This is a genomic window from Natrinema pallidum, from assembly GCF_005890195.1.
Lineage (GTDB): Archaea > Halobacteriota > Halobacteria > Halobacteriales > Natrialbaceae > Natrinema > Natrinema pallidum.
Window position 1 is genome coordinate 1,294,619 of sequence record NZ_CP040637.1, and the last position, 52,852, is coordinate 1,347,470.

65 protein-coding genes, 3 tRNA genes and 2 pseudogenes (2 of these 70 cut by a window edge) are annotated in these 52,852 nt (G+C 62.9%); 25 read left to right on the plus strand and 45 right to left on the minus strand.

Annotation, left to right across the window (positions count from 1 at the left end):
- The 13 genes in view from rplX to FGF80_RS06325 are tightly spaced (at most 13 nt apart) and all read right to left on the minus strand, a layout consistent with a single transcriptional unit that may run on beyond the window.
- Nucleotides 1-52 carry the start of a 50S ribosomal protein L24 gene (rplX, locus tag FGF80_RS06265; protein WP_006185651.1) on the minus strand. Its footprint begins 305 nt before the window's first position, so 52 of the gene's 357 nt are visible here — the first part of the coding sequence; it begins with the start codon at nt 50-52; its stop codon lies off the left edge, out of view.
- A 2-nt stretch (nt 53-54) separates the two neighbouring features.
- Nucleotides 55-453: a 50S ribosomal protein L14 gene (locus tag FGF80_RS06270; protein ID WP_006180012.1), complete on the minus strand. Its 399-nt coding sequence runs from the start codon at nt 451-453 to the stop codon at nt 55-57.
- Nucleotides 453-890: a 30S ribosomal protein S17 gene (locus FGF80_RS06275; protein ID WP_006185652.1), complete on the minus strand. Its 438-nt coding sequence runs from the start codon at nt 888-890 to the stop codon at nt 453-455. Before FGF80_RS06275 ends, FGF80_RS06270 begins: the two co-directional genes overlap by 1 nt.
- Nucleotides 881-1,399 (minus strand): ribonuclease P protein component 1, encoded by a 519-nt coding sequence (locus FGF80_RS06280; protein WP_006185653.1) that lies wholly within the window; start codon nt 1,397-1,399, stop codon nt 881-883. The genes FGF80_RS06275 and FGF80_RS06280 overlap by 10 nt, the downstream gene beginning before the upstream one ends.
- Nucleotides 1,400-1,412: 13 nt before the next feature.
- On the minus strand, nt 1,413-1,643 hold the full coding sequence (gene rpmC, locus FGF80_RS06285; RefSeq protein ID WP_006185654.1) for a 50S ribosomal protein L29: 231 nt from the start codon (nt 1,641-1,643) through the stop codon (nt 1,413-1,415).
- Nucleotides 1,643-2,587, minus strand: coding sequence for a 30S ribosomal protein S3 (locus FGF80_RS06290; protein ID WP_138652853.1), 945 nt, complete (start codon nt 2,585-2,587; stop codon nt 1,643-1,645). Before FGF80_RS06290 ends, rpmC begins: the two co-directional genes overlap by 1 nt.
- Nucleotides 2,587-3,066 carry a 50S ribosomal protein L22 gene (locus FGF80_RS06295; protein WP_006185656.1) on the minus strand — a complete coding sequence of 160 codons (480 nt, stop codon included), beginning with the start codon at nt 3,064-3,066 and terminating at the stop codon, nt 2,587-2,589. The genes FGF80_RS06290 and FGF80_RS06295 overlap by 1 nt, the downstream gene beginning before the upstream one ends.
- A 7-nt stretch (nt 3,067-3,073) precedes the next feature.
- Nucleotides 3,074-3,496, minus strand: a complete 423-nt coding sequence (locus FGF80_RS06300; RefSeq protein WP_006185657.1) for a 30S ribosomal protein S19 — start codon at nt 3,494-3,496, stop codon at nt 3,074-3,076.
- Nucleotides 3,493-4,215: a 50S ribosomal protein L2 gene (locus FGF80_RS06305; RefSeq protein WP_006185658.1), complete on the minus strand. Its 723-nt coding sequence runs from the start codon at nt 4,213-4,215 to the stop codon at nt 3,493-3,495. Before FGF80_RS06305 ends, FGF80_RS06300 begins: the two co-directional genes overlap by 4 nt.
- 2 nt (nt 4,216-4,217) lie before the next feature.
- Nucleotides 4,218-4,472 (minus strand): 50S ribosomal protein L23, encoded by a 255-nt coding sequence (locus FGF80_RS06310; protein ID WP_006185659.1) that lies wholly within the window; start codon nt 4,470-4,472, stop codon nt 4,218-4,220.
- Complete coding sequence (gene rpl4p / locus FGF80_RS06315; protein WP_006185660.1) at nt 4,469-5,221, minus strand: 50S ribosomal protein L4; 753 nt, start codon at nt 5,219-5,221, stop codon at nt 4,469-4,471. Before rpl4p ends, FGF80_RS06310 begins: the two co-directional genes overlap by 4 nt.
- A gap of 3 nt (nt 5,222-5,224) precedes the next feature.
- Nucleotides 5,225-6,244 (minus strand): 50S ribosomal protein L3, encoded by a 1,020-nt coding sequence (locus FGF80_RS06320; protein WP_138652855.1) that lies wholly within the window; start codon nt 6,242-6,244, stop codon nt 5,225-5,227.
- Between the two features lie 4 nt (nt 6,245-6,248).
- Nucleotides 6,249-7,154 (minus strand): putative RNA uridine N3 methyltransferase, encoded by a 906-nt coding sequence (locus FGF80_RS06325; protein ID WP_138652857.1) that lies wholly within the window; start codon nt 7,152-7,154, stop codon nt 6,249-6,251.
- 301 nt (nt 7,155-7,455) lie between these two features.
- Here FGF80_RS06325 and FGF80_RS06330 point away from each other — a divergent pair.
- Nucleotides 7,456-7,526 (plus strand) — tRNA-Gly (locus FGF80_RS06330).
- Nucleotides 7,527-7,797: 271 nt separating this feature from the next.
- A tRNA-Gly gene (locus FGF80_RS06335) sits at nt 7,798-7,868 on the plus strand.
- A 172-nt stretch (nt 7,869-8,040) separates the two neighbouring features.
- On the opposite strand, the gene FGF80_RS06340 is transcribed toward FGF80_RS06335, so the two are convergent.
- Complete coding sequence (locus FGF80_RS06340) at nt 8,041-8,475, minus strand: DUF4112 domain-containing protein (protein WP_138652859.1); 435 nt, start codon at nt 8,473-8,475, stop codon at nt 8,041-8,043.
- A 318-nt stretch (nt 8,476-8,793) separates the two neighbouring features.
- Here FGF80_RS06340 and FGF80_RS06345 point away from each other — a divergent pair, with 318 nt between their 5' ends.
- The 4 genes from FGF80_RS06345 (at nt 8,794) to FGF80_RS06360 (ending at nt 11,261) form a co-directional block, all read left to right on the plus strand.
- Complete coding sequence (locus FGF80_RS06345) at nt 8,794-9,147, plus strand: HalOD1 output domain-containing protein (RefSeq protein ID WP_006185664.1); 354 nt, start codon at nt 8,794-8,796, stop codon at nt 9,145-9,147.
- A 158-nt stretch (nt 9,148-9,305) separates the two neighbouring features.
- A complete protein-coding gene (locus FGF80_RS06350) occupies nt 9,306-9,620 on the plus strand; it encodes an MTH1187 family thiamine-binding protein (protein WP_006185665.1) in 315 nt (104 codons plus the stop codon).
- 187 nt (nt 9,621-9,807) lie between these two features.
- On the plus strand, nt 9,808-10,740 hold the full coding sequence (mch, locus tag FGF80_RS06355) for a methenyltetrahydromethanopterin cyclohydrolase (RefSeq protein ID WP_006185666.1): 933 nt from the start codon (nt 9,808-9,810) through the stop codon (nt 10,738-10,740).
- Nucleotides 10,741-10,742: 2 nt separating this feature from the next.
- A complete protein-coding gene (locus tag FGF80_RS06360) occupies nt 10,743-11,261 on the plus strand; it encodes a hypothetical protein (protein WP_138652861.1) in 519 nt (172 codons plus the stop codon).
- Nucleotides 11,262-11,348: 87 nt separating this feature from the next.
- Here FGF80_RS06360 and FGF80_RS06365 read toward each other — a convergent pair whose 3' ends face one another.
- The 7 genes from FGF80_RS06365 to FGF80_RS06395 all read right to left on the minus strand — a co-directional run bounded on the left by FGF80_RS06365 (nt 11,349) and on the right by FGF80_RS06395 (nt 18,608).
- Nucleotides 11,349-11,666, minus strand: a complete 318-nt coding sequence (locus FGF80_RS06365; protein ID WP_006185668.1) for a winged helix-turn-helix transcriptional regulator — start codon at nt 11,664-11,666, stop codon at nt 11,349-11,351.
- A 436-nt stretch (nt 11,667-12,102) separates the two neighbouring features.
- A complete protein-coding gene (locus FGF80_RS06370) occupies nt 12,103-12,651 on the minus strand; it encodes a hypothetical protein (protein ID WP_138652863.1) in 549 nt (182 codons plus the stop codon).
- A gap of 351 nt (nt 12,652-13,002) precedes the next feature.
- Nucleotides 13,003-14,340: a glutamate-5-semialdehyde dehydrogenase gene (locus tag FGF80_RS06375; protein ID WP_138652865.1), complete on the minus strand. Its 1,338-nt coding sequence runs from the start codon at nt 14,338-14,340 to the stop codon at nt 13,003-13,005.
- Nucleotides 14,333-15,166 (minus strand): glutamate 5-kinase, encoded by an 834-nt coding sequence (gene proB, locus FGF80_RS06380; RefSeq protein ID WP_006185671.1) that lies wholly within the window; start codon nt 15,164-15,166, stop codon nt 14,333-14,335. Before proB ends, FGF80_RS06375 begins: the two co-directional genes overlap by 8 nt.
- Entirely contained in the window at nt 15,159-15,935 is a 777-nt protein-coding gene (proC, locus tag FGF80_RS06385; RefSeq protein ID WP_083864582.1) for a pyrroline-5-carboxylate reductase, read from the minus strand. The genes proB and proC overlap by 8 nt, the downstream gene beginning before the upstream one ends.
- Nucleotides 15,936-16,124: 189 nt before the next feature.
- On the minus strand, nt 16,125-16,820 hold the full coding sequence (locus FGF80_RS06390) for a TMEM165/GDT1 family protein (protein WP_006185673.1): 696 nt from the start codon (nt 16,818-16,820) through the stop codon (nt 16,125-16,127).
- Between the two features lie 186 nt (nt 16,821-17,006).
- Entirely contained in the window at nt 17,007-18,608 is a 1,602-nt protein-coding gene (locus FGF80_RS06395; RefSeq protein WP_006185674.1) for a GTPBP1 family GTP-binding protein, read from the minus strand.
- A 208-nt stretch (nt 18,609-18,816) separates the two neighbouring features.
- On the opposite strand from FGF80_RS06395, the gene FGF80_RS06400 reads away from it, so the two are divergent.
- Nucleotides 18,817-18,996 (plus strand): hypothetical protein, encoded by a 180-nt coding sequence (locus FGF80_RS06400; RefSeq protein ID WP_138652867.1) that lies wholly within the window; start codon nt 18,817-18,819, stop codon nt 18,994-18,996.
- A gap of 2 nt (nt 18,997-18,998) precedes the next feature.
- A complete protein-coding gene (locus FGF80_RS06405) occupies nt 18,999-19,256 on the plus strand; it encodes a hypothetical protein (RefSeq protein ID WP_006185676.1) in 258 nt (85 codons plus the stop codon).
- 201 nt (nt 19,257-19,457) lie between these two features.
- On the opposite strand, the gene FGF80_RS06415 is transcribed toward FGF80_RS06405, so the two are convergent.
- The 5 genes from FGF80_RS06415 to FGF80_RS06435 form a co-directional block, all read right to left on the minus strand.
- Complete coding sequence (locus FGF80_RS06415; RefSeq protein ID WP_138652869.1) at nt 19,458-19,853, minus strand: PIN domain-containing protein; 396 nt, start codon at nt 19,851-19,853, stop codon at nt 19,458-19,460.
- Entirely contained in the window at nt 19,850-20,047 is a 198-nt protein-coding gene (locus tag FGF80_RS06420) for a DUF7557 family protein (RefSeq protein ID WP_083864584.1), read from the minus strand. Before FGF80_RS06420 ends, FGF80_RS06415 begins: the two co-directional genes overlap by 4 nt.
- A gap of 132 nt (nt 20,048-20,179) precedes the next feature.
- The gene (gene pyrF / locus FGF80_RS06425; RefSeq protein WP_138652871.1) at nt 20,180-21,028 is read right to left on the minus strand and encodes an orotidine-5'-phosphate decarboxylase; all 849 of its coding nucleotides are present in this window, start codon (nt 21,026-21,028) and stop codon (nt 20,180-20,182) included.
- A 184-nt stretch (nt 21,029-21,212) separates the two neighbouring features.
- Nucleotides 21,213-21,632: a VOC family protein gene (locus FGF80_RS06430; RefSeq protein WP_006185680.1), complete on the minus strand. Its 420-nt coding sequence runs from the start codon at nt 21,630-21,632 to the stop codon at nt 21,213-21,215.
- A gap of 83 nt (nt 21,633-21,715) precedes the next feature.
- The gene (locus tag FGF80_RS06435; protein WP_006185681.1) at nt 21,716-22,516 is read right to left on the minus strand and encodes a class I SAM-dependent methyltransferase; all 801 of its coding nucleotides are present in this window, start codon (nt 22,514-22,516) and stop codon (nt 21,716-21,718) included.
- A 68-nt stretch (nt 22,517-22,584) separates the two neighbouring features.
- Between FGF80_RS06435 and FGF80_RS06440 the strand changes: the two genes are divergently transcribed.
- Together FGF80_RS06440 and FGF80_RS06445 are read left to right on the plus strand one after the other, a co-directional pair.
- On the plus strand, nt 22,585-23,220 hold the full coding sequence (locus FGF80_RS06440; protein ID WP_138651856.1) for an IS6 family transposase: 636 nt from the start codon (nt 22,585-22,587) through the stop codon (nt 23,218-23,220).
- Nucleotides 23,221-23,289: 69 nt separating this feature from the next.
- Complete coding sequence (locus FGF80_RS06445; protein ID WP_138652873.1) at nt 23,290-23,604, plus strand: hypothetical protein; 315 nt, start codon at nt 23,290-23,292, stop codon at nt 23,602-23,604.
- A 43-nt stretch (nt 23,605-23,647) separates the two neighbouring features.
- On the opposite strand, the gene FGF80_RS06450 is transcribed toward FGF80_RS06445, so the two are convergent.
- From FGF80_RS06450 to FGF80_RS06460, 3 genes are all read right to left on the minus strand, one after another.
- Entirely contained in the window at nt 23,648-24,274 is a 627-nt protein-coding gene (locus FGF80_RS06450; RefSeq protein ID WP_138652875.1) for a hypothetical protein, read from the minus strand.
- A 165-nt stretch (nt 24,275-24,439) separates the two neighbouring features.
- Nucleotides 24,440-24,541, minus strand: coding sequence for a transposase (locus tag FGF80_RS19530; RefSeq protein ID WP_238705352.1), 102 nt, complete (start codon nt 24,539-24,541; stop codon nt 24,440-24,442).
- 72 nt (nt 24,542-24,613) lie between these two features.
- On the minus strand, nt 24,614-24,802 hold the full coding sequence (locus FGF80_RS06460) for a hypothetical protein (protein WP_238705353.1): 189 nt from the start codon (nt 24,800-24,802) through the stop codon (nt 24,614-24,616).
- Nucleotides 24,803-25,193: 391 nt separating this feature from the next.
- Between FGF80_RS06460 and FGF80_RS19085 the strand changes: the two genes are divergently transcribed.
- The 6 genes from FGF80_RS19085 to FGF80_RS06490 all read left to right on the plus strand — a co-directional run bounded on the left by FGF80_RS19085 (nt 25,194) and on the right by FGF80_RS06490 (nt 29,652).
- Nucleotides 25,194-25,769, plus strand: coding sequence for a hypothetical protein (locus FGF80_RS19085; protein WP_175416997.1), 576 nt, complete (start codon nt 25,194-25,196; stop codon nt 25,767-25,769).
- A 127-nt stretch (nt 25,770-25,896) separates the two neighbouring features.
- Nucleotides 25,897-26,754, plus strand: a complete 858-nt coding sequence (locus tag FGF80_RS06470; protein WP_138652879.1) for a hypothetical protein — start codon at nt 25,897-25,899, stop codon at nt 26,752-26,754.
- Entirely contained in the window at nt 26,751-27,491 is a 741-nt protein-coding gene (locus tag FGF80_RS06475; RefSeq protein ID WP_138652881.1) for a hypothetical protein, read from the plus strand. Before FGF80_RS06470 ends, FGF80_RS06475 begins: the two co-directional genes overlap by 4 nt.
- The gene (locus tag FGF80_RS06480) at nt 27,473-28,381 is read left to right on the plus strand and encodes a hypothetical protein (protein ID WP_138652883.1); all 909 of its coding nucleotides are present in this window, start codon (nt 27,473-27,475) and stop codon (nt 28,379-28,381) included. Before FGF80_RS06475 ends, FGF80_RS06480 begins: the two co-directional genes overlap by 19 nt.
- Nucleotides 28,382-28,520: 139 nt before the next feature.
- Nucleotides 28,521-28,889, plus strand: coding sequence for a methylglyoxal synthase (locus tag FGF80_RS06485; RefSeq protein WP_006185682.1), 369 nt, complete (start codon nt 28,521-28,523; stop codon nt 28,887-28,889).
- Between the two features lie 103 nt (nt 28,890-28,992).
- Complete coding sequence (locus FGF80_RS06490; RefSeq protein WP_006185683.1) at nt 28,993-29,652, plus strand: HAD family hydrolase; 660 nt, start codon at nt 28,993-28,995, stop codon at nt 29,650-29,652.
- Nucleotides 29,653-29,701: 49 nt separating this feature from the next.
- Here the strand turns inward: FGF80_RS06490 and FGF80_RS06495 are convergent, their stop codons facing one another.
- The 3 genes from FGF80_RS06495 to FGF80_RS06505 form a co-directional block, all read right to left on the minus strand.
- Nucleotides 29,702-30,094, minus strand: coding sequence for a hypothetical protein (locus tag FGF80_RS06495; RefSeq protein ID WP_006185684.1), 393 nt, complete (start codon nt 30,092-30,094; stop codon nt 29,702-29,704).
- Between the two features lie 23 nt (nt 30,095-30,117).
- The gene (locus tag FGF80_RS06500) at nt 30,118-30,576 is read right to left on the minus strand and encodes a DUF2240 family protein (RefSeq protein ID WP_006185685.1); all 459 of its coding nucleotides are present in this window, start codon (nt 30,574-30,576) and stop codon (nt 30,118-30,120) included.
- Nucleotides 30,577-30,652: 76 nt separating this feature from the next.
- The gene (locus FGF80_RS06505; RefSeq protein ID WP_138652885.1) at nt 30,653-31,294 is read right to left on the minus strand and encodes a ribonuclease H family protein; all 642 of its coding nucleotides are present in this window, start codon (nt 31,292-31,294) and stop codon (nt 30,653-30,655) included.
- A 275-nt stretch (nt 31,295-31,569) separates the two neighbouring features.
- Between FGF80_RS06505 and FGF80_RS06510 the strand changes: the two genes are divergently transcribed.
- Both FGF80_RS06510 and FGF80_RS06515 read left to right on the plus strand, forming a co-directional pair.
- Nucleotides 31,570-31,935 carry a DUF7344 domain-containing protein gene (locus FGF80_RS06510; RefSeq protein ID WP_138652887.1) on the plus strand — a complete coding sequence of 122 codons (366 nt, stop codon included), beginning with the start codon at nt 31,570-31,572 and terminating at the stop codon, nt 31,933-31,935.
- 125 nt (nt 31,936-32,060) lie between these two features.
- Nucleotides 32,061-32,987 carry a DMT family transporter gene (locus FGF80_RS06515; protein ID WP_138652889.1) on the plus strand — a complete coding sequence of 309 codons (927 nt, stop codon included), beginning with the start codon at nt 32,061-32,063 and terminating at the stop codon, nt 32,985-32,987.
- A gap of 69 nt (nt 32,988-33,056) precedes the next feature.
- Here FGF80_RS06515 and FGF80_RS06520 read toward each other — a convergent pair whose 3' ends face one another.
- The 4 genes from FGF80_RS06520 to FGF80_RS06530 all read right to left on the minus strand — a co-directional run bounded on the left by FGF80_RS06520 (nt 33,057) and on the right by FGF80_RS06530 (nt 35,548).
- Nucleotides 33,057-33,329 (minus strand): hypothetical protein, encoded by a 273-nt coding sequence (locus FGF80_RS06520; protein ID WP_138652891.1) that lies wholly within the window; start codon nt 33,327-33,329, stop codon nt 33,057-33,059.
- A 197-nt stretch (nt 33,330-33,526) separates the two neighbouring features.
- Entirely contained in the window at nt 33,527-33,667 is a 141-nt protein-coding gene (locus FGF80_RS19090) for a hypothetical protein (protein ID WP_006185690.1), read from the minus strand.
- Nucleotides 33,664-33,912, minus strand: a complete 249-nt coding sequence (locus FGF80_RS06525) for a hypothetical protein (protein WP_138652893.1) — start codon at nt 33,910-33,912, stop codon at nt 33,664-33,666. The genes FGF80_RS19090 and FGF80_RS06525 overlap by 4 nt, the downstream gene beginning before the upstream one ends.
- Before the next feature lie 901 nt (nt 33,913-34,813).
- A complete protein-coding gene (locus FGF80_RS06530) occupies nt 34,814-35,548 on the minus strand; it encodes a protein sorting system archaetidylserine decarboxylase (protein ID WP_138652894.1) in 735 nt (244 codons plus the stop codon).
- A gap of 438 nt (nt 35,549-35,986) precedes the next feature.
- Between FGF80_RS06530 and FGF80_RS06535 the strand changes: the two genes are divergently transcribed.
- A complete protein-coding gene (locus FGF80_RS06535) occupies nt 35,987-37,210 on the plus strand; it encodes a polysaccharide deacetylase family protein (RefSeq protein WP_138652896.1) in 1,224 nt (407 codons plus the stop codon).
- 98 nt (nt 37,211-37,308) lie between these two features.
- Here the strand turns inward: FGF80_RS06535 and FGF80_RS06540 are convergent, their stop codons facing one another.
- From FGF80_RS06540 to FGF80_RS06560, 5 genes are all read right to left on the minus strand, one after another.
- Nucleotides 37,309-40,149 carry a DEAD/DEAH box helicase gene (locus FGF80_RS06540; protein ID WP_138652898.1) on the minus strand — a complete coding sequence of 947 codons (2,841 nt, stop codon included), beginning with the start codon at nt 40,147-40,149 and terminating at the stop codon, nt 37,309-37,311.
- A gap of 108 nt (nt 40,150-40,257) precedes the next feature.
- The gene (locus tag FGF80_RS06545; protein WP_138652900.1) at nt 40,258-40,677 is read right to left on the minus strand and encodes a hypothetical protein; all 420 of its coding nucleotides are present in this window, start codon (nt 40,675-40,677) and stop codon (nt 40,258-40,260) included.
- Between the two features lie 86 nt (nt 40,678-40,763).
- On the minus strand, nt 40,764-41,993 hold the full coding sequence (locus FGF80_RS06550; protein WP_138652902.1) for an ABC transporter permease: 1,230 nt from the start codon (nt 41,991-41,993) through the stop codon (nt 40,764-40,766).
- On the minus strand, nt 41,993-43,276 hold the full coding sequence (locus FGF80_RS06555; protein ID WP_175416998.1) for an ABC transporter permease: 1,284 nt from the start codon (nt 43,274-43,276) through the stop codon (nt 41,993-41,995). The genes FGF80_RS06550 and FGF80_RS06555 overlap by 1 nt, the downstream gene beginning before the upstream one ends.
- The gene (locus FGF80_RS06560) at nt 43,266-44,027 is read right to left on the minus strand and encodes an ABC transporter ATP-binding protein (protein ID WP_138652906.1); all 762 of its coding nucleotides are present in this window, start codon (nt 44,025-44,027) and stop codon (nt 43,266-43,268) included. Before FGF80_RS06560 ends, FGF80_RS06555 begins: the two co-directional genes overlap by 11 nt.
- 620 nt (nt 44,028-44,647) lie before the next feature.
- On the opposite strand from FGF80_RS06560, the gene FGF80_RS06565 reads away from it, so the two are divergent.
- The gene (locus tag FGF80_RS06565) at nt 44,648-45,061 is read left to right on the plus strand and encodes a VOC family protein (protein WP_138652908.1); all 414 of its coding nucleotides are present in this window, start codon (nt 44,648-44,650) and stop codon (nt 45,059-45,061) included.
- Nucleotides 45,062-45,250: 189 nt separating this feature from the next.
- On the opposite strand, the pseudogene FGF80_RS06570 reads toward FGF80_RS06565, so the two are convergent.
- The 3 genes and pseudogenes from FGF80_RS06570 to FGF80_RS06580 all read right to left on the minus strand — a co-directional run.
- Nucleotides 45,251-45,442: pseudogene (locus FGF80_RS06570) on the minus strand (site-specific integrase); the annotation flags it as partial.
- 578 nt (nt 45,443-46,020) lie between these two features.
- Nucleotides 46,021-46,962, minus strand: a complete 942-nt coding sequence (locus tag FGF80_RS06575) for a hypothetical protein (RefSeq protein WP_138652910.1) — start codon at nt 46,960-46,962, stop codon at nt 46,021-46,023.
- 129 nt (nt 46,963-47,091) lie between these two features.
- A complete protein-coding gene (locus tag FGF80_RS06580; RefSeq protein ID WP_138652912.1) occupies nt 47,092-47,955 on the minus strand; it encodes a hypothetical protein in 864 nt (287 codons plus the stop codon).
- 343 nt (nt 47,956-48,298) lie between these two features.
- On the opposite strand from FGF80_RS06580, the gene FGF80_RS06585 reads away from it, so the two are divergent.
- Both FGF80_RS06585 and FGF80_RS19535 read left to right on the plus strand, forming a co-directional pair.
- The gene (locus FGF80_RS06585; RefSeq protein ID WP_138652914.1) at nt 48,299-49,129 is read left to right on the plus strand and encodes a DUF1573 domain-containing protein; all 831 of its coding nucleotides are present in this window, start codon (nt 48,299-48,301) and stop codon (nt 49,127-49,129) included.
- 838 nt (nt 49,130-49,967) lie between these two features.
- A pseudogene (locus tag FGF80_RS19535) lies at nt 49,968-50,293 on the plus strand (hypothetical protein).
- Between the two features lie 367 nt (nt 50,294-50,660).
- Here the strand turns inward: FGF80_RS19535 and FGF80_RS06600 are convergent.
- A tRNA-Tyr gene (locus tag FGF80_RS06600) sits at nt 50,661-50,734 on the minus strand.
- Between the two features lie 128 nt (nt 50,735-50,862).
- On the opposite strand from FGF80_RS06600, the gene FGF80_RS06605 reads away from it, so the two are divergent.
- The 3 genes from FGF80_RS06605 to ftsZ form a co-directional block, all read left to right on the plus strand.
- On the plus strand, nt 50,863-51,477 hold the full coding sequence (locus FGF80_RS06605; RefSeq protein ID WP_138652918.1) for a ribbon-helix-helix protein, CopG family: 615 nt from the start codon (nt 50,863-50,865) through the stop codon (nt 51,475-51,477).
- Nucleotides 51,478-51,672: 195 nt separating this feature from the next.
- Nucleotides 51,673-51,852 (plus strand): ribbon-helix-helix domain-containing protein, encoded by a 180-nt coding sequence (locus FGF80_RS06610; RefSeq protein ID WP_006185704.1) that lies wholly within the window; start codon nt 51,673-51,675, stop codon nt 51,850-51,852.
- Between the two features lie 2 nt (nt 51,853-51,854).
- On the plus strand, nt 51,855-52,852 hold the 5' portion of the coding sequence (gene ftsZ / locus FGF80_RS06615) for a cell division protein FtsZ (protein WP_006185705.1). The gene runs 190 nt beyond the window's last position; only the first 998 of its 1,188 coding nucleotides appear in the window; it begins with the start codon at nt 51,855-51,857; its stop codon lies beyond the right edge, outside the window.

Genomic DNA, 52,852 nt, shown 5'->3' on the forward strand with positions numbered 1-52,852 from the left:
GCAGCGGCGCGTTTCGCGTCTGCGTTCGCTGTTTGTGTGGTTGTTCAGTCATATCTATACGATCATCGTCGCCGTACTGGCGATTGCTCCGAAGCGCTCTGCGACTTCGCGGGCGATCGGCCCCTTGATCTCCGTACCGCGGGGCTCCTCGTTCTCGTCGATGATGACCGCCGCGTTGTCCTCGAACTTGAGCCGCGTACCGTCGGGCCGGCGGATCGATTTCCGCTGGCGGACGACGACGGCCTCGAGGACCTGTCGGCGCATCTCGGGGGTACCCTTGGTGACCGAGACGGTCACTTTGTCACCGATTCCCGCCTTCGGCTGGCGGTTCTTGGTGCCGTGGTAGCCCGCGACGCTGATGACCTTCAGTTCACGCGCGCCGGTGTTGTCGGCACACGTGACCAGCGAGCCCTTCTTCAGGCCCTGCGTGACGTCGGCCTTCATCGCCTCCATCACTGATCACCCTCGTCTGCAGCCGCGGCGAGGTCCTCGTCGGAGAGCGCCGGCTCAGGCTCGGCCTGGCTCGTCAGCTCTGCGAGGTCCTCCGCGGTTGCTTCGTCGGTTACTTCGACGACCACGTGCGATTTCGTCTTCGACAGTGGTCGGGTCTCTGCGATCTTGACCGTGTCACCGACCGAGAGCGGCTCGAGCACGCCCGGTACGTGTGCCGGGATGCGCGAGCGTCGTTTCATGTGTCGGTCGTACTTCGGGACCGCCACATCGTACTCTCGCTCGACGACTACGGTCTTGTCCATGTCCGTCGAGACGACCGTCCCTTCGAGGATCTGCCCTCGAACGGAGAGTTCGCCGTAGAACGGACACTTCTCGTAGTCGTATTCCTCCGGGTTCTCTGGTTCCGGAGGGGTGTCAACGTCTAGTCCTATTGCCATGGTGAGTCACCATTCGTTTCCGTGCGTCGGGCGGGTCGTGAGAGCAGCCGCGATCCATCGACCGTAACGTAGGCTACATCCTCGCCAGCAGCGCGACGGTGATCCCGTGAGGGGACATCGTCGCGACAGCCGGCGGCCTCGCCGCCGGCTCGGTCCGCCGCGGACGAGGATCGATCCTCGGAATCCCCGGCGGGTTCAGTGTTGGCCAGTTTGGACGCAGTCCCCGACCCCTTCTCGGGTTCCCGGACCTCGTCCGGAAAGCCGTCGAGGGTCCCTCGACGGTCGTCGGCGGCGTCATCTGTGAGCGCGAACTCGAACGTCGAGCCCGATTTCGGCACCATCACGACCCGAGACTCGCCGTCGCGTCGAACCTCTATGGAGAGGGTCTTCGTCGTCTCGATGACGACGCGCCCTGCAAGCCCCACCCGCGAGGCGTCGTCGCTCTCGACGACGCGGACGGGGAGGCCGTTGAGTTCGTGTCGCGGCAGGGTCTCGGGTGTCAGTGCCATTGGTGTCGTTCTGTTATTCGGCGTCCGCTTCGACTTCGTCGTCGAGGTCGCCCTCTTCGCGCTGAATCGTCTTGATTCGCGCGATTGTACGACCCAACTCGCCGATACGGCCCGGGTTCTCCGGGGCCCCACCGGCCGCGAGAACGGACTTCGCGTTCAGCAGTTCCGTCTCGAGTTCCTCGAGTTCTTCCGCCCGCTCTGCGGGCGTCATATCGCGGATCTCCTCGACGTGGAGGATCGCCATCAGGCGTCACCTCCCTCGTCTGCGTCCTCGTCTTCCATCTCCTCGACGAGTTCCTCGGCCTCCGCTTCGACGTCTTCCTCGAGTTCCTCGAGTTCTTCCTCGACATCTTCGTCGCCGCCGGGGACCTCGACCTCGTCGAACTCCTCGTCGGCGTCGACCTCTTCCTCGATGACCTCCTCGACGACGTCCTCGTCGAGGTCGGTCTCGGTATCGGCGTCGGCGACCTCTTCGGCCGCAGCCTCGGTCTCGGCATCCGCGTCGGCCTCCTCGGGTTCGCCCTCGAGGAGTTCCTCGACGCCCTCGGCCTCGTTGACTTCGACGGCGTCCGGAACGACTTCCTCCGGATCCATGTCTTCGCTGACCTCGAAGTCGTCGGGCAACTCGGCACCCGGCGGGATGATCTTCACGTCGACACCGATGGTGCCGAGTTTCATGACCGCGACGCCCTGGCCGTGGTCGACGACCTCCTCCGCGGGCTCGCCGTTGTGCTTGATGTAGCCGCGGTTGAACTTCTCGACACGCGATCGTGCGCCGGTGACCTTCCCGGACAGGACGATCTCCGCGCCGAGCGCGCCGGCTTCCATGATCCGGTCGATCGTCGTGTGACCGGCCTTCCGGAAGTACCAGCCGCGCTCGAGTGCGTTGGCCAGCCGGTCCGCGACGATCCGTGCGTTGAGGTCGGGTTCTTCGACCTCCTGGACGTCGATCTGGGGGTCCTCGAGGTTGAATCGATCCTCGAGAGCCGTCGTGACCTTCCGAATGTTCTCGCCGCCTTTGCCGATGACCATCCCCGGCTTCTCGGCCTTGAGGACGATCTGGGTTCCCATCGGCGTCTTGGCGACGTCCATACCACCGTAGCCCGCACGGCCGAGTTCTTCCTGGAAGAACTCGTCGATCTGGGACCGCTGCAGGCCGTTCTCGATGAATTGGTGTTCGTCAGCCATTAGCTATCACCTGCTTCGTCCTCGTCGACTTCTTCGACGACGATCTCGACGTCGACCTGCGGCGTGTTCCACGAGGAGGCACGCCCCATCGCGCGGGGCTTGCGGCCCACGGACTCGCCGACCTTGTGGGCGGCGACGTGGACGATTTCCATGGATTCGCCGTCGAAGCCCTGATGATCCGCGTTGGCTTCGACGTTCTCGAGCAGATCGAGGAACTCCTTGGAGACCTTCTCCGGGTACTTGCCGGCGTCCCAGCCGTCGATGTCGGAGCGGTGTCCGGCACCGGCGTTGTGAGACTTGAACGGCACCGACTGGGTCTCGTCGATTACGTCCTGAAGGTACGCCTGGGCCTCGGCGACGGTTCGGCCCTTGATCTCGCGTGCGACCTCCTTGCTGTGCTTGTTGCTCATATGACGCTCCCGAAGCATGGCTTTCGCCGTCGCGTCGGGATCGGCGTCGACTGAGTAGTTGATTCCCATACGTGGATCACTTCAGTGGGACGAACTTCGACGATCGGGTCGCGCCGATACCGGCCTGTCCGTGCTCGACCGAGGTCCGCGTCAGCTGGAACTCGCCGAGGTAGTGGCCGATCATTTCGGGTTCGACGCGAACGCGTTCGAACGCCTGTCCGTTGTAGACCTCGAAGGTCATTCCAACGAACGCCGGCAGGATCGGCATATCCCGCAGGTGCGTTCGAATCGGATCGTTCGCCGTCTCTTCTTCGCCCTTCTCGCGGGCCTCCTCGAGAAGCTTCTCCTTCTCGACGGAGAGACCGCGCTGGATACTTCGCCGCTGTCGTGCGGGGAGCAGTTCCACGACTTCGTCGAGCTCCATGTCCTGCAGCTCCTCGAGCGTGTGGCCGCGGTAGGTGAACTCACCTTCACGGCCGGTTCGGTACTCCTGACTCATTTGTTGCCACCTCGACCGGTGCTCCGGGAGGCGATGTCACCGACTTTCCGTCCCGGCGGGGCGTCCCGCGAGACGGACTTGGGTTTGCCGGGGTGTTGGCGGCCGCCGCCACCGAACGGGTGGTCGACGGCGTTCATCGCGACACCGCGGACGCGAGGCCACTTGGTGCCCCGGGCCTTCATCTTGTGATACTTGTTACCTGCCTTGACCATCGGCTTCTCCGTTCGACCGCCACCGGCAACGACGCCGATGGTCGCTCGACACTGCGGGTCGAGGCGCTTGACCTCGCCGCTGGGAAGCTGGATGACCGCCGCGTTGCGGTCGTGGGTGATCAGGTCCGCGTTCGTCCCCGAGGCGCGGGCGAATCGGCCGCCGTCGCCCGGGTTCGACTCGACGTTACAGACCGGCACACCTTCGGGAATCTCCGCGAGCGGAAGCGTGTTGCCGGGCTTGATCTCGGCGGAGACGCCGACCTGCAGTTCCTCGCCGACGGTGATGCCTTCCGGTGCGAGGATCAGACGCTGGTCGCCGTCCTCGAACTCGACGGCGGCGATCGGCGCGGATCGGGCCGGGTCGTGTTCGATGTCGACGACCGTCCCGCGGACGATGTCGTCGTCCTCCTCTTTCTTGTGCTCGAGGTCCGCCTTGTATCGGTGCGACGGGGCACGGAACGTGGAGGTCCCGCGACCGCGTCGTTGTCCTTGAATGCGTCGTCCCATTCTCAGAACACCCCGATTCGCGAAGCGACTTCCTGTGCGTCGTCCTCCTCGGAGAGGCGGACGATGGCTTTCTTTTTGCCCTTCATCGTTACCTGTGTGTTGACGTTCCGGACCGAGATTTCGAACCGCTCCTCGACCTCGTCCCGGATTTCGGGCTTGGTCGCGTCCGTGTTGACGACGAACTGGAGCTTGTTCTCGAAGTCCATGTCGTTCATCGCCTTCTCGGTGACGAGGGGGTGTTCGATGACCGAGCTCATCGGTCAGCCACCTCCTCGAGCGCGCTTTCGGTCCAGACGGTGAGTCGTCCCGGCTGTGCGCCGGGCGCGAGATCCTCCGCGTTGACCTCAGCGGCCGTCGTCACGTCGGCACCGGCGAGGTTTCGAGCCGCACGGGATGGGCCGGTCTCGCTGGAGGTGACGAAGAGGATCGACGTCGGCGTCTTGTACTTGCGGCCACGGGCTTTCCCCTGACCGGAGCGGACGCTGCGACCCTCGTCGGCGCGTTCGATGTCGTCCGCGAGGCCGGCTGCCTCGAGGAAGTCGACGACCTCGCGGGTCTTCTGGAGGTCCTCGAACTCGTCGTCGACGACGACGGGAATCTCGGCGTCCTCGTCGAACTCGTGGCCACGCTCGGCGACGAGTTCGGCGTCGGTCGTCGCAGCGACGGCGCTGCGAACGGCCAGTTTCTTTGCTTTCGTGTTGATCGATGCGGACTGGTCCTTCTCGGCTTTCGGCGGGTGTGCCTTTCGTCCTTTGACGGCCTGGGGGACGCGCCGAGCGCGACCCTCCTGTCGTGGAACGTGGGCCATCCCGCGGCCGCTACCGAACGATTCGGCCGGCGTTCGAAGGCCGGCGAACTCGTCGGCACCGTAGTCCTGTTTTCGGTTTGCTTGGGCGGCGCGAACGGCACGAGCGATCAGGTCCGGGCGGTACTGGGTCTCGAAGACCGCCGGGAGCTCGATCGTGTCCGCGTCCGAGCCGTCCAGGTTTCGTACTGTTGCGTCCATATGTTATCCCTGGTTGGATGCGGTGGAGACGTAGCGCACCTCGGGATCGAGGCGCGGCTGGTCTCCGGGTCGGATCGCCGGGCGGAAGCGTACGAGACGCTGCTGTGGCCCGGGGAGCGAGCCCTTGATCAACGCGTGCGGGCCGTCGACTTCGCCGTAGTTGACGAAGCCGCCGTCGACCGTCGCGTCCGCGCCGTCGCCGATGTCGACGAGGCGCTTGTTCAGTTCCGTCCGCTGGTGGTAGCCGGTCTGCCCCTGCTGAGGGACCGTCGAGCGGACGCGGGACGGGTTCCAGGGGCCGAGGTTGCCGATGCGGCGACGCCAGCCCTGGCGGGCGTGTTTGCCCTTGCGCTTCTGGACGCCCCATCGCTTGACGGGGCCCTGCGTCCCTTTCCCTTTCGTGACGCCGCTTGCGTCGACGTACTCGCCGGCCCGGAACACGTCGTTCATGACGTGTTCGCCGCCGTCCTCGATGATCTCGAGGGCGAAGTCGACGCGGTCGTCGACGGAACCGCCGCCGACGCGCGTTTCCATCACGTCCGGTTTCTTCTTCGGAACCGAGGGGACGTCCCCCGGGACCGTGTGGGTGATGACGCGAACGTCGTCGACGCGACCCTCCTCCTGGAGGCCACGGAGCTCGTCCGTGGCGGCGTCGGTGTCGTACTCGTCACCGGGAAGGTCCAGGACGCGATCGAGTTCGGGAACGAACTCGTCGGTCCAGACCTCGGTTATCGGCTTCATACCGTACGGCGTGTCTTCGTACGCTCGCAGCGCGACGGCGCGCATCGGCGGCGTCTCCACGATCGTCACGGGGACGGTCTCTTCCATCCCTTCGGTCGGCGAGTTCGCTTTATCGTCGACCATGACGACGTGGGTCATGCCGGCCTTGTAGCCCGCGAAGCCCTGGAGCGTCGGCTGTCCGTCGTCGTCCGGCCACGAGTTGAAACGTGGGACCTCGCTGGTCGCACGCTGTCGTGGACCGAACCCGAGTGAGCCTTTGCGTGGTGTATTTGCTTGTGGCATTCTATCACTCTCTCAGTGAGAGGGGAGCGAGCGTCGCGAACAGAGCCTCCTCCGTTCGCACGACCTCGCTTCCCTGATCCGGAACCGTGTTTAGCCAGAGGTCGAACCCCGGATCGGCGGTGGGTTCGACTCCGTTATCGGCTGCGTCGTCCCGGTTGGACGACGGTTCGATCGCGTCGTCTTGTCCGGACGACGCTTCGATGGCCGATTCCTCGATTCCGAGGATAGCCGGCAGCCCTCTCTCGGGCGCGCCGAAGGCGACGGTCATCCCGTCGCGCTGGACGCGTCCGGCCAGCGTCTCGAGCCGTCCGACGGTGAGTTCATCACCGAATCGGGAGGCTGCGATGCGGACGCCGGCATCCTCACGGCCGAGTGCTGCCTGCAGGTCCGTCTGCTCGATCGAAAGCCCCGGGAGGGGCTCGTCGACGAGCTTCGCTCGGACCGGTCGTCGCGAAGAGATCCTGACGGTCACGCGCTCCCCCTCTTCGACCGCCATTTTCGGCGGTACGTTGAGGGAGATCGGGTGTTGCAGTCCGCAATTGACCCGGACGCGCCCTTCAGGTCCGACCTCGGTCACGATTCCTTGTCTTGACGACCCCGAACCGGTAGATTCGGAGCCGGTCTGTGACATGGCGCGGAGCGGCGGCAAGACGCCCGCGTACTCCAGTTCGTCCCGCATCCCCCATGCCTCGTTGCGGAGGTATGGGGGCGTTGCGGCGTACCGCAACACGGTTTGTACGAACCCGCCGTCGAACTGCCCGGTTTCCCCATCCCGATCGGGATAGACGACCAGGCGATCAGCCCGGAAGATCGTCGCCGCGCGGGCGACGTATCCGAGTTTACGAGTTGCCTCGCGTTTGTCTTCGGCTTCCCGGCTGAGCGACGACGGCACGAGTACGCTGACAGTCATGCCGATACGCTTCGGCGCCGCGTCACTAGACTGTAGCGATGTATTGCGGAGAGGGTCTTAAAAGAATAGCGGATTCGATTCCGGCTGTCAACGCCTCTCACCCACGAATTCGTGCCGAACGGACACACACTCACTCAAGGTGACTGATCACGATCGTCTCCGATCGATGTGGATGCTATTGCCGCTGTACGTCGTAGTTCGTCGGTCCGAAACTCGAAAACCGGCATGCTGCGGCATGCCGATGCCGGGTTGATTCGCAACCCTTATACATCTATCCGGCAGTAGGTATGAATGCAACAGGGCGCTGGTAGTGTAGTGGTATCACGTGACCTTGCCATGGTCACAACCTGGGTTCAAATCCCAGCCAGCGCACTTCTCCGACGATTACCCTAACCGAGCGCTGCGTATGCGCTTACTACCGTTTCGTCGTCTCTCAGTTTCTCGTCTCGGTGTATCCCAAACCGGCGGTCGAAGGTCGGCTATCGTCCGCCCGCCGTCACTTCGCCCGGAACGGTGGAAGTCGGCTCGTGAACGGGTACCACAGGGAGGCGCTCGTTCGAGGTTCGTTATATATAAATAGCGGTGGCACGACCGTTCTGATACACTCGAGACGGAGTGTCCGACGGCGCGGTGCCGATCGAGCGCGCTGGTAGTGTAGTGGTATCACGTGACCTTGCCATGGTCACAACCTGGGTTCAAATCCCAGCCAGCGCACTTCTCCGAAAACAAGTTCACGAGCCACTGCGATAGCGTGTCGCAAGGAGACGTGCAGGCAGTCAAACTGGGTTCGAGCGCGGACGGCGGAGCAGTGGCCCGTCCCCGACTGAATTTCTGTGAGCGAGGGTCCCCGGAACGGGACCGACGCGGTGTCCCTCGAGTCCCTGCGCTACTCGAGAGGAACGGTATCCGGCCCGTGCTCCGCTCCGCCACTTTCGTCGGCGAGGTCCCGAAGGGCGAGTTTCAGGTTTCGCTTGTTGGCCTTCCAGACGGCGTCGAAGGCGACGCCGAGGACGGGAACGGAACCGATGACGGTGTCGATGCCGATGTTCACGAGCATGCGAAGCAGCGTCGACTGGGAAACGCCCAGTCGGGCGGATTCGGCGGCGAGATACAGCGAGACGGCCGCTGCAGCGGCGTCGCCTGCCCCGGGAAGGATGCCGACGATCGGGTCGATACCGATCCTGCTGTCCGTGCCCGGCACGCGGAACCCCTCGTCGAGGGTGTGCGCGACGACGCGCATGCGCTTGATCGCCGCCTCATCGACCGTCGCGGGGAGGTCGTTCTCGAGCGCCTCGAATTCCGACCGAGTATTACGTCTCACATTATTTGATTTGGCGCGTGCGCGAATAAGCACGTGGGCGGCCGTAGCAAGCGGTCGACCGTTCGGTTCGCGCTGCCTCGAGACGAACCGGCCGAAAGCGTCGGCCAACGAGATGGAAACAGCTGATTTCGTCACAAAAGCCCGTGTTATTCCGACCGCCACCGACGGGATCGATCGTGATAGACTTCGCAACGGGTGGTTGCCGGCTGAATTCACGGCAACTCTAATTTCACAGATACTGTCTTTTTCCGGTGTCGAGTAGCTTTTATACCGCGAGTAACTACGATACAATACACGATTGAGCGATCAGACATAGCAATGCAGACTGAACTTACAACCGCGGACGGCACCGACGATCTCCAGTACGACCAGCCCAACGACCGCTACGTCTTCCACCACGATACCGACGGCACCGCGACGATTACGACGACGATCGTCCACGCACTCTCGTCGATCGCGGACACCGACGTCTCCCAGGGGGAGTTTTCCCTGTACGACAGCGTCGATCCGGACGCGCTCGACCGCATCTTCAGCAAGAAAGCCGACGGAACGGAACGAACGGGGGGGCACATCGCCTTCACCGCCCTGGAACACGAGGTGTACGTCTACGCGAACGGCGACGTCATCATCTACCCGCCCGCGGAAACGCCCGGAACGCCGACGACGAACTGACACCGCGTCAGTCACCTCCCGCACGCAGTCACCCTGATCGTTTTCCACCGACCGGTTCACGGCCCACGAGCGATGCGACCCGACGAACTGTGCGACCACCGTGGGGACCGCGGTCCGTATGAGACGGTTTTACGTCCTGTCGTCCCGCAACACTCACTATGACGGTCGTCGCACTACTGAGCGTGGCACCGGTAATCGAGGACAGCATGGCCGGCGAGGTCGCGAAGGCAGTCGAGGCGCTCGAGGGGTTCGATGTCTCCTACGAGACGAATCCGATGGGGACGGTGATCGAAGCCGAAACGACCGATGAACTCTTCGCGGCCGCGCAGGCGGCCCACGACGCCGTCGATGGTGATCGAGTGAGCACGGTCCTGAAGATCGACGACAAACGGACGCGAGACATCGACGCCTCGGAGAAGGTCACGGTCGTCGAAGAGCACCTCGGGCGGCCGGCCACCAATCGCGACGCCTAACCGCAGGTGCGGACGGACTCGCTGCTAGCCTCGCTGGGCGGTCGTCCGCGACGGGCGTGGTGGCGTCACCGACGGGGGCGTTCGAAGACGCGGGCCGTACCGTCGCGCACAGGGAGCTACCTTATGTCAGACGCCGGTCAGACGCCAACGGACAAACGGTTTTACCACGGAGGCTGAACCACGGGGCATGGAAAGTCTCAATCGCATGGCGATCGAGCTGGTCGACGAGGCCCTCGACTACGCCGAGGAGTTGAATATCGGCGGCTACGACCTCGAGAACGACGCGACGGTCCTCGACTTCGGGCTCGAGTTCGACGGCGGGATCGAATCGGGGCTGCTGTTGACCGAGATACAGACCGCGGGAATGGCGACGCCGAGCTACGAACTCGGCGAACTCGGCGACGCCTCGGTTCCCTACGTCGAGCTATCGACGGACCAGCCGGCGCTCTCGCTGCTCTGTTCCCAGAAGGCCGGCTGGGAGGTGCTGACCGAGGACTTCGAGGGGCTCGGCAGCGGTCCCGCCCGGGCGCTGGTGGCCGAAGAAGAGGAGTTCCGCCGTATCGGCTACACCGACGCCTTCGACCTGACAGCACTGGCGATCGAGACGGAAGCGGACCCGACCGAATCTGTCGCCGAACACGTCGCCGAGCGCGCCGAGGTCGAGACGAGCAGCGTCTTCCTGCTCGCCTATCCAACCGCGAGCCTCGCCGGCAGCATCACGAACGCCGCCCGTGCCGCCGAACTCGCGACGTTCCGACTCTCCGAGCTCGGCTACGACCCCCTCGACATCATCTCTGCGACCGGTCGCGCGCCGGTCGCACCCGTCGCGGACGACGAACGGACGGCCATCGCCCGGACGAACGACGCGATCGCCTACGGCGGGCGAGCGCATCTCACCGTCCGGGAGGACAGCGACCACTTCGACTCGGTTCCGTCCACGGCCGCCGCGGACCACGGCCGCCCGTTCGGTGCGGTCTTCGACGACCTCGACTGGGACTTTTCGGAGGTGCCCTCGGATCTCTTCGCGCCCGCCTCGGTGACGGTCGACGTGGTCGGCGGTCCGACGTACGTCCACGGCGAGACGGACGAGGACCTCCTCGTCGACTCCTTCGGGCTGTAGTCGTGCAGTTCAAGCCAGTTCCAGAACTGCCCGCGGACCGCACGCTCCTCGCGACGGTCCGGCGAGCCCTCCCCGCGACCGCCGGGGATGTCGACGACTGTTGTCAGCGACTCGTCGATGAGACGCCACTCGAGACCCGCGAGGCCGCAGCGACGTGGCTCACCTTCCTGCGCGCGCTCGAGATCGCGAGCGAGGACCCGGCGGGCTTTCGCCGTCGCGACGCGGGTTCGGGCACCCCGGACGACCACGATCGGGAGGAACTCGGGCGGGCGTTTCGCGACCGCGTCTACGGGGCCGAACCGGTGCTGACCGTACTCGAGCGGGCCGACGGCCCACGGACGGTCGAGGAGGTCGTCGATGCGGTTGGGGAGCAACGGCGGGCCGACGGCCGAACGCGACCGAGTCGCGCCACGGAGCACCGACGCGAACGGATCGAACGGCTCCTCGGGTGGGCCGTGGTGTTCGATCTGGCCGAGCGAGACGGGGCCGGATACCGGTCGACACGGGCATCCGAGACGTGAGCCGCGGTGGTCTCTCGAGGGGACAAAATGCCCGAAGCGATACGGGTGTCCGATTGCTGCGACGAAACGCCACGTCCCCGGCCCGCGTCAGGGGTCACGCTCCGTCGGTTCCTGGCCGTGTTTCGCCTCTTTGATCATCGAGCAGAGGTACTCGTCGCCCCACTCCTCCATCGCGCGAATGACTGGCTCGATCGCCTCGCCGTGATCGGTCAATCTGTACGTGACATGATGGGGCCGTTCGCTGACGACCGTCCGTTCGATCAGGTGATTCTCCTCGAGGGTCTTGAGCGACTTCGAGAGCGACTTGCTCGAGATGCCGCTGGTCGACTTCTTCAGATCACTGAACCGGAGGGAGCCGTGTTCCAACAACCGATAGATGACCACCGGGTCCCATTTGTTTCCCATTATCTGGATCGTAGCCGTCACCGGACACCAGGGCTCATCACTATGCTGATCGATCATCCGTCGGAGGTTTTCTCTCATAGTTACCTATCAAGGGACGTTGGTATCCGGACGACTCCGTTCTCGAAACGGCAACTCGCGAATATCGTCCCCGACCGCTCGATCAACAGGGGAGTGTATTAGCCCTTGTCTCCGTCAATTCGCTCCGGATAGAGGTCAGCGAAAACGACTCCCGTAACTCCGAGTTGGCCGCGCCAATACCGGCAGTAACGCGGACTCCACGGCGATGTAGAATCCTGGATATATACGATCGGACACTCCAAAAGACTGGTTATAAATACCAGTATGATGGGCGTAAATAATCCATGTCTGCGGAAACAGTACTCCCGACTCCCTGCGAACAGCCGCCGACAGTCGAAAGGAAAAGGGAGGGGTCGGGTTACAGTTCCTCTTCGAGATCGGTAGACTCGGTCTCGAGTTCGACCGTCCCGTCTTGGACTTCGAGGTCGACGTTGTTGGTTTCGTACTCCAAGGAGTCGTCGGAGACCTCCATCTCCGTGTCTCCGACGGTGAAGTCTTCGACCGACCCGTCGCTGAATTCGAAGTCGACATCCTCACCGTCGTTGGTCTCGGTCTCGATATCAGCGTCGCCTTCGCCCTCGTAATCGAGACCAGCACCGTCGAGTTCGTAGCCGTCGTCGGTCGTTTCGAGATCGACACCCTCAGGCGTCTCTAAGTCGATATTACCGTCCGAATCGACCTCGAGATCGGTACCGTCGTTGTCTTCGAACTCGATACTATCGGATGTGGCATCGAGTTCGACGCCGTTCTCTTCGAAATCGACGCCATTGGCTGTGTCCACGCCATTGTCGTCGCCCGTGTCATCTCCGTCGTCCTGTGCAGTCACCGGTCCGGCCATCCCCACGATGAGTCCGATACCGATCGCGGCGATAAGCGCGAGCCGGAGTACGTCTGTGATCTTATACATTGTGTTCACTGCACGGAGCGACTGCTCCGTACAGTACGACAGACACCGACGAAGTGAAAAAGGGTATCTGAATGATGTGTTACCGAGTATACAGTATCCCAGTAGAAACCGGGTTACGAGCCGGTTACCAGGCCACTATTACTGCAGAGCCCGTAGATAGAAAGACGGTTCCATCTCGTGGGTGAAACCAGCCATTCAGGTTCGGACCACCGATCCCTATCGGGTTCGTTTTCGCACCAACCGCGCAACCTATCACGTCCCGTGCCATTCTGTGCATATAAAACCAACGACGGGAGCGGAACGCGAGGCGGCGGTCCCAACGACGCGATGAAGTGCCCTCGACGGAATCGATTACTCCTCGGACAGGCGGCCGGGAACCCAGTCACCGTCGAACTCGTCGTGGGTGTATGGCTTGGCGTCCTCGCCGGCGTAGGTCGCGACGAGTTGTCCGTCGCCTTCGAGATGGTACTTGTACGTCGTCAGCCCCTCGAGTCCGACGGGGCCGCGGGCGTGGATCTTGCCGGTGCTGATGCCGACCTCCGCGCCGAGCCCGAACCGGTAGCCGTCGGCGAAGCGGGTCGAGGCGTTGTGGAAGACGCTCGCGGAGTCGATGCTGCGCATGAACGTGCTCGCGCGGTCGGCGTCCTCGGTAACGATCGATTCCGTGTGCTTCGAGCCGTGGGTCGTGACGTGATCGATCGCTGCCTCGAGCGAGTCGATCACCTTGATCGAGACGATTAGATCACCGTACTCGGTGTCCCAGTCGGCCGCGGTCGCGGCCGCGACATCGACGATCTCGCGGGTGCGTTCGTCGCCGCGGATCTCGACATCGGCGGTCTCGTAGCGGTCGGTGATCGTCGGCAGGAACTCCTCGGCGACGTCCTCGTGGACCAGCAGGGTCTCGACGGCGTTACAGACCGCGGGGTACTGGACCTTGGCATCGTAGGCGATGTCCTCGGCCATCGAGAGGTCGGCCGCGTCGTCGACGTAGACGTGACAGATCCCCTCCGTGTGGCCCAGTACGGGGATGCTCGTGTTGTCCTGAATGTAGCTGACGAACTCGGAGCTCCCCCGCGGCATGAGGAGGTCGATCGACTCGTCCATCTCGAGCAGCGCATCGACGTCCTCACGGGCCTCGATGTGTTGGGCCCAACCGTCCGGGATGCCGGCGTCGGCCGCGGCGTCCTCGATGATGTCGAAGAGGATCCGGTTCGAATGCAGCGCCTCGCTGCCGCCCTTGAGGATGACCGCGTTCCCCGACTTCAGACCGAGCGCGGCGATCTGGACGAGCGCGTCGGGGCGAGACTCGAAGACCGTTCCGACGACGCCGATCGGGACGGCGACCTTGTAGAGTTCGAGGTCGTCGTCGAGTTCCCTGGCCGAGAGCGTCCGGCCCAGCGGATCGTTCTGTTCGGCGACGCTGCGGACCATCTCGGCGATGTTCTCGATCTTCGACTCGGAGAGCGTCAGCCGGTCGACCAGCGCCTGCGTGTACTCGCCGTCCTCGAGCAGCCGATTGCCTGCCTCGACATCGGTCTCGTTTTCGGCGAGGATTTCGTCGGTGCGGGCTTCGATCGCGTCGGCGATGGCGTGAAGCGCCGCCTTCCGCTCCTCGTCGGAGAGCATCGCCAGCTCGAGGGCCGCGTGCTGTGCCTCCTCGACGTCGGCTTCGATGTCGGTTTCAGTCATCGCTCACACCGTTGATGGGGACGAATATGGTCCCCACGGGCTTTGCAGTAGCGATCTGCTCGAGTACGTCGGGCTCGGTGGACTTCGCGATGATGGCCGGAATCCCGTGTTCGCTGACATCGCGTGCGCCTTCGACTTTCGTCTGGATGCCGCCGAAGCCGTCGGACGTGGTCTCGCCGATAATTCGCTGGACCTCGTCGTAGTTGGTGCCGACCGCCTCGATGCGCTCGGCGTCGTCGTCTTCCTTCGGGTTGCCCGTGTAGACGCCGCCGACATCGGTGAGCGTGACAAGCAGGTCGGCGTCGACGCCCATGGTCGCCGCCGACGAGAGCATGTCGTTGTCGCCGATCCGGATCTCCTCGGTCGCGACGGCGTCGTTCTCGTTGATGATCGGGACGACGCCCCAGTCCAGCAACGTCTCGACGGTGTTCCGGAGGTTCGTGAACCGTTCGGGGTTCTCGAGATCGTGCTGGGTGAGCAGGAGTTGGGCCACTTTCCGGTCGTACCGGTCGAAGCTCTCGGTATAGCGGTGCATGAGGTGGCTCTGGCCGACCGTCGAGAGCGCCTGGGACTCCTCGACGGTCCCGCTCGACTGCTCGATCCGGCCCGTCCCCGCGCCGATGGCACCCGACGAGACGAGGATGACTTCCGTGTCCCGCGAGAGGAGGGCCTCGATGTCGTCGACGAGTTTGTCGAGTTTCCCGTCGTCGAGGTTCGAATCCTCGTCGGTCAGGGAATTGGTCCCGGCCTTGACGATCACGCGGTCGGCGTCGGCCGCGAGCCGTCGCGCCTCCGTGACGGTCGCCTCCTCGAGTCCCTTACTCATCGTTGAATTCGGCCGCCAGTTCCGCCGACCGTTCTTCGGCCGCCGCCACCGCCTCGGCGACGTTCGCTTTGGCGTCGCTGTCCCAGAGGACGTCCATCCCCTCGATGGTCGTTCCGTTTGGCGAACAGACGGCGTCGATCAGGTCCTCGATGTCTCGGTCCGATCGGAGGACGGTCTCGGCCGCACCTTTGAACGTCTGTGCGGCCAGCGTCTCGGCGTGGGCTTCGTCGAGGCCACCCTCGACGCCCGCCTCCGCCATCGCCTGAATGAGATAGAAGACGAAGGCGGGACCGCTCCCGTTGACCGCAGTCGCGATGTCCATCTGGCGCTCGTCGATTTCGGCGAACTCGCCGACGTCATCGAGCAGCGTCCGCACCTCGTCGGTGACGCCTTCGGCGGTCACGGCCGCCGCCATATCGCGCGTCTCGGCGGCCAGGTTCGGCATGATCCGGACGACGTTCGCGTCGGTCCGCGCATCGACGTAGTCGGTAGAAACGCCCGCAGCGATGGAGAGCAGCGTCTGCTCCGGGGTGAGATCGAGATCGTCTAGCACTGCGCCGACGATGTCCGGTTTCACCGCGACGATAACCACATCCGACTCGGCCGCTTCCGAGACGTCCGATGTCGTGCGGTCGACGTAGTCGGCGACCGACTCGAGGGCGTCGGGATCGAGATCACACGCGACTACCGTGTGATTCCCGGCCCGCCAGAGCCCCTTGATCAGGGCGCTCCCCATGTTTCCGCAACCGATAACGCTCGTCTGTACCATCTTGTCTTAGTTCAGGAACCGAGGCGAACATACCAACTTTGGTTTCGATCGGTCCGGCGGCGTCGAGCCGTCCGTCCGGGTTGCAGTAGAAACGCGGCGAGACGCCCCATCTACCGTCGATTCCGTGACCCGACCCGTCGAGAGGGCGGCGCGAGGCGGACGGACGGTACGGCGATACTCGACGCCTTCTTACGTGAACCCGAGGATGACGGACGTGATCGCGTCGACGATCGTTTCCCAGACCGAGATACCCGTCCCGATCTGCAACACCGTATCGAGCCCGAAAAAGAGGAACAGTCCTGCGCCGGCGAGGTGGGCAAGCCTGGCATCGAAGCGGTGAGAGAACCTGTGGAAGAAGTAGGCGTTGACCGCGCTCACGGGAACGATTGCGAGCATTTCGCCGGCCCAGATCGCGGGGTGAGCACCGTACTGAACGGCGAGCCCGATCGTGACGAGTTGGGTCTTGTCGCCGAACTCCCCGACGGCCATCAGGGCGAAGATCGGCACGAACCCGCGGAGATACGGCGGCAGGTCGTAGCCGCGGATCGAAACGTCGATCTCCGCGGCCGTCGCCGCACCGCCGTTCGTTACGGCCGGTCGCCGGCTGCCCTCGGGTGCCGATCGAACGAGCAGGACCGCAAAGAGCAGGAACAGCCCCGCCGTGATCGCATCGAGATAGACCCGTGGGAGGACGCCTTGAATCGCCGCACCGAAGCCGATTTCGAGGGCCGTCCAGCCGGCGAACGCACTCGCCGCAGCGGCGACCACGATCCGGGGATCGTACCGAGTCGACAGCCCCGCGATGATGAACTGACCCTTCTCACCGGGGAGCACCGACAACTGCAGGACGAACGCGGCGACGAGAACTTCGAGCCAGCCAGTCATGCGTCGAACACGATGACGGAGCGATGTCGGTCAGTGACGCCACCGATCATACTCCGTGTTAGCCCCGTCTAATGTATACGTATTATGGATCAAACAGCTGGCGGGCAGCGATCGGCGCGCCGAACGAAGAGCGGGCGTACGGTCCGCTCGGTCCGGAAGCCGGAGTCGTTCCTCGCTTCGGGGCGGTTACTCCATCGGAGACACGTCGGTGACCGTCCCGACGCCCTTGCTTCGGCCCTCCCGGAAGACGAACTTCTGTCCCTCCTCGATGAGATACGGACGGAACTTGAACCGGACGGTGCTCTTGCCCGTATCGCCCGGCAGGAGTCGGCCGTCTTCGGGGTAGAAGGCCGCGGCCTCGCCGATCGTCTCGAGGTGGACGACGGGCTCGTACCCCTCGCCGATCCGTGTCGGGTGGTTGAGCACCATGACCTCGGCTTCGAACTCCCGAACTGGGTCGGGATCGGCGTCCCGGGGAAGCAAGACCATGCCGCGTTCGATGGCGCTTTCTTTGATCCCTTTGAGCGCGATCCCGACGATCCGGCCGGCTTGTGCCGCATCGACCCGGTGGTAGTGCATCTCGATCGAGCGGACCTCGACCTCCTGGAAGCGGCCGTCGGACATCGGGCCGATCAGGAGTTCGTCGCCGGCCTCGACTTCGCCGGCCATGACGGTGCCGGAGGCGACCGCACCAACGCCGGTCACCGAGTAGCTCCGGTCGACGTACATCCGGAACTCGCCGGTGTCCTGGGCGGTCTTGGGGAGCCGATCGAACAGTTCATCCAGCGTCTCCAACCCCTCCATCGTGATCGCGCTGGTTTCGACGATCGGGACGACCCGCTCGCTGATCTCCTCGAGCGCGGCGTTGACGCCGTGACGGCTGACCCGAAGCGGTGATTTGTCGACTTCCCGGAGCAGGCGCTCGACCTCGCGTTCGACCTCCTCGACGCGGTCCTCGTCGACGGTGTCGGTCTTCGTGATCGCGACGATCGTCGGGAGGTCGGTCGCGAGCAATACGCCGAGGTGTTCCCGGGTCGTTCTGGTCGGTCCGTCGTCGGCGGCGACGACCAACAGCCCGTAATCGAGTTTCTGGCCCACGAGTCCGCGGATCGTCGTCCGAAGCCACGGCTCGTGGCCGACGGTATCGACGAAGGAGACGAGCCGATCGGCCTCCTGAACGACCGCGGCGCGGTCGGCCTTCCGATCGGGGTTCCGGACTCGAACCGGTCCCTCGTCGTCGAAGCCGTAGACCGCGTAGGACAGGTCGGCGGAGAGGCCGCGCTCGACCTCGTGGGGCTGAACGTCGAGGAACGCGCGGGTCGCACCGTCCCCGTCATCGGGTTTGCCCGTCACCAGCGAGCCGACGAGCGTACTCTTTCCGTGGTCGACGTGGCCGGCCGTTCCGACGACGACGTGTTCGTCGTCCGTCTCGAGGACGCCGCCCTCCCGGACCTGTGCGACGCCGACCAGACCCTCGTTGATCCCCCAGGTCTGGACGTCCTCGATGTGTGCGTCGGCCTCCTCGGCGAGCAGCGAGAGGACGTCCATCGTCTCGGAAAACGTCTCGGGATCGATACCGGCGAGACCGCCGTCGTCGGTGACGCCAACCACGTACGTCGCCTCGCCGTCGCCCGAAAGGAGTCGATGTCGGAGTTGCGCGGCCAGGCTCTCCCGCCGTCCACCCTCGAGGTGGACGTCTCGTGACAATCGCTCTTTGAATTCGACGTTGCCACCGTCCTGTTCGCCACGGTCCAGGGCCCGCTCGAGGAGGGCCCGGTCACGGCTCATATCCGCTGGTAGTAGATCACATGGCAAAAGCCTTCCCGTACATTGACAATATGTATCATGGGGGTGCTACGCGTCGATACGGAAGCGGCGACTCGCCGACGGGGCTGGCCGTCGAATCGCCGAGAATTGAACTCGCGTCGGCGGTGGAATACCCACCAGGGACGCATTCCGGGGCCGGTTTCAAGACGCTCGAGGTCCTACGGGCGATATGAGCGTCAGCGGCCTCTGTCAGATCTGTGAATCCCGTCCCGCCAAGGAGCGGTGTTCCAACTGCGGCACGCTCGCGTGCGAGGGACACTTCGAGGAGTCAACGGGCCTGTGTGCTGACTGCGCCTCGCAGGCCCGGCCGGATCCCGGGAACGACGACGTGGGAATCAACCGGTTCTGAACGTGACCTCGATCCGTGACCTGCTGGGCGACGCGCTCGGCGTCGGCGAGACGTATCGCCTCCGACTCGAGGAGCGCGACGGCCTCCTCGTCGCCGCCCACCCGAACGATGCGAGTCCGATGGACATCGCCGTCGTCGAGGGACTGGACCGGCTCGAGGAACGACCACCGACGGAGCCGGTGACGGTCGAGATCGTCGGTCGAGTCGTCGGCGGGCGGATCGCGGGACGGGTGGTCGAGTCCGGTCCTCGAAACGCGTAACTTTTTGCCGTTCTCGTTGCTGTGCCTTCGGACTGTAGCGACCCCGATACTGCTCGAGGACGGCCTCGAGATCGTCCCAGTCACTCGAGTCGAATACGGACAGTGGAACGATCGAAGCGATAGACAGTGGCCCATGTTCGACGAAGGATACGTCTCGAACGACACGGTCGGCTTTCGTCGTCTACCGTACTGATCGGTCGCTCACTCTTCGTTGTGAAGGTTCGTAACGTCCATCACGTCCTCGAGCGGCCGGATCTCGAAGTCACTATCGGCAACCACGTATTCGTCCCCGGTCGAACGTGCAGTTGCGGCGATCATGGCGTCTCGGTGGGACAGTTCGCTTCCGTCCTCGATAGCCTCATTCTGTAACCGTGAGGCTTCCAAAGCCAGCTGTTCGTTGAACTCGAGCGCCTGCACACCGCTGAATTTCTGCCGTTCTTCGGTCGGGTCGAAGTCTTGCGATCCCGAAGGCCCGTTCAGGACCTCGAACACGCAAATCGTCGACGTCCACCACGGCTGTCGCTCATCGAGATACTCGATGACAGTTCGGTCGTTCCGCAGATATTCGATGATGGTCGAACTGTCGAGAAACGTCATCGCCAGTTCTCCCGAGACTGCCTGATCGACTCCTTTGCCCGTTCTGCTTGCTCATCCGACCATGCCCCGGCTTCGATCGGTTCTTCAGTAGCGGTGACTCGTTCTAAGAATTCGTCCCAGGTTTCGCCGTCTCGCTTCAATTGGTCCAGCCGTTCTTTAGTGGCCGAATCGACCGGAATAGACGTTCGGCTCATATGAATTCATAGTGAATTCATCTTTGTAGGTGTTTCGCCGGCGCGAGGAGTGCGCCGACCACCGCTGTACCGACGACGATCACTGACTCGAGATCAGTGCGATCGCCTCGAGCGCACCAGCTACTATCGGTACTACTCTCGGTACTGATTGAGCCGCTTCTTCAGTCGCTTCGCGGCCTGCCCGCTCGCTCTCGCGAACTCCTCGCCGTCGTCTCGCGGCTCCGCCGCTCGACTGTCCGAGGTGCTTCGCGCCTCGTTATCTTCCCCCGCGAAAATGATCCCCCGCGAGGAGTTGACTAACCCGACGCCGTCGGCCAGCCCGTACTCGACGGCTGCCTCGGCATCGCCGCCCTGCGCCCCGATGCCGGGGACGAGGAAGGGGAGGTCGGGCACCTGCTCGCGCAATTCCTCGAGTTCCGCCGGCTGGGTCGCGCCGACGACGAGTCCGACGTTGTCGTTCTCGTTCCAGAGATCGGCCAGCGCCGCGACCCGCTCGTAGACCGGTTCGCCGGTCTCGAGTTCGAGGTCCTGAATGTCGGCTCCGCCCGGGTTGGAAGTCCGACAGAGGACGAAAACGCCGGCTTCCTCGTTCGCCAGGAACGGCTGGAGCGAGTCCCGGCCCATGTAGGGGTTGACGGTGATCGCATCGGCTTTCGCAAGCAGTTGGGCGTACTGGCGGGTCGTGTTGCCGATGTCGGCCCGCTTGGCGTCCAACAGGACCGGCACGTCCTTGCCGTGGGCGTACTCGATCGTCTCCTCCAAAGCGGCCCAGCCGTCCGGGTCCTCGTAGAAGGCCGCGTTCGGCTTGAAGACGGCGGCGTGGTCGTGCGTCGCGTCGATAATACGGCGGTTGAACGCCCACCGCGGGAGGTCGTGTTCCTGCAGGTGGTCGGGAATGCGCGACGGGTCGGGGTCGAGTCCGACGGAGACGACGCTGTCGACCGTTCGAATGCGGTCGTGCAGTCGGTCGAAGAAGTTCATGGCGGGACTGGCCCCGCGACGGTCGAAAAGGTTGCTATCCGCTCGGCCGACCGCACGGGTACCCCGTCGACGGCCCCGATCGGCTCGGCGGCGTGCTCGCGTCGGCTTCGGTCGACGCTGACGGACGCACCGGGGCCGACGGACACGGAGACGGTATCCGATACCGCCGACGGCTCGAGCCGCGTTACGCCTCGAGAATTTCGATCAGGTTTCCCTCGGGGTCGCGCAGAAACATGATCGTGGTGCCGCTCTCGGTCGTCCGCGGCTCGCTGATCGTCGGCACGTCCTCGGGAAGGCGCTCGGCGACGGACGCGAGATCGTCGACCGCGAAGCCGACGTGTGACGCGCCCGGTTGATTGAGCCCCGCCGCCGGGGAGCCCCGCGCTTCGGGGTCGTACTCGACGAGTTCGATCTTGATACCGTCCGCCTCGAGATGCGCGAACTCGGCGCTGGCACCGTCGACGTCCACGGCGTCGGCGAAGGCCTCACCGCCGACGCTGAACCGATCGGTGACCGAGAGGTCGAGCACGTCCCGGTAGAACGCAAGCGTCTCCTCGAGGTCGGCGACGGTGAGACCGACGTGGTGTGCGCTGAGAGCCGTCATTACTCCGTGGTACGAGCGCGCCGGAAAAACGCTTCCGGCTGCGCCGCCCGCGGTCGGCGATGGCGGCCGTATCGCCCCTCCGCTCACTCGACGACGGCCCGGACCTGGAGGTACTCGACGCGGACGGCGTTGTCCCCGAACCAATCCTCGAGCGCGGCGACGGCGTCCCGGCGGAGCGCGGCCCGCGCGTCGTCGTCGTCCATCCGCCGGAGGACGGGTGAGAGCGGCCCGGACTCCTCGGCGAACTCGCGCCAGAAGTGATGGGGCGTGGCATACCGGAACTCGAGCAGCCGCCGCTGGAACGAGCAGTCGGCCGCCCCGGCGAACTGCTCGCGGACGAAATCGGGGTCGCCCCACTCGAGGTGGGACCACGGGTCGCTCGGCGAGTCGGCGACGTGATCGGTCAGGACTTCGGTGAGGTCCCCGACGACGCCGGTGGGCGACCACGCAGTGAAACAGACCCGACCGCCGGGTTTGGTCACGCGGCGAAGCTCCGCCCCGGCGCGGGTCGAGTCCGGCGCGAACACGTGACCGAAGTTCGAGAGGACGACGTCGAACGCGTCGTCGGGAACGGGCAGCGTTTCGGCGTCGCCGGCAAGCCAGGTAATGTCGTCGTAGCCCGCGAGGCTCGCGTTTTCGCGGGCGAGGTCGAGCATGTCGTGGGCGAGGTCGAGGCCGACGACTGCTGCGCCCGCTCGGCGAGCAGTCAACGCGGCGTTGCCCGTCCCGCAACCGACGTCGAGGACGCGGTTGCCCGGATCGATACCGGCGACGTTGATCAGCCGTGCGATGGCGGGCAGCATGTTCGGTGCCATCGCGGGATAGCGACCGGCCGACCAGACGTGTCTCGCCGATTGCTCTCCGGATTCGGTCGGGTCTGTCATACCCAGTCCTCAGTCGGCGGTGTTCAGATAAGGATGAAGGATGAGGCGGTTCGTTTTCTGAGTGATCTATGCCCGAAAACGACCGCCTCAATGGTTGTTTAGAAGAGATCAACTTAGAGTTTGTTGAACGAGAAGCGACACCGCGATTGCTGATGAAACTCAGTATTCAGCTGCATCTTGCTGGACTCTCGCTTTCAAATACTGTATCTATTCTTGAGGTATTCGGTGTCGAACGCGCTCGATCAACCGTTCACAATTGGGTTCACAAGGCCGATCTACAGCCCGAATCTGATCGGTGTCCGGATCACGTTGCGGTTGACGAGACTGTGATCCAACTGAATAATGAGCAGTACTGGCTGTACGCTGCAGTTGATCCCGAGACAAACGAATTGCTCCATACGAAGCTTGAACCGACAACAACAAAGGTTCTCGCTCATTCGTTTCTTACGGAACTCTCCGAGAAACACGACGTCTCCGACGCCGTGTTTCTCGTCGATGGATCGCACTCATTACAAGATGCATGTCAACGTCACGGCTTCGATTTCAGATACGAGAAACATGGAAATCGGAATGCTGTTGAACGTGTCTTTCGAGAGATAAAACGACGAACTCTCTGTTTCTCAAACTGCTTTAGCAATGCCGAAGCAGAAACTGCCGATGACTGGCTCAGATCGTTCAGCTTCGTATGGAATCAGCTTATCTGAACACTACCGATCATCGGCGGCGTAGAGTTAAGAGAAGTGATCATATGGAATTCAGATGGTGAAAGAACGGTGGTTCAAAACCCTCAACCAGGACTTCATAACATCGAATTGGAGCACTTCAATCCGGATGGAGAAACTACCAGACTATCAATTCAGCAGAGAACTGACTACGGTGGGCAGATCATTTCCGGGCGTGGGGATGAGCTAATAGCAATTCTCCCGTTCATATTACAGAAGAGCGAGTTGGGACGTATGATGCAGGGTGGAGAGCGTGCTCTCTTCTCGTTTGATTTCACCGTTGAAGATAACAAGCGAATTTATTCTACAACAGTAGACGTAACTACTGAACTTACAGACAGTGCAGGTGGCGACCTCGCGCAATAGTCCTCAGTTTGTACTGAGATTGCCCATTCTCCGTAGTGGCAAGTCAGGGAATAAGGTCATAACCAGCTTGCAGTCCTGCCATAGTTAGTTTCGCACCAACCTGTGTACCGATACCAGCACCATACTGTTTTGCTCGCCCAACGAGATCTCGGAGACGGGATTCATCCGTATTCGTGTCTTCGATTTCATTCTGGAATTCATTAATCAGCTTTTTCAAGTTCTCAGCCTCCTCATCGTCGAGCATTGCATTGTCTACTTGATCGATGATCTGAGTGTACTCTAGTGATTGTGATACCTCTGTTTCCTGAGTTATATCGGTATTCTGCTGGATGATGACAGGGCGCAACTCTGTGACTTCGTCGACCTGCTCAAAATCGGTAACATCTAAATCAAATAGATCCGCAATTTGCTCCGTCTGAAGTTTGATTTTCCGTAAATCCTCATTAGCGGCCTCAACTGTGTGCATACGCCGCATTGATGCTGTTGTGCCTTCTACAGCCCCAATTTGGTTCAAACGTTCGTTATCTGGATACTCTTCTTGGAAGTCTTCGAGGATTTGGTTAAACTGTTCAGCTATCGACTCCGAAGAGGTGTGTTCCTTTACTTCCAGTGTCTCAGCAGCCTGATCATGAATACGTTTCAAGGAACGTACGAGGTATGAATCGACCATAACTCAGCGTATCATCCCTTACGAATAAATCCCAGTATAGTGTTGATCAATCGGTGTCTGACGAGTCCTACTCAGAATCGGCTATATCTCCAAATACTTGCCTGATCTCTGGTGGTTCGGTCGGAAGCCGAAGGTCGCGCGGGTCGTCCCCCGAAGCGCCAGTTTTCAAGACCCACACTTGGCAAAGAACCCCTCCTTGATTACGCGGAAGTCCGTTTCAATGCCCCACCGACGCCGGTACGAATCACCCAACTCTTCTGGCGGCACCTCTTCTGGGTGGAGGTTCGTGTAGAACTACGTGTACCAAACATCAATAATGTGACTTCTTCAATCGAAGGGTCAGTCATCTTCCTCGCAGACAACTGACTGTAGTTCTTCAAGCACATCCGGCCGGTGTTCTTTTAATACTTCAATGTCATTGGGGAGCTCCTCACTTATCCGTTGTCGAACCCGGTACACCGCTTGGTCCTTCTGCTGTTGGGTGGGATTACTCTTTCCGGAGATGTGTTCACGATCCGTTTCTGTCATGATAGCGCGGTAGCGTCCCATCTCGTTTAGCCTATCTTGTACCCTCCGGTTCAATCTATGCATATGTGCCTACATTAATCTATGCACTAGTGCATTGCTATGCATCAGTGCGAAGGTTAAAGTAGGGAAGAGTGCATAGGTATGACTGAGAAGCGCGGTCCAATGGCCACAGAAAGTGGCCGCCTGTTGCCGCAGGCGACCGCGCTTCGCCAACCAGACGAAGCATGAAGAAATCAAACCGACGGCCGCAAGAATCTGTCGAACAGACTCACAACCAATTGGATCACTACCTTCGGGAATGCCTCGACTGTGGAGCCATTGGTCTCTCTGAACAGATTGACAACCATGATTGCCAGACGTTTCTCCGACGGCAGTGCGAGGGGCAAGATCAATGACGGAGAACTTCGATACTGAGGTTGCCCAGCGAATCGCGCGTGAGCGACTTGTGACCACGCTTCGCCATCCCTGCGAAAGTGCAAATAGTGATGTTGCTCGTGCCTCAGAGTGCATCGCGTCTATTGTAACTGCACTGGAATGCGGAGAGACACCCAACCAAAACGGCATCGCGGAGGCTCGGTTCCATCTCGATGAAGTCAAGCAGCGGCTTGACGAAGTGACCGCGCTATTCGGTTGGAATCCGTGGGATACGGGTGTCCAGTGGGACAACCTAACCGCCGAACAACGGGCCGAGGTCGCTCAACGTGACCGCAAGCAGTACTCTGTTCCAATCGAGACTAACGGCACGGCCACTAGCGGCGAGAGCGCCGCAGAGTTAGTGAACACCGACGAGTTGGCCTCACTCCGTTCGGCCGTCGAAGACGGTCTCTCGGCAGTGGATACTGAGCCGAAGCGTGAAGCAGTTGCCCAATTGCTCGAATTGTACGCCGATTCCGTACGTGAGGGTAAAACTGATTCACTAACTGGACGGCGCGAGCAGCCCGAGGTTCGAGAGGAGAGTGACGCGTGAACGGCCGTAGCACTACGCGCACGATTCAAGCTATCGACGGTGAGGTGTACACCGGGTATTGCGTTGGTGACGTTACATACAGTAGTCCCGGCGCGCTCAAAACAGTGCTCAAGAACAAGTTCAACCCATGACTGAAGACATCGACCGCGACGTGTTCGTACGGATTCAGACCGACCTGCTGGTAGTCGGGGACAGCATCATGACCGACAGACACCACGCCTCGAATGGCAACTACGAGGACAACGACCCGCAGAACCAGATCGGCGGCATTATCCCGGCGTTCAGCCTTTCGGGCTGGCTTCGCCACGGGATGGAGAAGGTCGTCCAGGAGCGCGACGGTACTGCCTGTCACCCCGGCGAACCGAACGCCAACTTCCGCAAGGACGGCGTCTACAACCGCGACCTCGACGCTGGCTACCACGAGAAGGGTGCGTGCCTCGACGATGATGACGACGACGGCTGCGTGATTCTTGACCTCTTCGGCGGCTTCGAGAATCGCCCGGGAAAGGTGATGCGCCGCCCGATCCAGTTCTCGCCGGTCCGTTCCAGCGTGGACTACACGCGCGGGCAGGCAGAAGGCCACTACCGCCGCATCAATCGGAACGTCGTCTCCCGAAACGAGGAAGACAACCGGGAGCCGCTTAGGAACGCCGAACTGGACGCCGTCGGGAACCTTGACGGCTGCTGGCACCTCTCCTTCCGGGAAACGAAGCCCGAGTTCGTCGCCTTGCTCGCCGAGGCCATCGACTTCCTCGATAAGCATCAGACGGACTTCATGCACCAGCTCGGTGGCGCTCGGAACTTCGGCGGCGGGATCGTGGACTGCAACCTCGTGAACCCGCTCTACGAGGAACACGAACTCCGCCGCGTCTTCGACCGGGGCAAGGGCAAGACGCAGAAGATGGAGGAGAAGGACGAAACGTGGGAGGAAAAGTACCTGCCGACGTTCCAAGAGGCGCTCGCAGAGCGCGTGATAGACGTATGAGCGACGTGATGCTGGCCGCGCTCCGGCACGACGCACACAAGTTCACCGGCGAGAGCCACGAGGACGCCCGCGAGGAATTCGCTGGGGTTCCCGTGAACCAGTCGGTGCCCGAGGGCGCAGACGGCGATGCAGCGGCGCTCTCGCGGCCTCAGCAGAAGCAAGAGCAAACGGTCCCGACACACGACGACCACTACCGGCTCTCGCTGCTGACCGGTGAGACGGCCTACGATCCCCGCGAGTTCTCGCGGGCGACCATCGAGAGCGAGGTGGCGGACCTCGTCGGCATCGAGGACGCACAGACGGCCTACGAGCGGTGGTTGGTGTCGGATGTCGCCGCCGGGTTCAACGAGTCGGTCTACCACCCGTACACGAGTCTGAAGTACCACACACTGCTCGTGGCGGCGCTGCTGGACAACTACCGCGCCGGAAACGAGTTCGCCGATCTCCGGCTCATCGTCGGTTCGGCGGGCGAGGTCGTTCCGTTCCGCACCGTCTTCGACGGCGAGCGGTTCGCGTTCCGCATTGATGTCGAGGCCGATGGACGACCCTTCGCTCGCCTCGGGAGTCGCCCGTGGCGGTCGTGGGCATCGGCGTGGAACCGCCTGACTGCGCACCCGCTCGATACCGACCGGGACAAGTACGACATGACGCTCGATGCGAACCTGCGGCGGGTTCAGTCGTGGAGTACGGCACTCCAATACATCGAGGACTACGCTGAATGGAGGCCCGACCGATGACAGCGATTCAGCAAGTCCTGTGGGAGCTACGGATGGACTACATCGGCCACCCGTACTACGTGAGCGGGAACGCCATCCTGCACGCCCTCGGTCAGCACCTCGATCCCGAGACCCACACGGCGGTGTCGGCCAGTCACGGCGTCTTCGTGCCCGGCCAGTTCGGGACGTTCCCCGAGGAACACACGCAGTCGGGTATCCGCCCGTACCTTGGGAGCGGCCTGCCCGATGTCGAGGCCTACGACGACCTGTTCCTCCAGCGGGGGGCGATGCATCCGTGGCTGCTGGACACCCGCGCTCGGGACGCGCTGAACACGCATGATCTCCGCGTCCACGGCGGCCACCCGGCGCTCGCTCACAAGACCATCATGGGCCGCCGGGAAGACCAGCGAAAACAGCAGCAGACGACGAAGTGGTACGTCCACGCCTACCTGCACGCTGATGACCCGGCGGTGCTCCCGCTCGATGAGGATGTGCTGGAGGGCCTCCAGTTCGGCGGCAAGCGGAACTACGGCTACGGCGAGGTTCAGCTGAAGGACACTCAGATGGTTGACCTCGATGAACTGGACTACTCGCGGCTCGAAGGCGCGGAGACGTTCCTGATCGAACTCGTGACGCCGTTCGTCCTGGCGACTGAGTATCCAGAGACGAACGACCGCACTATCCCGTGGTGGTGGGCCGAGAACCGCGAGGACCTGCGGCTCCGTGAGGAGAAGATCCTCGAACAGCGTGAGGTCTTCCGGCTGGAGACGGTCGATCACGGACAGGTCGTGAAGTACCTCGGAGACCGCCCGGTGGAGACCGCGAAGAACGGCCTCCAGCGGATCGGGTCTCACTCCCGATACGGCTTCGGCGAACTGCGGCTGAAGCCCCTCGGCGAAAAGTACCTGTAATTGGAGAGGTAACGACTAACAGGCCACCAATGGAACACCAGAAGCAGGATGAATCGGGCGGGAAAAATACAGTGATTCGTCTGGATAAAGAAATCGTATTACCAACAACTGTTATCTCCCCCGAGAATGAGGGACGGGTATGACGCGCGTCGCGCTCATCGCCCACGACGAGAAGAAAGCGGACCTCATCGACTTCGCACGGACACACGAGGCACAGCTACGAGCGTACGACCTGATCGCGACCGGGACCACGGGACAGCGGCTGATAGACGAGACCGGCCTCGAGATAGAACGCAAGGAGTCGGGGCCGCTCGGCGGCGACCTGATGATCGGGTCCGAGGTCGCGGAGGGGAGCCTCGACGGCGTCGTCTTCCTCCGCGACCCGCTGCGAGCCCAGCCCCACGAGCCCGATATCTCGGCACTGCTCCGGATCTGCGACGTCCACGACACGGCGCTCGCGACGAACCTCGCGTCCGCGGAGTTCCTCATCGAGGGACTGGCGGAGTAGCCCGTCGCCGTCTCGTCGCCCGAGCGGGACCGACACGCCCGCGGGCGACGACCGAGCGGGCGGAAGGGACAGCTTCAACCGGCTCGAGCCCCCTGTCATACCCATGCCACGAGCGGTCGTCTTCGATCTCGATTACACGCTCGCCGTCCCGCGACGGGATCGGGCGACCCTTCTCGAGGAAGCCACGGCCGCGACGGGCGCGCCGTCGCTCACCCGGCAGTCGTACCTCGAGGCTCACCGCCGAAACCTCACCAGCGAGACGCGCGAGCCGATCTTCGCCGACCTGCTCGCGGACAGCGAGAGCGACGCCGACCCGGCCGCCGTCGCGACGGCCTACCGCGAGACGATCGCCGACGCCCTCGAGCCGCTGCCGGACGTCGACGCGATGCTTGCGGAGTTCCGCGGCGCGTACCGGGTCGGACTGCTCACCAACGGCCCGGTCCGCGCCCAGCGGCACAAACTCGAGACGCTGGGCTGGGAGGACGCCTTCGACGCCGCGCTCGTAACGGGTGAACTCGAGGCCGGCAAACCCGACCCGCGAGCGTTCGAGGCGATTACCGACGAATTGGGCGTCGCGCCCGGCGATGCGGTCTACGTCGGCGACGAGGTCGAAGCCGACGTGCGGGGTGCGACCGAGGCCGGGTTGCGGGCGATTCAAGTGCTGCTCGCGGACGGTCCCGACCCCGATCCCCGCGCCAGCGCCCACGTCGAGCAGGCGGACATCGCGGCGACGCTGCCGGAGATCGTCGCAGCGCTCGACTGACGTGCTAGCCGCCACGAACCGGCACGCGCCACCGCTCGCGATCCAGAGGCTACGCGTCGCGTTCCTCGAGCCGACGGCTCACGGTCTGTAACACGTCCGTCGCTCGCTTGACCGCGGCCCCGCTCTCGACGAAGACGAGCGTTTTCGGCGGCTGCGTTGCCTTCGGCCGTACCCTGAGGTCGGCATCGGCTGCCGCCGCTGCCGCGATGTCCTGTCCCGCCTCGAACTCGAGGTGGGCTCTGTCATCGTGGACGAAGACGCGAGCAATTCGTTCGTCGCGGCGAGTCACGTCGTAGGCGCGCGCGCCGTCGGCCGTCGGCTCGACGTCCCGATCGGCGTTGGTGACGGCGTACTCTGCGAGTTCTCCGTCCTCGCGGCCGTCGACCTCGCTCGAGAGGAGTTCGGCGATCCGGCGACCGTCGGTGATCCGTTCCTCGACCATACCTGCCGGTCGGGACGGCGAGACTAACCGTCTTCGGTGTCGAGGACGGCGTCTCGGGCGACCGGGGCCAGCTCGTCGACATCGACCCCCTCGCGGCGGGCGTAGACGACCGCGGCTGCCTCGATGGTCAGCCCGAGTTCCTGCTGGAGGGTGTTGATCGCGCCGACCGCCTCCTGTTTTGCCGTGCCCTCGGCGACCAGCGAATCGAGGACGCGTTCGAACGCCGAGCGTTCCCGCAGGAGGTCCTCGTCGGGGGCGAAGTCCTCCGGCACCGTCACCTCGCCGGGATCGAACGTGACCGCGAGCCCGTCGTCGCCGCGCTCGAGGAGTCCCTCGCCGGTGGCGACGTCGATCAGCCGCGTGGCCTGATCGGGGGAAAACCAGTCCCGATCGAGCGAGAGGGCGACGACGAACTCGTTTTCCTTGAGGCGACGGGTACCGTTCTGGATGAACGGGGCGGCGACCGCGACGCGGAGGCTCATCGGAGTCGACTTCCTCGAGCGGTGAGAAAACGATGACGGTTCCGCCCGACCGCGGTCGGGACGGTGCCGTCGGCGATCAGTCGGAGGCGCGACCGCCGCCGCCGCTGTTGCGATCGGCTCGGGACGGCGGCGGGAACTCGCCGGCGCTGGGCTCCGGGGCTTCGGGGAGGACACAGCGGTCGGGTTCGCGATTGACGTGCCGGTACTGGGTCGGCGCGTTCGCGAGCGGATGGGCGGGGTTTTGGTCGCTGTCGATCCGTGCGGCCCGCACCTCGTCGAACCCGTTGAGACGGGCCCGAATCCCGCGCCAGTGATACCGTGTCGCGGTCGGGATGGAGACGGGACGCGGCGACTTCCCATCGGGATGCCGCGTCGCGAGGATGGCGCTGTTGACGTTACTGGCGAGCGCATCGTGGTCGATGAGGACGCCGACGGCGGCGTCCCGCGGCGCTCGCGCGGCGAGGACGTCGAGTCCGAGGTGGAGGGCGCGGTACTCGGCGACGTTGTTGTCCGGCGGCGTGTCCGCGGTCGCGACGCGTGCGACGCGAGTGCCGTCGCGCGTTTCGATAACGGCACCCAGCCCACCGCCCGAACCGCGGAAGGACCCGTCAGTAGCGACGTAGAAGTCACGGTGATGGGTCCGAGGGGGATGGGCGATGTGGGGCGTGGGCGACTCGTCGAACAGATCCCGCAGTGCGGGCCGGCCGTGAGCGGCCATAGGAAGCCGTAGGCCGGTTATCTACTTAATTATGTCGTCCGAGATAACAAATGACAATGTAGCCCTGGTGAGCGCTCAGTGTGGGACAGTCCCGTTCAACAATCAGTCACCGGAAACAAAGCATCATCGTGGCTAACCGAAGTTCGGTAAACAGCACAGAGACGGGCTCTATCCGCCGACTATGGGACCCGACACAGGTGCGCGTTTCGTCCGGGCGATCCGGACCCAATCTGTGTTGGCAGCAGGAGTAATACCACTGGGTGCTAAATCGACCTATGAACCAGACGAACGCCAGTCGGATGGAAGCGGCCTGTTCCCTTCTCGCGGAGTCAGAACGCCGGTTTCTCCTCTACCAGCTCGCGGACGAGGGCTCCGCGAACCTCGAGGACCTCATCGTCCAGGTCGCGGCCTGGGAACTCGACGCGCGCGCCGACGCGATCGACAAGGAAGTGCGACAGCGCGTCTACGTCTCACTGGTTCATAACCACCTGCCGCGGCTCGAGGACTACGACATCATCGAGTACGACCTGCGGAGCGGCGATATCGTGCTGGCGGAGGGGTTCGAGGACATCAAGCCGCTGCTCGAGCAGTTCAGACAGACCGAAGCCGAACCCGAACTCCGGGAGCGACCCCCGCTCTGAGCCGCCCCCGGTCGGCCGGACCCGACCGCCGTCGTTCGTCTCCCGTCCGGTGCCATAGAGAGCCGCGTGCCGGCAAGTTCGTTCTGAACCGTAACGCATAGGGGGTCCCTATCGAGATAGCCTTCGTGAGCCGCTATCGAAACCTGTTACTTTTCCTGATACTCGCAACGTTGTGGGGATCGGCCTTCGTCGCGATCAGCGCCGGCCTCTCCTACATTCCGCCGGTCCTGTTCGCGGCGCTGCGCTACGATATCGCCGGCCTCCTGATGCTCGGCTACGCGGTCTACGCCGTCGAGCATTGGCTGCCCCGTGGCCGACTCGAGTGGGCGCAGGTCGCCGTCGGGGCCGTGCTCTTGATCGCGGCCTATCACGCGTTCCTGTTCGTCGGGCAGCAGAACACGACGGCCGCGGCGGCGGCGATCCTGGTGAGCCTTTCGCCGGTCCTGAGCACCGGGTTCGCGCGGCTGTTGGTGCCCTCGGACGCGCTCTCGTCGGTCGGCATCGTCGGCGTCGTCATCGGTCTGGTCGGGGTCGGCGTCATCGTCCAGCCCGACCCGGCCAACCTCCTGGCTACCGGCTCGGTGGCGAAGGGACTCGTCTTCTGTGCCGCGGCCGCGTTCGCCCTGGGCAGCGTCCTCACTCGCCGGCTCGACGCCTCACTGCCGATCGAGACGATGGAAGCCTGGTCGATGCTCGGGGGTGCCCTCGTCATGCACCTCGTCAGCGTCGCGATCGGCGAGCCGATCGAGCCCGCGGCGTGGACCAGTCCCGAGGCGATCGGCGCGCTCGCGTACCTGTCGGTGGGCGCGAGCGCGGTCGGTTTCCTCATCTACTTCGACCTGCTCGAGCGACTGGGTGCCGTCGAGATCAACATGGTCTCCTACGTCGCACCGATCGTCACCGCGGTCGTCGGCTGGCTCTACCTGGACGAAGTCGTCGATACCGCGACGCTTACCGGGTTTGCCCTCATCGCCGTCGGCTTCCTCCTCGTCAAGCGGCGAGCGATTCGGCGGGAAGCCGGCACCGTCCGGTCGCGTAGCTCGAGCGAGTGAGCCGCCGGGGACGGGCCACGCCGGTCGGTCCGGTGCGGGTGATCGGGCGGCCGCCGACGGGCTGCGCCGCTACCGGCGATGTGCGTGGCCGACGTAGAGCGCGAGGAGGTTGGTGACCAGCAAGCCGAGGAACAGCACGCAGTCGAGCGAGGACGACAGCCCGGTCGCGAGCAGGGGGAGGTACAGCACCGGCAGAGCGACCGCCGTCCAGAACCCCGCGGCGCGAATCGGGGACGCGAGCCCCGGCACGGCGCGCTCGAGCGCGCCGTGGTCGTCGTCGCGGCGGTCGCTCGTCGGACCCGACTCGCCGGACCGCTGTTGGGACGGGCGCGGGCTCGGCATCGAACGTAGCGGCTCACCCGTGCCGGCGACGACGCAAATATCGGCCCCACCGTTTCGGGCCGTCTCACGAGCGGCCCGCAGTCGGGCGGTGTGAACGGGAGCTTTCCCGTGGGAAACGAGATGTTTCCCTCGCTACCCGCGGCCGCTCGGCCGCGAGGTCGTCGTCGGGAGGGGAAAGCGCCCGCGACGGGGGCCAGTCAGGTGAGTCGCTCGCCGTCGTCGTCGAACGCGAGTTCGCAGTCGTCACAGAGCCACCAGCCGACGAGCGGGTCGCGCCGGGCGATCTCCGCGCCGCACTCGAGACACCGCCGCGAGGGCTCGTCAGCAGGGGCGGTCATTCGTTCGGCCCGCCGTGCTCGGACACACCGCGGGCGCGCGAGACCAGCCCGGGCGGGACCGAGCAGCCACAGGGGCTGACCGTTCCCGTGTGGGGGCCGCTGGCGGTCACGAACGTCACGGGCTCGCCACAACTGGGACACTCTGGACGCGACCACGAGCCGTCGTCGCTCGTATCGGGCTCGTCGCTCCCGTCGGAGCCGCCGCTCCCGTCGAGGGCGTCACTCCCATCGGACGCGTCACCCATCGCGCTCACCCCTCGAGCCCGACGGCGACGCGACGGCCGCTGGGACCGGCACGGAGCGGGCTGGGAACGGCGCGGACACCGCCGCGGCCCCCGCGGCGACTGCTGCGGGCAGCGCAGGGGCTAGTCGGAGGTGGCGATTCGGCTGTCGTGCGGGATGTTTATATCCCGGTAGAATGAACGGAATCATGCTTCCGAAATCCCTCGTGTGGGATTTGGAAGCCCGTCTCGGGTGTCCTAGCACCCGGGGCGTTTTCGTACGCCCCTCTCGGAGACGTGGCCTCCGCGTTAATGGTTGGTCTGTTGTTACTTATACCTACTGTTTCCGGCGGGGAATTTATCGCTCAGTTCGAGGCTGCTGGACGAGGAGTCGGTCCCCGGTCGATGGCTTTCTCCAGGCGGAATCTCCGTGCGGCGGCCTCGCTTCCTCGAGAGTGGTCCCCGCACAGGCACACCCGTTCGATGCCGCCGGAATCCACGAACTGTCGTCGTTCGCAGCACGGTCGTCGCCTCCGTCAGTTCCGTCACTCGCGTCGGACCCATCGCCCATTGTGTTCCTCCCTCGAGTCGAAGACGGCGCGGAGACTGCTACGGGCAGCGCGAGGGCCGACCGGAGCCGGCGATTCGGCTTTCGCAGCAAGGTCGTGCGGGATGTTTATATCTCGGTAGAATGAACGGAATCATGCTTCCGGAATCCCTCCTGTGAGATTTGGAAGCCCGTCTCGGGTGCTACTACACCCGGGGCGTTTTCGTACACCCCTCTCGGAGACGTGGCCTCCGCATTAATGGTTGTTCTGTTGTTACGTATACCTACTGTTTCCGGCGGGGAAGTTATCGCTCGCCTCGAGCGAGCGCCGCACCCGCGCTCGATCAACTGGGTGAGAAAACGGCGAGCACTCGACCGCTACGTACGGCCGTCGTCGAGACCGGTCCCGGCCGGCGACTCGAGCACCACGGTTTCGCCGGCGGTCATCGAATCGCCCGTCTCGACCGCGATGTCCTCGATGTCGACTGCGGGCGGAAACAGCAGGTCGACGCGGCTGCCGAAGGCGATGTGGCCGATCCGATCGCCGCGCTCGAGGCCGTCGCCGCGCTCGGCGTAGGGATGAATACGACGGGCGAACGCCCCGGCGATCAGCGTTACCTCGGCGTCCGAATCCGGTTCGGCGGGGCTGGCGGTCGGCGTCTCCGCCGCCTCCGACTCTCCGTCGCCGTCCGCGGCCGTCGCCGACTCCCCGCCGGTCGCCGGCAGGTTCGGGGAGTCGGTCTCGAGGCGGACGTGGACGCGTTCGTTGCGATCGGACTCCTTCGAGAATGCGGGGCGGTTCGCGCCGGCGATATGTTCGACGTCGGTGACGCGGCCGGCGAACGGGGCGCGGACGACGTGGACGTGCCAGACGTTCATGAACACGCCGAGCCGGACCCGGTCGCCCTCCTCGCGGAGGACGGAGACGGTGCCGTCGGCCGGCGAGACGACGCCCGTCGGCGGCGGGGTGCGCTCGGGGTCGCGAAAGAACGCGAGCGTCCCGGCACCGACCGCGAGCGCGACGAGGCTCGCCGTGACGCTGACGAAGATGGCGAACGGGGCAGCGAGCAGGGGAAGGATGGCGTACTTCCAGGCCCCCGGCGCGAAGTTCATGAACGAATCGACGGGATCGAATCGTATGGCCGTTACGGAACGGTCATTCAGCGTCGCTCGCACGTCGACCGCGTGCAGTCCGGCGGCGCGGAACCCGGGGACCGATCCCACGGCTGGCGATCGTTCGTCGACCGGCGCGGCGACCGTGGCCGCTGACTCGCCGTCACCTGCTCGCCCGAGGGCCGTCGATCACCGCGGACTCGTTGCAGCGGCGACTGTAGGCCGGCCGTACCTCCCGATAGCCCGCGTCTTCCGCCGTCGCGGGCCGATTGCCGAACGAGCAGCGGGCTCGAGCGACCGACCCGGGCACGGGGACGGTCGCATCCCGCGGCGATGCGGTCGCCGCGGATCGGGTTTTCCCGCCGCTACAGAGCCGCCGTGGCCGCTGGTGACCGAGCATAACAATGGGCCGCTTCGTGTCGCAAGCGATCGCCAGTGATGCAACGACGAACGTATCTCGGCGCGGCCGCGGCGGTCGCGCTCGCCGGCTGTTCGAGCACCGAAGAGGCAGAGAACGAGACCGCGGACGACGGGTCCGCCGAGGACGGAACGGCGTCCGACGACGGGGCGGAGGTCAACGCGTTCGACGACTTCGAGGACATCAGCGAGTGGAACGCTCCGATCGGGACCCTCTCGGCGGACGCCGATCGATCGTACACCGGGTCCCAATCCGCGCGGATCGAGTCGGGCGACGGGGACGATCAGGTCAGACTCGTTCGGGACCTCGCAACGCCCCGCGATCTCTCGGGGACCCGTCCCGCGCTGGCGCTGGCGACGGAGGAGCAGGCCGATATCGTCGTCCAGTTGCTCGACGAGGACGGCGACCGGATCGACTTCCGGCAGCGCATCCACACTGATACGCCGCTCGTACAGTGCAACTTCGGAATCGACACTATCGACGGCGACCCGGACTGGAGCGCCGTGAGCGAGGTTCAAATCATCCGCTGGACGGGCGAGGACGACAAAGGGGCGGTGTGGGTCGACGACCTCCGGTTCGTCGACGCGCCGGAGACCGGGCAGGTCATGCTCCAGTTCGACGGCGGCTACGAGACGGACTACACCCGCGCACTTCCGATTCTCGAGGAGTACGACTACCCGGCGGTATCGTTCCTCACGACGGGGCGAATCCGCGAGGCCGACAGCGACGAGGGCGAGCACCTCGTTCGCGATCAGGTGGCGGCACTCGCCGATGCCGGCTGGACGATCGGGAGCCACTCGGCACACGGGGCTGACCTCACCGACCTCTCGTCGGATCGCGACCCCGAAACGGAGGTCAGCGACGCCGTGGCGTGGCTCGAGGACGCGGGGTTCGAGTCGGGCGCGCGGTACTTCTCGTACCCGTACGGTCGGTACGACGAGGACACGCTCGAGGCCGTCACGGCGCACCACGACCTCGCGTTCGCCGGTCGCTACCCGTCCCAGGGGGCCGCCGTGAACCCGCACCTCTGTTCGCGGGTCACCGCTCCCGACGCCGACGAGGCGCGTTCGATACTCGACCTCACCGCCGACCGAGGCGGCATCACGTCGCTCGCCTTCGGTAAACTCGACGACGACGCCGAGTCCGTGCTCGCGGAGACGGTCGCCTACCTCGCCGAGCTCGAATCGGCCGGCGAACTCGAGGTGATCCGCCCGTCGGATATCGAGGACACGGTCGGCCACTGACTGCCTCGTCCCGCCGCTCGAGCCGTCGCCGGCGCAGTGAACGCGGAAGTGTCGGGAGCGCGTCGTCGGGCACCCAGGGACGGTGTGTCCCGCCAATCTCAGTCCCAGAACGACTGCGTTCGGGCGTACTCCCGTTCCTTCGAGAGGATGTCGCGGTAGAACTCGGCTTCGTCCTCGCGGAGCTTGTTGATGATCTGGGCGGCGTTGTGGGGGCCGACCCCGCGGGCGGCCATGGCGATCACGGCCTGTTTCCCGTGGCTCTGTACGAGACTCGCCGCTCGGAACGCGCGTTCGGTCAGCTCCCGCTGCTCCGCGTCTTTTGCCTGGGACCTGACCGCCTGCACGACCTCGTCGGCCCACGGGTTCAGCGAGGCGATCCGCGTCGAGCCACAGTCGGGACACTCGGGTTGGTCGGCCACTCGCTTGACCGTCGTTTTCACCTTCCACTCCGTGCAGTGAGTACACAGCAGGATGACGCGGTCGTTCCGAAGCCGCTCTTTGACCGTCTGGATGACGCTCGCATCGGCGTTTTCCGGCGCGAGCAGTTCCTTGCCGCCCGAGGACCGACCCCCCAGTCCGACCGGCGTCCGGCCACGGTGGGTCACCACCTCGAGCGCCTCCGATTGGACCCCCTCGAGTACCGCACTCGCGCGCTCGATATCGAGGTCCTCGTGGAACACTTCCCGGATCGCCTCCTCGTACATCGGCGTGTCCTCGAGCGCCGAGAGCAACCGATCGTTCGAGAGCCGGCCCGAGCCCTTCGCTTGCCAGCGCTTGAGTGCGCCGAACTTCGCGGACACCTGCGTCAGCCGGAACGCGAGGGCGTCGGAGTTCTTGAGCCCGAGTTCGACGATCGTCTCGACGTGGTCCGGATCGGTCTCCTCGAGCACCTCGATGACCTCGCTGGTCGCGATCGAGTGCGGGACCTCGAGTTCGATCCGGTAGGGATCGGTCTCGAGACCAACCGAGGAACCGGCCCGCTGGCCCAGCAGCGCCGACAGCATCCGCCCGAGCGTCTCGTTGGCCGCGTGGCCGAAGGGCGCGTTGAGGACGATCGTCCGCCCCTGTCGCTCGAGGACCAACCGCTCGGCCGTCGGCATCGGCGATTCGCCCTCGATCTGTCGCTCAAGTTGGGCGCAGGCCTCGGTCATGGTGTACTCGTCGGCGGGATAGCGGCCCGCGAGTTCCCGACCGACCGCGGCGGCGTCGGCCCCGGCGGCCAACTGCGGTTCCGCGACGGCGCGAATCTCGCCGACCTCGCCCGCCACCGCGGCGGGAACGGGGATCTCCTGCCCGATCCAAGAGGGGACCTCGCCGGCGGGGTCTTCGATCGGGCTGACCTTGACTCGAGCCTCCTCGTCGTCGATCTCGGCGATCCGCCACATCTCGCCTCGCTGGATGAACACCGCGCCGGGCTGGGCGAAATTGACGACGAACCGCTCGTCTAAGGTTCCGATCTGGCCTCCCGAGGCGATGTCGTGGACCTCGTAGGTCTCCTCGTCGGGAATCATCGAGAGGTTCGCGTAGACGTACTGCCAGGTGCCGCCGGTGGTCTCGATGCGGTCCTCGCCCTCGTCGAACCACAGGATGCGGTTGCGATCGAGTTCCCCGATGATCTCGCGGATCGTCGCTTCGGGCACGTTCCGGAACGGATACGACCGCGTGACGGTCTCGACGGCCTCGTCGACGGGGGTGTCCCCGCGGCTCTGGACGATCGCCGGCAACTGGTTGGCGACCACGTCCAGACTGCCCTCGTGGATCGCCGCCGGCTCGACCTCGCCATCGCGGGCCCGGCGGGCGATCGATAGCGCCTCGAAGGTGTCGTCCGGCCGCGTCGTGACGATCGTCCCGCTCGAGACCGCGTCCTGTCGGTGGCCCGCCCGCCCGATCCGCTGGAGGAGTCGCGTGACCTGCCGCGGGCTCTTGTACTGGATCACGTGATCGACCTGTCCGACATCGATCCCGAGCTCCATCGAGGACGTACACAGCAGCCCGTCGATCTCGCCGGCCTTGAACCGGTCCTCGACGTCGATCCGGGCCTCCTTCGAGAGCGAGCCGTGGTGAACCCCGATCGGTAACTCGAGTTCCTTGAACCGCGAGCCCAGCGCCTCGGCAGTCTGTCTCGTGTTAACGAAAATCAGTGTCGACTCGTGCTCGGCGACCAGGTCACGGATCACTCGGACGTGGCTGGCCGTGTCCGCTTCGGTCAGCAGTTCCCCCGCCAACCGCTCGTCTTCGGCCGTGACCTCGGGTTCGCGCACCGTCACGTCGACGTTGCTTCCGACGTCGATCTCGCGGATCTCACAGGGGCGGCCGCCCGTGAGGAACTGCCCGACTTCCGCCGGGTCGCCGACGGTCGCCGAGAGGCCGATCCGTTGGACCGGGCCGGCGAGGTCCCGGAGCCGCTCGAGGGCGATCGCCAACTGCGCGCCACGTTTCGAAGCGGCGAGTTCGTGGACTTCGTCGATCACGACGTGAGAAACGTCCGCGAGCGCCTCCCGAAGGCGCTCGCCCGTCAGCATCGCCTGCACGGTCTCGGGCGTCGTGATCAACACGTCCGGCGGATCCTCGGCTTGCTTGCTCCGCTGGTAGTCCGTGGTGTCGCCGTGGCGGACATCGACCGCGAGGTCGAGGTACTCGCCCCACCACTCGAGGCGGTCGCGCATGTCGCGGTTCAGGGCCCGCAGCGGGGTGATATAGAGCGCGCCGAATCCCTCCGGCGGACCGTCGCCGGCAACCAGGTGATCGAAGACGGGCAACATCGCCGTCTCGGTCTTGCCGCTCCCGGTGGGCGCGATCACCAGCGTGTTTTCGCCGGCCGACAGCGGCGGAATCGCCAGTCGTTGCGGTGCCGTCGGTCGGGAAAACCCGCGTTCGGAGAGCGCGCCACGAACCGTCGCTCCGAGGTGCGTAAACGCCGCGACGTCCCCGTCAGTCATCGGAACGCGCTAAGCACGACCGGCGGATAAGCGCCACGTTTCCGGCATCTCGAGGGCCTCACTCGAGTCGGAACCGGATTCCGACGACCGCTGTCGCGTCCGGCGGCGTCACTCCTCGGACTCGGCGTCGTCGGCGTCCACGTCGCCGGTGGGCTCGACATCGGGAGCGGTCTCCGAGGTCCCGCTTTCGGGACCGTCGATCGTGATGTCCGTGAGATCGTCGGAAACGGTAGCCCCGGCTCGATTCCGGAGGGTGTCGATCGATCGCTCGTCCGGTACGGTGTCGGTGGCTCGGTCCCGGAGTGCAGCGGGGACGGTGCCCTCCATCTCGTCCCGCACGTCGGCGACCGACTGGACGGGCACGTCGTCCCGCGGTCCCAGGACTCGTAAGACGGCGTAGGTGAACGCGAGCAGCCCGACCGCCGTGAGGAGATGGCCGCCGAGACGCCGCCAGGACGGAGCGGCAGCCGTCGATTTCGGTCCGGACGCCGCGTTCAACCGCTCGTCGGCGGGTGTTCGAGGTCGCATCACGACACGTACGGGCCCGGCGGGCAAGTGGGTTCCGGGTGCGAAAGTCGACACCGGTCACGGCCCCCGAGGCGACCGGCTCGCAGTCAGGCCTCGAGATGGTCGATCCGGGCGTAGCGGCCCGCTCGCCAGCCGGCGACGATCGCGACGACCGTGCCGACGACGAGCGCCAGCGCGAAGCCGCTGAGATAGACCTCGAGCGGCGTCTGCAGGAGGTTCTCGAAACCGAGGACCGACGCCGAGAACCGGTTCAGTCCGAGCACGGCAAGCGGCGTCGCCGCGAGACCGACGATCCCGCCGACCAAGCCGATGACGAGCCCCTGTGCGCCGATCGTGCCGGCGAGGACGCGTCGAGACAGGCCGATCGCCCGGAGCGCCGCGAGTTGCTCGCGTTGCTGGTGGGCCACGAGCGCGAACAGGTTCGCCGTCAGGACGACGCCGCCGACGACGGCGAGCCCGACCAGCGTCGCGCCGCTCGCAAGGACGACCGTCCGCTCTTCGATCATCGACGCGACCTGTTCGTCGCTAGTTCGTACGTCGTACTCGGGGTACGCCTCGCTGAGGTCGCTCGCGACGGCGTCCCGGTCGGCATTGTCCGCCACGTCCGCGGTAATGAACGTCGCTCGGTCGGTCCCCGACGTGCCGGCGATCGCCTGTAAGTCACCCAGCGGCATCGTCACCGTCGGCGAACTCAGATACCGCGAATAGTAGTCCGCGGTCCCGACGACGGTGAACTCGTGGGCCGCAGCCGTTTGTCTGCTCGTCCCGACGGCGATCGTCTCCCCGACGGAGACGTTCATCGCGTCGGCGACGCGCGGGTCGATCACGATCTCGTTGGTCGTCGGCTCGTCGGGCGGGGGACCGGCGGCAGCCTCCTCGTCGACAGCGAACCCGCTCCCCGCCCGGAAATCGAACCCCTCGTGGGTTTTCTGGACCCCGACTGCGGGCCTGCGTTCCAGTTCCGAGGCGTTCGGTCCGACGTAGACATCGTACATCGCGATCGGAGACGCGGTCCGAACGTCATCCCGGGCGGTCATTTCGGCGGCCATCCCGTGGGCTCCCACGAGCGGGTTCTCGGTCCCGCTGGCGGCCGGATCGACCGGATCGCTCGAGACCCAGATGTCCCTGTTGGCCCGGTCCAGTCCCTTCTCGCCCTTTTCCACGACGCCGACGCCGAGGCTCGCCAGGACCGTCACCGAGAGCACGGCCAGCGTGACGGCGAGAACGGTCAGCGCCGTTCGACCGGGCGACCGCCGAAGCTGTGCGATCGCGAGCCCGACGACGGCGCGCGTTCTGACGATCGCGCGTCGCAGCATTATCGAGCCACCTCCTCGAGAACGGCCGTCCGCGCGGCCACAGCCAGCGGGTAGGGAACGGCGACCAGCCCCGCAACGAGCGCGACGCCGATCGCGTACGGGACGAACACCGGATGGAAGTGAGCGACCGTCCCCGGCGCGACGGTCGCACCGGCGACGGCGTTGACGGCAACGATGCCCGCCGCGCCGAGGCCGATGCCGACGATCGAACCCACCACCGTCGTGATCCCCATCGACACCGCGACGACGGCGAGCCGGCTGCGGGTCAGGAAGCCGACCGACTCGAGGACCGCGAGGGTGCGCCGATCCTCGTCGACGGTCATTCCCATAGTCGTCGCGACGAACGACGCACAGACGGTCACGCCGACCAGCAGCGCGATCACGCTCGTCGCGAACGCCAGCCCGTCCTCGAACAGCGTCGACGGATCGGTGCCGCCGGCTACCTCGACCGCCGCAGCGGGGTAGGCGTCGGTGGCGGCCGACCGCGCCGCGTCGGCCTCGCCCCAGAGCAGCAGCCGATCGGCGAGTTCCCCGGTCTCCGCGCCCGAGAACGACTGGAGTTCGCTCAGGTGAACCAGTGCGATCGGCGCACCGCTACCGCCCGCCCCCCCGTCCGCGACGGCCGTCACCGTCACCGAGGCCGTCGCCCCACCGGCTCGCTCCGCCCCGCCCATCGAGACGGACAACTCGTCGCCCGCGGTGGCGTCGAGTCGCTCCGCGGCAGTCGGTGAGAGGACGAGCTCCCGATTCCGCGGTCCGTCGTAGCTCCCGTTGGCATAGTGCGGATCACCGGGCTCGAGAGCCGTGGTCGGCAGCCCCGCGACGGTTCGGGACTCCCCGTCCGGTACGAAGCCGATCAGTCGAACAGTTCGTGGGTCGCCGTCCGTCGACTCGAGTCGTGCCGTCTCGACTAACACCGGCGAGGCGTGCTCGACGCCGTCTCGCGAGCGGATCGCCGCGGCTCGCTCGTTGGTCGCGCCGAGTCGCGGCCCCTCGACGCCGTCGACCGACGACAGCGTCCCGCTCTCCTCGGGCGTGATCCGGACGTCCGCGTCGTCCGCGGTCGCCATGCCGCCGTCAGCGAGCGCCAGCGCGATGCCCGTCACGACGACCAGAAACGCGATCGTCAGCGCGACGGCAGCGACCGTCGACGCGATCCGGCCCCTCGTCGTTCGTGTCGCACGTCGCCACCATCTCGAGAGCGTCAGCCCGATGACCCCTCGCCAGCGCGTCCGACGCCGCGGCTCTGCGTCCACGGGAGGGTCCGCGGTCTCATCGGACATCGTCCACCCGTCCGTCACACAGGGTGACGACCCGATCCGCGACCGCGAGCGTGGCCTCGTCGTGTGAGGCGACCAGCACCGCCCGCTCGCGTCCGACATCGGTCAGCAACTCGAGGACATCCTGGCCCGTCGCCGTATCGAGTTCGCCCGTCGGCTCGTCGGCGACGATCACGTCCGGGTCCGTCGACAGCGCCCGCGCGATCGCGACGCGCTGGCGCTCGCCGCCGCTGAGTTCGCTCGGGAGATGGGTCGTTCGGTCGCCGAGCCCGACCGCCTCGAGCAACGTCGTCGCACGGTCCCGGCGGGCGGCCCGCGGAACGCCCGACTGGACGAGCGGCAACGCGACGTTCGCACGAGCGGAGAGCGACGGGAGAAGGTGGAATCGCTGAAACACGATGCCGACATGGCGTCGCCGCAACCGCGTTCGCTCCGCGTCGGACAGCGCCGCGATGTCGGTTCCCCGAAGCTCGACGCTGCCCGCCGTCGGGACCAACAGCCCCGCGACCGCGTGTAACACCGTCGACTTCCCGCTCCCGCTCGGCCCCTCGAGTCCGACGATCGACCCGGTCGGGACGTCGAGGGCGACGTCACGGAGTGCGGTCACCGTCCGCTCGTTGCCCGAGCGAAACCGGCCGCCAGTCGACCCGTACTCGTGGGTGACTCCCTCGAGGCGGACGGCCGTCGCCGATTCGCGTTCGTCCGCCCGATCCCTCGCCGACGATCGCGAACCGCGTACTGATTGCTTGGACATTCGCAACGATCTCACTCCCAGCGGACGAGCCGGCGGCTCATTGTTTCGACCCGGTTACCCCTGTCAGACGGGCGCTACAGACCGTTGCCTGGAGACAACGGACTCGAGACCACGCGCGTGAAGGGGCTGTCCGGTCCGTTGGGTGCCGACGCGGGTCCGGACGCCGTCGACCGACGACACCGGCCGGTAGGGATGGGCTGTCCGACCATCCCCGTCGAAACGGAGCCGTACAGATCAGTGACGGTGACTGTGTTCGGCCGGCGTCGTGGCTGGCCTCGAACCATCTATGGGGCAGCGGCACGCGGTCGCGCATCGCTGTGCCGCGATCGGGACACGGTCTCCGTTCAGGACGGTCATGAAATCCGATGGTGCACATCGGAGCGATACGATCGCCTCCCGACACGGCTGAGAGTCGGTCCAGTCCGTTCGGGATTCCGTACGTCGTACTCGCGTCGCGATTGTGCCGGGAGCAGGCGCGCCTCGAGCGGCGCGACTGAGGACGAACGGAGATCACGTCACATGGGCGTCCGGATGCCACGCATTCGTGGACACGGCACTCATGGTACGTATTGAGTGTATTATGGAGAGACGTTTTTACCAGATCACCGTCATCACCCCGTATGGGCGAGACCGATGGCGACCCTGACCAAGCTGGACACGTTCACCATCTTGAACTGTGTGCGTCCGATCTGGAAACGTCACGTGACTTTTGGGGCTGGATACTCGCCGAACTCGGTTACGAACCGAAAAACGAGTGGCAGGATGGCTGCTCTTGGAGCAAGGGGCCGACGTATCTCGTCCTCAAACGAGCGCCGAACTCCGACCATCCGTTTGACAGACGGGCAGCAGGACTGAATCACATCGCGTTCCATGCCGAATCCCGTGATCAGGTCGATAAACTGACTGCACGTGTCCGTGAGAGGGATGACGCTACCGTTCTTTACGACGAACAACATCCCTATGCAGGCGGCTATTATGCGCTCTACTGCGAGGGGCCCGACGGTATTAAGCTCGAGGTCGTCGGACCGGAGTAGGTCTCACTCGGAGAGACGCGCTCCTGTCTCTGCCACGGCACACGTGCTACGGGCCCTCTAATGCCAGTGAAGGTCAATACACGTCCCATCGGCACAGCAGCGTCCAGTCGGTGTCTAAACCGTTCCAATCGGGACCACAATCGGCTTCAGGGATCAATCAAATAGAAGAATCCTAGGCGCGGAGCATCGTCCGGCATTGGTATCGACGATGTCCTCCGGCGCAACGTCGAGGACTTCGTGTGAGCGGAGGCCGCACCGCGCTCCGAGTGCGAACGCAATCCGTTGTTGGGTATCATCGGCCGCCTCGAGCAACTGTGCTACTTCGTTCTGGCTGAGCCAGACCTTCATGTCGTCGCGGTTCTCGTGCTGTTGCAGGTTCATGGCGTCCGGGTTGCCTGCATTCCGGACAAGAACCGCGGGGAATCTAGTTTTTTCGGTGGGGCTCGAGGGGGAGATCGGGTCGATTCTGTCCGACTCTGGTGAACTTCTCGGACACAACGGTCACAGTAAATGCGTATACGAATAGAACGGTGTGGTTCCAGAGGATGGACCTCACACGGTATACATTGTCGAATAATTGGATGGCGTTTCACTCCGGTAGAAAGAGAGTTAAATATCCAGAGATTGAATACGCAGACGAAAATGAACATGCAGGGGACTATCATCTCAGTATTGATGGCCATCCTCCTAATCACGCAACTGCCCACTATGTTCTGCGTTCTCGCTCACAGCCCTGATGGGAATATTGAAGATACAAGCACTACTGAAACGACGAATAATATCAAAAACCTTGTGCAGTGTATCACTCCCACCTCAGCATTCGGACTAATCCTCTTTGTCGTTGGTGGGTTCGTTACAGCTCTCCTTAACCAATAACGTTCTGCAAGTAGATACGCCCGAGATCGAAGTGACGCAAACCAGAGGAGAGTACGATACTGTGAAAAATAATCTATTGAGGGCTATTTTTCTTCGATTACTACACCCCCAACATCAGCAAAATTCATATAGTTCCAAATAGTCAGGAGGGATCTAAACAGCATCCAAGAGATGAAAACTATGAGCGATAGTTGAATGAGGAGAAAAAGATATTCAGAGACGGTATGGCCAAAGAGAGAAAAAATAGCCTGATTTAGACTATCCGGGTATCGAATTAAGAACCCTACAGGAATTAACACTCCAGAAATAAACAGAAGTACAACTTGGCGAAAAATCGCCATTGGTGGTTCATCATAATATTCAACCCTCTCAGGAGTATACCGGGCTCGAATCCCATGAAGTGTACTATCAAGTTCAGTAAGTATTGTATTCAAATCATCAATAGTTTTGATGCTATAGTCCTGAGATCGATCTTGCATATAGAATGGGTCAGGCGACTCTTCGGAGATGTCGAATACTCTTTGGTTTCTACAATTAGAGGTGCTATCGCCTAATTCAGAGTGAATGTCGGTGACCGCTTCATCATCCTCTGTCAAATCTTTTGCTTCTCTGATGTGTTCTTCTAACGAGTCAAACTCGGCAGTTACATTTCCTGCATTCGATGTAGATGATATTAATAGTAATTTTGTGTTTATTTGCCGGAGGTGAGCCCAGAGGAGGGCAGTGGTTTGATCATCCTGTTTTTCAGCCCAAGATTCAAGATCGGGATCTTTCATAAACATATGTGTTAGGCCTTTGAACGGCGCAGCGAAATCCCCCTCTTCCCAAAGTTCGTCAGTAACGGTAGATGTGATATCTCCATATTTTTTATAAACTGGAGCTGTTTCCTCGATCATTCTACCGATTTCTTCTCTCGCTCGGTTCTTCTGAATTGTATATATAACCCCAGAAAAAGCGAGTATGAACCCAATAGCAGTAGCAACCACCTGAGCTAATGACGAAAAGAAATAGTTTCCACCCTCCATCTTAGGGCGCTATCTCTTCTCCACTTTTATTGCTTTTCCCATGTGTGAATCATTGTTTGTCCGACTCTGTATGAGTTCTCGGACATGACTCAGCGTGCCATGATAAGTTTGTAACCAAGACCGTGCAGACTACTCTTCCCCGAGAGTGACCAGAGTAACATCCTCAGCTGGGAACCCTTCCACTAGATCGATCACATCCTCATCGAGTGTATATTCGCCTTCCGCTGTTCGTTCAACTTGAGACTGGAACGCATCCTCGTCGAGTTCGTGATCAGTCCATTCCGTGTGTGAGACGGCTGCTCGGAAGCTACCGACTGTTTCTGGAATCGCCGGCACATCTTGGTAGGTAGTTGGGTAGCCTTCAAGCAGGGGTGCATATCGGAACGGGATTGAAACCTCGTGGCTCTGAGTTGGAGAGCCACTAATTAGGCACCGACCTGGATCTTCGGCGAATGAGTCCTCGAGTCGGTCCTTGTCCGACCGGTCCCGATAGTCCATCGTCTCCCCATTGTGGATATCGACGATTTCATCCAATTCAGCTGTACTACCTGCAACATCCGCGTTCGCCAGCCAACAAGCAACTGCGAGTGCATCATCACCACTGCTGGTGATAGTATAGTATTCAGAATCCCACGAACTGAAAGTATCATACCTGAGGTGAACCGCAAAGGATGTCTGCGGACCAATATCCGGCTTCTCATCGATCTCAGGGCTGCTCTCTCGTTTTCTCATATCCGAATTGAGACCCTGAACGAATTCGCTATTACCCATTCTCTCAAACTCAACTGGGATAACCTCTATTGTGTCAGATCCTGCCTCAAACCGCGCCTGAACGCCTTCCTTTTGATCGGGACCGTACACACCTTGTTCGAATTCGATTTCCTCCCAGCCCTCTGGGATGGTGAACTGACCATCGTCTATTAGAGTCGGAGGTTCAAGTTCTGGGAACTCCATTTCAGACGCTCCGCCATCCTCATTGGGATTATCAGTCATAATTTCCTGATAACCTGTTGAACACATAAATTGACCGGCCCGCTAGCTTGGTAGGGCAAAGAGTCCGATGGTACTCTACTTCTCGGACAGATCTCTCTCTCTCTCTCTGTATGCTACGCTAAGTTCGTAATCAGAGTGAGCTGCATGTGGACTCTATCGAGATTGACCGAAAAGAGTCATGGGGTTTGATGTTTGTTCTCTCATGAGAATAGGGGGAATGCGACATCGGTCAAAACGATACTGGCACTACTTTTGGAGTCGAAAAGGAGTCCTGTTAGGATATTTTGTTCTTATTGCAGCATTGGGATTTACCCTCCTCGAACTACGGGGAGACATTAACCTCGTGCCCGTGCAGGGCAACAGCGAACTTCTGCGAATCACCCAACTTGTCGGTGCGTTTGGGTCGATTGCACTATCATTTGGTCTTCTGGTTCTTTACGGGAGGCAGACAAAAATATTGGAGCAACAGTATCAACCACATTTGAGTGGAGAAGTTGAAAGCAGAAGTCCTGTTACTACACAATTTGTAGTACGAAATACTGGATCAGATTATGCATATGGTATTGAAGCTGAATGGACTATCGCAGATAAAACAAGAACATGGGAAAAATCAAGCCTTGCTCCTGGAGCTACTGCAGCCTTCCCAATAGTAATTGGGGAAGATGGAAGATGGAAACTCCAGACACAGGCGGTGAAAGATTATCTTGACGAAAATAATGCTTCCTCTGAGATAGAGTATGAAATTCGATGCAAAGACCAATTTGATATCCCTCGATCGTTTTCAGGAAGTGTTAACTTTGATGTTATTACTAAACGAGAAGAATCTAACGAAATTTGGGATTCAGATCCACTAACCTCTCTCGCGACCAGTGCTGAAAGTATTGAAGCATCAATAGATGCTATTGCCTCTGATCTCGATGATCGTAGAGATGAACAGAAGTGGCAAAACCGATGGTCGAAACAACAGGCTGTCATAAGTATTGTACAAGAGCGAGGGAAGATCGAAATAGATGTACTAAGTAGAATGGTCAAAACTAGCTCCTCCCAATTAGAGTATAGACTTAGTGAACTGGAAGAAGCAGGCTTCCTAAATTATAGGGAAGAAACTGGGGTAGTAATAGCGGAGAAAAGTCCAGGCGATAATTATACACTATCTGATTTTAATGAAGACTAATAATATTTGGGAGGTGATGAGAGACAAAGCATGTGCCAATTGTGGGTCTGGGACCGTCCAAAATCAGATTTTCTGCTTTATAGGGGATGATGACAGATACTTCCACTTGTGTAATAGATGTGTCATCAAATTACGGCAAAGAGCAGATAATTCGGATCTTTGTGCGTTTTGTGGTAGCTACGCAAAATATGCGACTTGGGAATTGGAAACTGAACGGGGAGTCGGTGATTTATCACACACTACAGGTAATAATCACCCTCAGTTTTGGCTACTGTGTGAAAAACACTTCTCATATATGTACAAAAAGACTAAGATTATGGTTCAGCAAAGACAACTTGATGACTTCTAATATATGACCTTCCATAATCGTAGTATATTCTGCTTTGATTCCTATTTGTTTCCCCAAATAACCATTCAGTTTAAGTACAGACACTACCTATGTCCCTGTATCAATCCGTGTCACTCGTACTGCCTGATCTTTTTACGTGCGCGATGGCATCGAAGCGCTAAATAGCGAGTGATCTCCCTATTATTTCATCTGCTCTGATTTCGGATAATCATCTGGATCTACCACAGATACTTTCCACGTACCGACATCTGTTTGCGTTATCCTGACTGGTTGGTCCTTTACATGACCATTCTCATCAACCAATCCAAGCGCCCGAAGTTCGCTCTTCGGGAGTACAACACCGCCCGACGTACGACCAACTTGTGTCAACTGATGGATCGGCATGGCTACGTTTTGAACTGGTCCTGAATCTGTTTAAACATTGGTCTCACCAGTACGAGACTATGATATTCCCGACCGCTATCACTCGCTCGAGCGACCCATCTGAGCATGGGTGCAGACAACCCGCCACCGACTGACGAGAAGACTCTCGACGATGTCTACCACGACCGAAATCTGCTCGCGATCGCCTTCGCGAGGGCGATGCGACTCACCTGGGGACCGGACACCGCGGGCTGGTACCGCCACGACGACTGGCCGGTCGTCTGGGTCGACACCCCAGCCGGCCAGAAGTCGTGGCACGTCACGCCCGACCTCGAGGATGTCCTCGAGCGGTCATCGATCCAACAGACTGACCAGAGGGCGGCTACGGCGGCCACTCTCGGACACGCAAGGACTGCCGGCTGGCCCGCCACATCACCGGTGCCTACGAATGACCGAGTGAATCGAGTTCGGATCGAAAGCGGCGGCCACCCAATTCCGAGACGAGTATGCGGAGCACCTCGTCGTCGGGGCTGCCGTCGGTCGCCTTCACGTCGATCAGTTCGAGGAAGTCGACTGACTCCTCGTCAGTGGGTTACGCGACGGGGGAGGCCGCCGGCCGAGGTCTGGGTTGTCATACGCCCACCGCAGTGGGGACAGTGCCGGCTCACGCGACCCACCTCTCAGCTATGGGATTCGCAAGACGGCGCGGACCCCCAACAAGATCCTTGTTCCACTCAGAATTCGCGGCCGTCTCGAGCGGGGTGAAATCGCAAGACGGCGGGCTATTCGGTATCTACTGTACGTCGACGAGGAAGGAAGTCCGCCCTCCCCGATTTGAACGGGGGGCAAGTCGATCTACAGTCGACTGCTCTACCAGTCTGAGCTAAGGGCGGGCGCACTCAAACGTAGCCGCCGTGGTACACATAAGGGTTATTATTCGGGACGAGGGGGAACGTGTCAGCGACCGTGATCAGCAGCATGATTGATATAGCAGGCGTGATAACACGGGAGCAACTCGCCAATGAGCAAGATCACGTTCCGCGCCGACGACGATCTCGTCGAGCAACTCGAGGAGCTGGACCGCTCCAAGAGTGAAGCGATGCGGGAGGCGCTGCGCTCGTATCTCGAGTCCGACGGAACGGCGCGGAGCGGTGGGGATCGGAACTGCGACACGGAGGGCGCAATCGACGAACTGGTTCGGAAACGGGTCGACGAACGACTCGAGGCCCGATTGCGTGAACTCGGACTCGAACGTGTGGACGCACGAACACCGTCGACGGATCCACAAGCTGTTACCGTTACCGTCTCGCTCGAGGGGGAACCGCGGTCCGACGAACGCGCCGATCGCGGGCGCACGCGCGAGACGGTAGTGACTCAGCCGACCGACGACGGAGAGCGGGCGCGGACTCACGAGCCGTCGGACACACCGCCCGGCGACGGTGACGTTCAGTGTAACCAGTGTGGCGACCAACTCGAGGGGAACCACGTATACTGTCCCAACTGCGGCGAAAAGGCCTCGCGGCGGTTGTTCTGTGACTGCGGCGACGAGGTCCGTTCGGACTGGTCGTTTTGTCCCGGGTGCGGTCGTCGGACGCCGGCGGCGGACGTTCTCGAGTCCGACAATCACCAGTACTGACCGGTGTAAGACACTGAAAGTCAGACTCGGCGAAAGTTTTATTATCCAAGCCGGACATCCAATTATTCGCGTAAGACGGATTGTCTTACACCCGTCGAAAAGACGGAAAATCGCCCGATGTCGGGCAGTTCCGTCGTAAGACACGCCGCGTCTGACAGGGGCGCGCCACCGTCTTACCCAACGGGGAATACAACCATGGAGCGTGTGACACTGCGAATCCCGAAACAGCAGATCGAGGAAGTAGAGCAACTGGTCGACTCGGGCGAGTTCCCGAACCGGAGCGAAGCGATCCGGTCGGCCGTCCGTGAGATGATCAACGAGCAACAGGACGGACCCAGCGAACAGTCCGGTAAACGCAACTGGGCCAAGGTGTAACGATGCAGGATATCGTTCAGGACGCCTTAGAGAACGCGGAGGAAGAGGCCCGGGAGATGGACGCCCCGATGGACGACGACGAGTTCGGGGAGCCACGAATCGTCATCGTCGGCTGTGGCGGTGCCGGTAACAACACCATCAACCGGTTGTACAACATCGGCGTCGACGGTGCCGACACCGTGGCGATCAACACGGACAAACAGCACCTCAAGATGATCGAGGCCGACACGAAGATCCTCGTCGGTAAATCGCTCACGAACGGGCTCGGAGCCGGCGGCGACCCGTCGATGGGCGAACGCGCGACCGAGATGGCCCAGGGAACGATCAAGGAAGTGCTGGGCGACGCGGATCTCGTCTTCGTGACCGCGGGGATGGGCGGCGGGACCGGCACGGGTGCCGCCCCCGTCGTCTCGAAAATCGCCAAAGAGCAGGGTGCGATCGTCGTCGGGATGGTCTCGACGCCGTTCAACGTCGAGCGCGCCCGCACGGTCAAAGCCGAGGAAGGCTTGGAGAAGTTGCGTGATCAGGCCGACTCGATCATCGTACTGGACAACAACCGACTGCTCGATTACGTCCCGAACCTGCCGATCGGGAAAGCGTTCTCGGTGATGGACCAGATCATCGCCGAGACGGTCAAGGGCATCTCGGAGACGATCACACAGCCGTCCCTGATCAATCTGGACTACGCCGACATGTCCACGATCATGAACCAGGGCGGCGTCGCGGTGATGCTCGTCGGCGAGACCCAGGACAAGAACAAGACCGACGAAGTCGTCAAGGACGCGATGAACCACCCGCTGCTCGATGTCGACTACCGCGGCGCGTCGGGTGGCCTCGTCCACATCACCGGCGGTCCCGACCTCACGCTGAAAGAGGCCGAGGGCATCGCCGACAACATCACCGAGCGCCTCGAGGCCTCGGCGAACGTCATCTGGGGCGCCCGTATTCAGGAGTCGTACAAGGGTAAGGTGCGTGTCATGGCCATCATGACCGGCGTTCA

Excerpts from the sequence above, each read along its gene's own strand:
- FGF80_RS06270 (WP_006180012.1), bottom strand. The coding sequence starts at position 453 with ATGGAGGCGATGAAGGCCGACGTCACGCAGGGCCTGAAGAAGGGCTCG.
- FGF80_RS06275 (WP_006185652.1), bottom strand. The coding sequence starts at position 890 with ATGGCAATAGGACTAGACGTTGACACCCCTCCGGAACCAGAGAACCCG.
- FGF80_RS06280 (WP_006185653.1), bottom strand. The coding sequence starts at position 1,399 with ATGGCACTGACACCCGAGACCCTGCCGCGACACGAACTCAACGGCCTC.
- rpmC (WP_006185654.1), bottom strand. The coding sequence starts at position 1,643 with ATGGCGATCCTCCACGTCGAGGAGATCCGCGATATGACGCCCGCAGAG.
- FGF80_RS06290 (WP_138652853.1), bottom strand. The coding sequence starts at position 2,587 with ATGGCTGACGAACACCAATTCATCGAGAACGGCCTGCAGCGGTCCCAG.
- FGF80_RS06295 (WP_006185656.1), bottom strand. The coding sequence starts at position 3,066 with ATGGGAATCAACTACTCAGTCGACGCCGATCCCGACGCGACGGCGAAA.
- FGF80_RS06300 (WP_006185657.1), bottom strand. The coding sequence starts at position 3,496 with ATGAGTCAGGAGTACCGAACCGGCCGTGAAGGTGAGTTCACCTACCGC.
- FGF80_RS06305 (WP_006185658.1), bottom strand. The coding sequence starts at position 4,215 with ATGGGACGACGCATTCAAGGACAACGACGCGGTCGCGGGACCTCCACG.
- FGF80_RS06310 (WP_006185659.1), bottom strand. The coding sequence starts at position 4,472 with ATGAGCTCGGTCATCGAACACCCCCTCGTCACCGAGAAGGCGATGAAC.
- rpl4p (WP_006185660.1), bottom strand. The coding sequence starts at position 5,221 with ATGGACGCAACAGTACGAAACCTGGACGGCTCGGACGCGGACACGATC.
- FGF80_RS06320 (WP_138652855.1), bottom strand. The coding sequence starts at position 6,244 with ATGCCACAAGCAAATACACCACGCAAAGGCTCACTCGGGTTCGGTCCA.
- FGF80_RS06325 (WP_138652857.1), bottom strand. The coding sequence starts at position 7,154 with ATGACTGTCAGCGTACTCGTGCCGTCGTCGCTCAGCCGGGAAGCCGAA.
- FGF80_RS06345 (WP_006185664.1), top strand. The coding sequence starts at position 8,794 with ATGCAGACTGAACTTACAACCGCGGACGGCACCGACGATCTCCAGTAC.
- FGF80_RS06350 (WP_006185665.1), top strand. The coding sequence starts at position 9,306 with ATGACGGTCGTCGCACTACTGAGCGTGGCACCGGTAATCGAGGACAGC.
- mch (WP_006185666.1), top strand. The coding sequence starts at position 9,808 with ATGGAAAGTCTCAATCGCATGGCGATCGAGCTGGTCGACGAGGCCCTC.
- FGF80_RS06365 (WP_006185668.1), bottom strand. The coding sequence starts at position 11,666 with ATGGGAAACAAATGGGACCCGGTGGTCATCTATCGGTTGTTGGAACAC.
- FGF80_RS06370 (WP_138652863.1), bottom strand. The coding sequence starts at position 12,651 with ATGTATAAGATCACAGACGTACTCCGGCTCGCGCTTATCGCCGCGATC.
- FGF80_RS06375 (WP_138652865.1), bottom strand. The coding sequence starts at position 14,340 with ATGACTGAAACCGACATCGAAGCCGACGTCGAGGAGGCACAGCACGCG.
- proB (WP_006185671.1), bottom strand. The coding sequence starts at position 15,166 with ATGAGTAAGGGACTCGAGGAGGCGACCGTCACGGAGGCGCGACGGCTC.
- proC (WP_083864582.1), bottom strand. The coding sequence starts at position 15,935 with ATGGTACAGACGAGCGTTATCGGTTGCGGAAACATGGGGAGCGCCCTG.
- FGF80_RS06390 (WP_006185673.1), bottom strand. The coding sequence starts at position 16,820 with ATGACTGGCTGGCTCGAAGTTCTCGTCGCCGCGTTCGTCCTGCAGTTG.
- FGF80_RS06395 (WP_006185674.1), bottom strand. The coding sequence starts at position 18,608 with ATGAGCCGTGACCGGGCCCTCCTCGAGCGGGCCCTGGACCGTGGCGAA.
- FGF80_RS06400 (WP_138652867.1), top strand. The coding sequence starts at position 18,817 with ATGAGCGTCAGCGGCCTCTGTCAGATCTGTGAATCCCGTCCCGCCAAG.
- FGF80_RS06415 (WP_138652869.1), bottom strand. The coding sequence starts at position 19,853 with ATGACGTTTCTCGACAGTTCGACCATCATCGAATATCTGCGGAACGAC.
- FGF80_RS06420 (WP_083864584.1), bottom strand. The coding sequence starts at position 20,047 with ATGAGCCGAACGTCTATTCCGGTCGATTCGGCCACTAAAGAACGGCTG.
- pyrF (WP_138652871.1), bottom strand. The coding sequence starts at position 21,028 with ATGAACTTCTTCGACCGACTGCACGACCGCATTCGAACGGTCGACAGC.
- FGF80_RS06430 (WP_006185680.1), bottom strand. The coding sequence starts at position 21,632 with ATGACGGCTCTCAGCGCACACCACGTCGGTCTCACCGTCGCCGACCTC.
- FGF80_RS06435 (WP_006185681.1), bottom strand. The coding sequence starts at position 22,516 with ATGACAGACCCGACCGAATCCGGAGAGCAATCGGCGAGACACGTCTGG.
- FGF80_RS06440 (WP_138651856.1), top strand. The coding sequence starts at position 22,585 with ATGCCCGAAAACGACCGCCTCAATGGTTGTTTAGAAGAGATCAACTTA.
- FGF80_RS06450 (WP_138652875.1), bottom strand. The coding sequence starts at position 24,274 with ATGGTCGATTCATACCTCGTACGTTCCTTGAAACGTATTCATGATCAG.
- FGF80_RS06460 (WP_238705353.1), bottom strand. The coding sequence starts at position 24,802 with ATGACAGAAACGGATCGTGAACACATCTCCGGAAAGAGTAATCCCACC.
- FGF80_RS19085 (WP_175416997.1), top strand. The coding sequence starts at position 25,194 with ATGACGGAGAACTTCGATACTGAGGTTGCCCAGCGAATCGCGCGTGAG.
- FGF80_RS06470 (WP_138652879.1), top strand. The coding sequence starts at position 25,897 with ATGACTGAAGACATCGACCGCGACGTGTTCGTACGGATTCAGACCGAC.
- FGF80_RS06475 (WP_138652881.1), top strand. The coding sequence starts at position 26,751 with ATGAGCGACGTGATGCTGGCCGCGCTCCGGCACGACGCACACAAGTTC.
- FGF80_RS06480 (WP_138652883.1), top strand. The coding sequence starts at position 27,473 with ATGGAGGCCCGACCGATGACAGCGATTCAGCAAGTCCTGTGGGAGCTA.
- FGF80_RS06485 (WP_006185682.1), top strand. The coding sequence starts at position 28,521 with ATGACGCGCGTCGCGCTCATCGCCCACGACGAGAAGAAAGCGGACCTC.
- FGF80_RS06490 (WP_006185683.1), top strand. The coding sequence starts at position 28,993 with ATGCCACGAGCGGTCGTCTTCGATCTCGATTACACGCTCGCCGTCCCG.
- FGF80_RS06495 (WP_006185684.1), bottom strand. The coding sequence starts at position 30,094 with ATGGTCGAGGAACGGATCACCGACGGTCGCCGGATCGCCGAACTCCTC.
- FGF80_RS06500 (WP_006185685.1), bottom strand. The coding sequence starts at position 30,576 with ATGAGCCTCCGCGTCGCGGTCGCCGCCCCGTTCATCCAGAACGGTACC.
- FGF80_RS06505 (WP_138652885.1), bottom strand. The coding sequence starts at position 31,294 with ATGGCCGCTCACGGCCGGCCCGCACTGCGGGATCTGTTCGACGAGTCG.
- FGF80_RS06510 (WP_138652887.1), top strand. The coding sequence starts at position 31,570 with ATGAACCAGACGAACGCCAGTCGGATGGAAGCGGCCTGTTCCCTTCTC.
- FGF80_RS06520 (WP_138652891.1), bottom strand. The coding sequence starts at position 33,329 with ATGCCGAGCCCGCGCCCGTCCCAACAGCGGTCCGGCGAGTCGGGTCCG.
- FGF80_RS19090 (WP_006185690.1), bottom strand. The coding sequence starts at position 33,667 with ATGACCGCCCCTGCTGACGAGCCCTCGCGGCGGTGTCTCGAGTGCGGC.
- FGF80_RS06525 (WP_138652893.1), bottom strand. The coding sequence starts at position 33,912 with ATGGGTGACGCGTCCGATGGGAGTGACGCCCTCGACGGGAGCGGCGGC.
- FGF80_RS06530 (WP_138652894.1), bottom strand. The coding sequence starts at position 35,548 with ATGAACTTCGCGCCGGGGGCCTGGAAGTACGCCATCCTTCCCCTGCTC.
- FGF80_RS06535 (WP_138652896.1), top strand. The coding sequence starts at position 35,987 with ATGCAACGACGAACGTATCTCGGCGCGGCCGCGGCGGTCGCGCTCGCC.
- FGF80_RS06540 (WP_138652898.1), bottom strand. The coding sequence starts at position 40,149 with ATGACTGACGGGGACGTCGCGGCGTTTACGCACCTCGGAGCGACGGTT.
- FGF80_RS06545 (WP_138652900.1), bottom strand. The coding sequence starts at position 40,677 with ATGCGACCTCGAACACCCGCCGACGAGCGGTTGAACGCGGCGTCCGGA.
- FGF80_RS06550 (WP_138652902.1), bottom strand. The coding sequence starts at position 41,993 with ATGCTGCGACGCGCGATCGTCAGAACGCGCGCCGTCGTCGGGCTCGCG.
- FGF80_RS06555 (WP_175416998.1), bottom strand. The coding sequence starts at position 43,276 with ATGTCCGATGAGACCGCGGACCCTCCCGTGGACGCAGAGCCGCGGCGT.
- FGF80_RS06560 (WP_138652906.1), bottom strand. The coding sequence starts at position 44,027 with ATGTCCAAGCAATCAGTACGCGGTTCGCGATCGTCGGCGAGGGATCGG.
- FGF80_RS06565 (WP_138652908.1), top strand. The coding sequence starts at position 44,648 with ATGGGCGAGACCGATGGCGACCCTGACCAAGCTGGACACGTTCACCAT.
- FGF80_RS06575 (WP_138652910.1), bottom strand. The coding sequence starts at position 46,962 with ATGGAGGGTGGAAACTATTTCTTTTCGTCATTAGCTCAGGTGGTTGCT.
- FGF80_RS06580 (WP_138652912.1), bottom strand. The coding sequence starts at position 47,955 with ATGACTGATAATCCCAATGAGGATGGCGGAGCGTCTGAAATGGAGTTC.
- FGF80_RS06605 (WP_138652918.1), top strand. The coding sequence starts at position 50,863 with ATGAGCAAGATCACGTTCCGCGCCGACGACGATCTCGTCGAGCAACTC.
- FGF80_RS06610 (WP_006185704.1), top strand. The coding sequence starts at position 51,673 with ATGGAGCGTGTGACACTGCGAATCCCGAAACAGCAGATCGAGGAAGTA.